Raw genomic sequence first — 43,932 nt, forward strand, 5'->3', positions numbered from 1 at the left:
TCTCCTCGCCGCTGGGCGTGTATGATTTCCAGAAGCGCAGCAGCCTGATCCAGGTTTCGCACGCCGGCGCCCAGACCCTGGGCCGCATCGCCGCCACCCTGGCCACCGGCGAGGGCCTGCACGCCCACGCCGCCAGCGCCTCGCTGCGCCTGGACGCGCAGCCCTGACCCCGCCCGCCCGGCCCCCACGGGGCCGCGCGGCTCACACCGATCACCTACTCATGTCCATGCGCACCGCCACCATCGAACGCAACACCCAGGAAACCCGTATCCGCGTCAGCATCAATCTGGACGGCACCGGCACCCGCAGCCTGAACACCGGCGTGCCCTTCCTCGATCATATGCTGGACCAGATCGCGCGCCACGGCCTGTTCGATCTGGACGTCCACTGTGACGGCGACACCCACATCGACGACCATCACAGCGTCGAGGACGTCGGCATCACCCTGGGCCAGGCCTTCGCCGCCGCCGCAGGCGACAAGGCCGGCCTGCGCCGCTACGGTCACGCCTACGTGCCGCTGGATGAATCCCTGTCGCGCGTGGTGGTGGACCTGTCCGGCCGCCCCGGCCTGTTCTATTTCGTGGATTACGCCCGGGCGCGCATCGGCGCCTTCGACGTCGATCTGGCGCGCGAATTCTTCCAGGGCTTCGTCAACCACGCCCTGGCGACCGTGCACATCGACAATCTGCGCGGGGAAAACGCCCACCACCAGTGCGAAACGATCTTCAAGGCCTTCGGCCGCGCGCTGCGCATGGCCACCGAGGTCGATCCGCGCGCCGGCGGCGCCATCCCCTCGACCAAGGGCACGCTGTAACCCCGTTCTCATCGCCAGGACTTCCGCATCGTGACCCGCATCGCCATCGTCGATTACGGCATGGGCAACTTCCATTCCGTCGCCCGCGCCCTGCAAGCCGCCGCTCCCGACCACGACATCCGCATCGCCCGCGGCGCCGATGAGATCCGCGCCGCCGACCGCATCGTGTTCCCCGGCCAGGGCGCCATGCCCGACTGCATGCAGACGCTGATCACGTCCGGGCTGCGCGACGCCGTGCTGCAGGCCGCGCGGGAAAAGCCGCTGCTGGGCGTGTGCGTCGGCGAACAGATGCTGTTCGACGCCAGCGACGAGGGCGACACCCCCGGCCTGGGCCTGTTTGCCGGCCGCGTGCGCCGCTTCCAGGGCCCGGCCTTCGACCATGCGACCGACGACGGCGCGCGGCTGAAAGTCCCCCACATGGGCTGGAACGCCGTCACCCAGACCCGCGCCCACCCGCTGTGGGACGGCATCGCCCAGGACACGTCGTTCTACTTCGTCCACAGCTATTACGCCGAACCCGCCGACCCGGCGCTGACCGCCGGCACCAGCCGCTACGGCCTGCCGTTCTGCTGCGCGATTGCGGACGGCAATATTTTTGCCGTACAGTTTCACCCAGAAAAGAGCGCAGCCCCCGGGCTGCAGATGTACCGTAACTTCACCCGCTGGCAGCCCTGAAGCCCCCGGCTTCCGGCACCGCCCCCTTTCCGTACCGACGACGACCATGCTGCTCATCCCCGCCATCGACCTCAAAGACGGACATTGCGTGCGCCTGCGCCAGGGCGACCTGGACCAGGCCACCGTGTTCTCCGAAGACCCCGCCGCCATGGCCGCCCAATGGGCCGCCCAGGGCGCGCGCCGCCTGCACCTGGTGGACCTGAACGGCGCCGTCGCCGGCAAGCCGCGCAACCGCGCCGCCATCCAGGCCATCGTGGACACCGTGGACGACGCCATCCCGGTGCAGATCGGCGGCGGCATCCGCGACCTGGACACGGTCGAATACTACCTCGACAACGGCATCTCCTACGTCATCATCGGCACGGCCGCCGTCAAGGATCCGGGCTTCCTCAGCGACGCCTGCTCGGCCTTCCCCGGCCACATCATCGTCGGCCTGGACGCGCGCGACGGCAAGGTCGCCACCGACGGCTGGTCGAAACTGACCCGCCACGACGTGCTGGACCTGGGCCGCAAATTTGAAGACTACGGCTGCGAATCCATCATTTATACCGACATCGGCCGCGACGGCATGCTCTCGGGCGTCAACATCGAAGCCACCGTGCGCCTGGCGCAGCACGTGCGCATTCCCGTCATCGCCTCGGGCGGCGTCGCCTCGCTGGACGACATCCGCGCGCTGTGCGAAGTCACCGGTGAAGGCGTGGACGGCGCCATCCTGGGCCGCAGCCTGTACGAGGGCACCCTGGACTTCGCCGCCGCCCAGAAACTGGCCGACGAACTGGTCGGCCCCCCGGACGAGGACGGCGAGGACAGCGACGCATGAGCCAGGCCGCCGCTCCCCGGACCGACGCATCGGCCTCGTCGGGCCTGTGCCGCCGCATCATCCCCTGCCTGGACGTCAACGCCGGGCGGGTGGTCAAGGGCGTGAACTTCGTCAACCTGACCGACGCCGGCGACCCGGTCGAAATCGCCCGCCGCTACGACGAGCAGGGCGCAGACGAGATCACCTTCCTGGACATCACGGCCACGTCCGATGACCGCGACCTGATCCTGCCCATCATCGAAGCCGTGGCGCGCCAGGTCTTCATCCCCCTGACGGTCGGCGGCGGCGTGCGCCAGGTCGCCGACGTGCAGCGCCTGCTGGACGCAGGCGCCGACAAAGTCTCGATCAACAGCGCCGCCATCGCCCGCCCCGAACTCGTGGCCGAGGCCGCTCGCCACCACGGCTCGCAATGCATCGTCGTGGCGCTCGACGCCCGCCGTGTCTCCGGCGCCGGCGAAGACCCGCGCTGGGAAATCTTCACCCATGGCGGACGCCGCGCCACCGGCCTGGACGCCGTGCAATGGGCATGCCGCATGGCCGACCTGGGCGCCGGCGAACTGCTGCTCACCAGCATGGACCGCGACGGCACCAAATCCGGTTTCGACCTGGAGCTGACCCGCGCGGTTTCGGACGCCGTGCCCGTGCCGGTGATCGCCTCGGGCGGCGTCGGCACCCTGCAGCACCTGGCCGACGGCATCCTCGAGGGTCATGCCAGCGCCGTACTGGCCGCCAGCATCTTCCACTTCGGTCAGCACACCCTGGCCGAGGCCAAGGCCTACCTGGCCGCCCGGGGCATCCCGGTGCGCTCCGCCGTATGACGACGCCCGGTCCCGGCACGCCCGCCTCCGGCGATTGGCTGGCCGCCCTGCGTTTCGACGATCAGGGCCTGATCCCCGCCATCGCCCAGGACGCCCAAAGCGGCACCGTGCTGATGGTGGCCTGGATGAACGCCGAAGCCGTCCAGGAAACCGTGCGCACCGGCCGCGCCGTGTATTTCTCGCGTTCGCGCGGCCGCCTGTGGCGCAAGGGCGAGGAGTCCGGCCACGTCCAGCAGGTCCACGACATCCGCCTGGACTGCGACGGCGACGTGCTGCTGCTGAAAATCACCCAGATCGGCGGCATCGCCTGCCACACCGGGCGCGAACGCTGCTTCTTCCGCGGCCTGGACCTGAACGGCGACCAACCCGCCTGGGTCGAACAGGATCCGGTGCTGAAGGACCCGGCCGCCATCTACGGCCATTCGCACGGCCACTGAACACCCGCGCCGGGCCGGCTGCGCCCGGCCCGCTCTCGATCACGGATTGCCTACATGACGACTTCCTCCACCGCCGATACCCTGGCCCGGCTGGCCGACACGCTGGCGACGCGCCGGCCCGATCGCGGCGGCGATCCGCAGTCGTCCTACACCGCCAAACTGCTGGCGCGCGGACCGGACGCCTTCCTGAAGAAGATCGGCGAAGAAGCTACCGAACTGGTCATGGCCGCCAAGGACGGCAACCGCGAGCAGATCGTCTACGAGACCGCCGACCTGTGGTTCCACTGCCTGGTCGCCCTGACGCACTTCGACCTGCGTCCCGAAGACGTGCTGACCGAACTGGCTCGCCGCGAAGGCCTGTCCGGGCTGGAAGAAAAGGCGTCTCGCCCCAAGGATTAGCAGGGCCCTGTTTATCTCATTCACACACGCCTCGGCTTGCCATCACCACGTCGCGGCCTGCATGCCGCTCCGATTCGATAGGCATGAAATGGTCCTCAGGACCATTTCATGTCCAATCTCATCCAACCCCCTTAAAAATATGGCAACATATGGGATTGATCGGGTCGATGTCCGGCCCCGCCTCGTAGATTCCCATGAGCCACGATTGCCTGTTCTGTAAAATCGCCCGGCACGAAATCCCCGCCCGCATTGTCCACGAAGACGACGAATTCCTCGCATTCCACGACATCAATCCGGCGGCGCCCGTGCATCTGCTGCTGATTCCAAAACATCACGTCGCCTCCCTGGCCGAACTCGGTCCCGCGGATGGCGACTGGCTGGCTCGCATGCTGCGTCTGGCGCCCGAAATCGCCTTCGCCAACGGCTGCAATCCGCTGCCTGCCGGGGGCTTCCGTCTGGTGGCCAACACCGGCACTGAAGGCGGCCAGGAAATCGATCACCTGCATTTCCACATTCTGGGGGGCGAACGCCCCTGGTCCAATCGCGCGGCGCCCGCCGCTTAAGGAGTTCTCATGGGTAGCTTCAGCATCTGGCATTGGCTGATCGTCCTGGTCATCGTGGCCCTGATCTTCGGCACGAAAAAATTGCGCAACGTCGGTGAAGACCTCGGCGGCGCCGTCAAGGGTTTCAAAAAGGGCATGAAGGACGCCCAGGATGACGCCGCCGCCAAGCCGGCCGTCACCCAGCAGACCCAGGATTCCGATACCGTGGACGTCCAGGCCCGCGAAAAGACCGACGCCTGATCCCCTCCTTCGCGCACCGGATCCACCATGTTTGATGTCAGCTTCAGCGAACTGATGCTGATCGGCGTCATCGCGCTGATCGTCATCGGCCCCGAACGCCTGCCCAAGGTCGCCCGCACGATCGGGCACCTGCTCGGCCGCGCCCAGCGCTACGTGAACGAAGTCAAGTCCGATATCCAGAAGGAAATGGACCTGAAGGAAATCGGCGACATCAAGAACCAGATGGAGGACGCCGCCCGTTCGGTGCAGTCCTCCATGACCTCGTCGGTCGACGATCTGAAGACCGCCGTCACCCAGCCCACGCAGGCGCTCAAGGACACCCTGGATCAGGCCCGACAGGCCCTGGATCCGATGTCGCCCGCCAGCACCGACGCGACGGCGTCCGCCACCGATGCTGCCGGCGCCGCGCCGCCCCTGGCCGCGCCTGCAGCCGACGCGCCCCCGGCCACGATCACGCCCCCGGCTGCCGAACCCACGCCCGAACCCGCGCCCGTCCCCCGGCCCGCAACGGCCCCCACCGATTCCAGCCACTGAAGCACGGCATGACAGACGCTTCCGACGACTCGTCCCAAGACACGTTCATCTCCCACCTGATCGAACTGCGCACGCGCCTGCTGCGGGCCGTGATGGCCGTGCTGGGCATCTTCGTGGTGCTGTTCATCTATCCGGGCCCGTCGCTGATCTACGACATCCTGGCCCAGCCCATGCTGGCCTCGCTGCCCCAGGGCACGCGCATGATCGCCACCGGGGTCATCACACCCTTCATGGTGCCGATCAAGGTCACGCTGCTGGCGGCCTTCGTGCTGGCCCTGCCGGTGGTCCTGTATCAGGCCTGGGCCTTCGTCGCCCCGGGCCTGTACCGCCACGAACAGCGCCTGGCGCTGCCTCTGATCATCTCCAGCACCCTGCTGTTCCTGCTGGGCATGGCGTTCTGCTATTTCGTGGTCTTCCACACGGTCTTCACCTTCATCGCCCACTTCGCGCCGCAGTCGATCACCCCGGCGCCGGACATCGAGGCCTACGTCAATTTCGTGCTGACCATGTTCATCGCATTCGGCGTGACCTTCGAGGTCCCGATCGCGGTCATCCTGCTGGTCAAGACCGGCATGGTCACGGTGAAGAAACTGCGTGAAGTGCGCGGCTATGTGATCGTCGGCGCCTTCGTCGTCGCCGCCGTGGTGACGCCGCCCGACGTGCTCAGCCAGATCCTGCTGGCCGCGCCGCTCTGCCTGCTGTACGAAATCGGCATCCTGGCCGCCGCCGCGATTGAAAAACGCAAACCGGCGCCCGAGGCCGAGGATGAAGCGGACGCCGCCAAGACGGCGGTCCAGGCGGGCGACGACCCCAGCTAAGGTTTACGGGTTCAACACCCGGTCCTGCACCCGGCGAAACGCCTCGGCCTTCCTGAACCCCACCACGCGGGCGTCAGGCAACACCTGGCCCCGGGCATCGAAGAACAGGATCCCCGGCGGGCCGAACAGATCGAAGCGCGCCAGCAGCGCCCGATCCTCGGCCGTCATGCGGGTCACATCCGCCTGCAGCAGCAGCATGCGATCCATGCGCGCCGCCACCTCGGGATCGCTGAAGGTGAATTTCTCCATCTCCAGGCAGGACACGCACCAGTCGGCGTAGAAATCCAGCATCACGGGCCGGTCCGTGGCGGCCAGGCGCGCATCCAATTCCGCCAGGGACGAAACCCGCGTGAAACGGGCGCGGATGGCCGCCGGATCCGCCGCAGCCAGCCCGCTGCCGCCGACGGCCGCGCCGCCCGGCGCCGAGGCCGTGAACGGCGCCAGGGGCCGCAGCATGTCCTGCCCGCCCGCCAGCAGCCCGGCACCCTGCGCCACGCCCCACAGGGCCAGCATCAGGGCCAGGGCGCGCGTCAGCAGCCGCAGCGGCCCGGCCTCACCCTGCCCCAGGGCGGCGGCCGACCAGGCCAGCAGCGCGGCCCACAGGGCCAGCAGGACCCATCCAGCGACGTACAAGCCGTCGGCCAGCAGCGGCCGCGCCATCCACCAGGCGGTGGCCAGCAGCAGCAGGCCGAAACCGGCCTTCAGCGGCGTCATCCAGGCCCCGGCGCGCGGCATCAAAGCACCGGCCCCGGCGCCCACGGCCAGCAGCAGCAAGCCCTCGCCCCAGGCCAGGGCGAACAGGGCGGCGCCCCCCACCACCACGTCGCCGGTCTGCGAGATGAACAGCAGCACCCCGGCCAGCGGCGCGGCCACGCAGGGCCCGACGATCAGGGCCGACAGCAGGCCCATGACGAACACGCCGCCGGCACGGCCGCCCGGCAGGCGCTGCAGGCGGGTCTGCATGGCCGACTGCAGGCCCACCGGGGCCTGCAGCGTGAAGACGTCCAGCATGGCCAGCGCGAACAGCGCCAGCAGCACGGCAAAGGTGCCCAGCACCCAGGGCGATTGCAGCCAGGCGGCCAGACCCGCGCCCAGCAGGCCGGCCGCCACGCCCAGGGCGGTATACACCAGGGACATGCCCAGCACGTAGATCGCCGCTAGTCCCAGGCCGCGCGTCCGGCTCACAGCGCCCCCGCCGCCGGAAATCACGGCCAGCAGAATGGGCACCATGGGCAGCACGCAGGGCGTCAGGGACAGCAAGGCGCCCAGGGCCAGGCTCAGCGCCAGGATCTGCCACAACGGCGCCTGGTGCAGCCAGGCCGCCATGCCCACGTCACCCAGGTCCAGCCAGGACTCCTCCCCCGCGCCAGGCGCCGCAGGCGGGGCGGACGAAGCACCCGCCGCAGCCTGCGCAGCAGTCCCCGATCCGGCTCCGGCCGCAGCACCGCCTCGCAAAGCCGCCGACAAGCCGGCGCTCGCGCCCGATGACGGGCCGGATGCGGCGGAAGCCGGGGTCTCATCCTGCGGCGGCGGCACCTGATCACAGACGTGGTCACCCACCGCCCGATAACCGTCGCCGTCCGCCTGCAGGACGAAGCTTGTCGTCATGGGCGGGTAGCACAGGCCCGCATCGGCGCAGCCCTGGCCGGTGACGGTGACCTGCAAGGGCCCCTGGGCGCCGGCCCGCAGCGCCGCCCGCAGCGTCACCCCCTCGTGAAAGACCTCCATGTCCTTCTCGAACGTGGGATCGTATTTGACCTGCCCGCGCGGCAGCCGCAGGGCGTCGCCCCAGGCCGGGGTCCGGGTCTCGGCATCCGCCGGGGTCAGGTCGGACCGCCGGAACAGCAGCAGGCCGCCCTGGGCGTCCTCGATGCGCACCTCGAACCGATCCTGGTACATGTAATAGTCCGGCGCAATGCGCCAGTGCAGGTCCAGGGTCAGGGGATCGACCATCGCCGCCGACTCGACGAAGGCCTTCTCGGGCGGCAGAAAATCATCCTCCGCCCGAACGGCGCCCGAGGCCAGCAGGCCGCACAGCGTCAGCAGCAGGATGCCCAGCAGGGCCGCCGCCCGCTGCCACGGCAGACGTGGCAGACACGCAGACAGGGACGAGCCCGGCACACACCGCGGGCGAAGGTCCGACAAAGACGACATGGACAACGTTTCCTTGAAGACAGCGACGCCGGCCCGTCAGGCGTCCCGAGCGGCAGTCTGGACAGCGGCCCGGGTGGCCTGGGTCACCCAGTCCAGATAGGCGCGGCTGCCCGCCGGCACGCCCTGCACCACGAATTCGGGGATCTCGTAGGGGTGCAGTTCACACAGCCGCGCATGCAGCGCGGGCAAGGCGTCCGCCGTGGTCTTGAAGGTGAGTTGGACTTCGTCCGTGCCTTCGAGTTCCCCCTGCCACAGGTACATGGACACAATGGCCGGTCCCACCTGGGCGCAGGCCGCCAGCGATTCCTCGACCAGCACGTGCGCGATGCGCTTGGCCAGGAGCTCGTCGGGTGCCGTGCTGAGCACCACCACGGTGTCGGTAGGGGCGCCGTCCTGGCGCACGACCGGGGTGCAATCGCCGCCAGGTGTCTGATCTTTCATGGTTTTCGGACCGGATAGAGTATCGGGCCCATTGTACCCGGGGACACCGTCCAACACCCATGACCCAAAGCAAAACGGACCCATGAGGGTCCGTTTCGTGACATCGCAAAAAACTTATTCGCCGGCGGCGGCTTCAGCTTCCGGGCGGTCGGTCAGTTCCATGTAGGCCATGGGGGCGTTGTCGCCCTGGCGGAAGCCCATCTTCAGCACACGGGTGTAGCCACCGTTGCGAGCGGCGAAGCGCGGTCCGATGTCGTTGAACAGCTTTGTCACGACGTCGCGGTCACGCAGGCGAGCGAAGGCCAGGCGGCGGTTGGCCAGCGTGGGGTTCTTCGCCAGGGTGATCAGGGGCTCGACCACGCGACGCAGTTCCTTGGCCTTGGGCAAGGTGGTCTTGATGGCTTCATGGGTCAGCAGGGACACGGCCATGTTGCGGAACATGGCTTGACGGTGGCTGCTGGTGCGGTTCAGTTTGCGAAGGCCGTGACGATGGCGCATTTCGATTTCCTTTGAATCTATGTAACCCGGATCTTCTATCGGCTAAGCCGCGGCCCAGGTGGGGTGGAGTCCCGGCCGCAGAAACGGCCGAGGCGGGATTTTAGCATGCGCGCGGCCCCGAGGAGCCTCACGCATGCCGGTACAGCAATCAGAACAGATCAGGGGCGCTCGAGGCCGACGGGCGGCCAGTTTTCCAGCTTCATGCCCAGGGTCAGGCCGCGTGCGGCCAGGACTTCCTTGATCTCGTTGAGCGACTTGCGACCCAGGTTCGGGGTCTTGAGCAGCTCGTTTTCGGTCCGCTGGATCAGATCGCCGATGTAGTAGATGTTTTCGGCCTTCAGGCAGTTGGCCGAACGCACCGTCAGTTCCAGATCGTCGACCGGACGCAGCAGCACCGGATCGATCGGGGCCGACTGGCCGCCCACCGGCAGGCTGGTGGTCAGTTGACCGGTGTCCTTGTCGGCCAGCGACACGAACACGGAGATCTGGTCCATCAGGATGCGGGCCGACTGGCGCACGGCTTCTTCGGGGCTGATGACGCCGTTGGTCTGCACGTCCAGCACCAGCTTGTCCAGGTCGGTACGCTGCTCGACGCGGGCGTTTTCGACGGCATAGCTGACGCGGCGCACGGGGCTGAAGGAAGCGTCCAGCACGATCTGGCCGATGGTGGCCGAACGGTCATCGACCAGGGCGCGCACATTGCCCGGCACGTAGCCGCGGCCTTGTTCGACCTTGACCTGCATTTCCAGACGGCCATTGTCCGTCAGGGTGGCGATCAGGTGATCCGGGTTGATGATCTCGACGTCATGCGGCAGCTCGATGTCGCGGGCGCGGACTTCGCCGGGACCCTGCTTGTTCAGTTGCAGCGTGACTTCGTCGCGGTTGTGGAGCTTGAACACCACGCCCTTCAGGTTCAGGAGGATGTCGACGACGTCCTCGCGCACACCGGCGATCGTGGAGTATTCGTGCACGACACCGCTGATCTGGACTTCAGTGGGGGCATAGCCCGACATGGAGGACAGCAGGATGCGGCGCAGGGCGTTGCCCAGCGTGTGGCCATAGCCGCGCTCGAAGGGCTCCATCACGACCTTGGCGTGATGCGCGCCCAGGGTTTCGACGGAGATGGTGCGGGGCTTCAGAAAACCTTGTGCAGACATGAATGTTCCTTTTCAATACCCTCGGCTCGTTACACCGATAAGGCTGACGGAAAAAACAACAAAACCGCCGCCCCGAAGGACGGCGGGTGGCGCATGCCACCGATCGCAGGGATCAGCGGGAATACAGTTCCACGACCATGGATTCGTTGACGTCGTGAGCGACATCCGCGCGATCCGGGGCCTGCTTGAACACGCCCGACAGCTTGCCGGCGTCAACTTCGACCCACTGGGGCAGGCCGTTGCCGGTCGCCAGTTCCAGGGATTCCTTGATGCGGATCTGGCTCTTGGCCTTTTCACGCACGGAGATCACGTCGCCGGCCTTGACCAGCATCGAGGCGATGTCGGCGGTGTGGCCGTTCAGTTCGATGGAGCGGTGGTTCACCAGCTGACGCGCTTCGGCGCGCGTGGAGCCAAAGCCCATGCGGTACACGACGTTGTCCAGGCGCGATTCCAGCAGCTGGATCAGCGTTTCGCCGGTGTTGCCCCGACGGCGCTCGGCTTCGGCGAAGTACTTGCGGAACTGCTTTTCCAGCACGCCGTACATGCGCTTCAGTTTCTGCTTTTCACGCAGTTGCAGACCGAAGTCCGAGGTGCGCGAACCCGAGATGCGGCCATGCTGACCGGGCTTGGATTCGAGCTTGCACTTGGAATCCAGCGAACGGCGGGCGCTCTTCAGGAACAGATCGGTGCCTTCGCGACGCGAAAGCTTGCATTTGGGTCCGGTATAACGAGCCAAGATGGTTCCCCTTAGATACGACGACGCTTGGGCGGACGGCAGCCGTTATGCGGCACCGGCGTGATGTCCGAAATGCTGGAGATCTTGATCCCCAGGGCATTCAGGGCGCGCACGGAGGATTCGCGGCCGGGGCCGGGGCCCTTGATGCGGACTTCCAGCGTCTTGATGCCGTATTCCTGGGCCACGCGGCCGGCGGATTCGGCAGCCACCTGAGCGGCGAACGGCGTCGATTTGCGCGAGCCCTTGAAGCCGGCGCCACCGGACGTCGCCCACGACAGCGCATTGCCCTGGCGGTCGGTGATGGTGATGATGGTGTTGTTGAAGGACGCGTGGACGTGAGCAATCCCGTCGGACACGTTCTTCTTGACTTTCTTGCGGACGCGCGCGGCGCCGCTCTGAGCTTTCGCCATGTTCTTTCCTCAGGTTATTTCTTCAGGGACGCTGCGGCGCGACGCGGGCCCTTGCGGGTGCGTGCGTTGGTGCGGGTGCGCTGACCGCGCACCGGCAGACCGCGCTTGTGGCGCATGCCACGATACGTGCCCAGGTCGATCAGGCGCTTGATCGACAGCTGCACTTCGCGGCGCAGGTCGCCTTCGATCGTGAAGCCGTTGATCTGTTCACGGATCTTTTCCAGTTCCTCGTCGGTCAGATCCTTGATCTTCTTCGAGTACTCGATGCCGGTCGCTTCGCAGATTTTGCGGGCGCGAGTGCGGCCGATGCCGAAGATGGCCGTCAGACCGATCTCGGCGTGTTGGTGCGGCGGAATATTAATGCCAGCAATACGGGCCATGACTGTTCCTCGTGAATTCCGTGATGCCCGGCCTTAGCCTTGGCGTTGCTTGTGACGCGGGTCGGTGCAGATGACTCGCACCACGCCGTGACGTTTGATGATTTTGCAGTTGCGGCAGATCCGCTTTACCGATGCCATTACCTTCATGGTGATCTCCTGGTTCTTGACCGGCCGCTACCTACTTGGAGCGGAAAACAATCCTGGCGCGCGACAGGTCATAGGGCGTGAGCTCCACTGTGACCTTGTCACCCGGAAGGATCCGGATGTAATGCATACGCATCTTGCCCGAAATGTGGCCTAACACCATGTGGCCATTTTCCAGCTTGACGCGGAATGTTGCGTTGGGAAGGTTTTCAAGGACCTCCCCTTGCATCTGGATAACGTCGTCCTTGGACATGTTCTTCAGCGCATGGGTAATCCCGCCGTGCCCTTGAAGTTCGCCTTCCGGAGCAGCGAGTCATACTGTTGGGACATCATGTAAGCCTGCGCCTGCGCCATGAAATCCATTGCGACGACGACGATGATCAGCAGGGACGTGCCGCCGAAATAGAAAGGCACGTTCCAGCGCATCTGCATCAGTTCCGGCAGCAGACACACCAGCGTGACATAGATCGCACCCGACAGCGTCAGCCGCATGAGGATCTTGTCGATGTAGCGCGCGGTCTGCTCGCCGGGACGGATCCCGGGCACGAAGGCGCCGCTCTTCTTCAGGTTGTCCGCCGTCTCGCGGCTGTTGAACACCAGAGCCGTGTAGAAGAAGCAGAAGAAAATGATCAGACCGGAATACAGCGTCACGTACAGCGGCTGCTGCGGCGACAGGGCTGCCGCCAGATCGCCCAGCCAGCGCATGTTCGGGTTGCTGGAGAACCAGCTGGTGACCGTCGCAGGCAGCAGGATGATCGACGAGGCGAAGATCGGCGGAATCACACCGGACATGTTCAGCTTCAGCGGCAAGTGCGAGGACTGGCCGCCGTAGAGCTTGTTGCCCACCTGGCGCTTGGCGTAGTTCACCGTGATGCGGCGCTGGCCGCGTTCGACGAACACCACGAAGTAGGTCACCGCGACCACCAGGGCCAGGATGAACAGCACCGACAGGATGGACATCGAGTCCGTACGCACCAGATCCAGCATGCCGCCCAGGGCGCCAGGGAGACCGGCGACGATCCCGGCGAAGATCAGCAGCGAAATACCGTTGCCCAGGCCGCGTTCCGTGATCTGCTCGCCCAGCCACATGATGAACATGCTGCCGGTGACCAGCGTCACGATCGTGGTGAAGCGGAACAACAGTCCCGGATCGATGACCAGGCCGGGCTGCGATTCCAGCGCCATCGAAATACCGATCGCCTGGAAGGTCGCCAGGAACACCGTGCCGTAGCGGGTGTACTGCGTGATCTTGCGCTGCCCGGACTGGCCTTCTTTCTTGATGGCTTCCAGGGTCGGCACCACCACCGCCAGCAACTGCATGATGATGGAGGCCGAGATGTACGGCATGATCCCCAGCGCCAGCACGGAAAAGCGTTCCAGGGCGCCGCCGGAGAACATGTTGAACAGTCCTAGGATACCGCCCTGGTTCTGCTGGAACAGGTCGGACAGCGCGTCCGGATTGATGCCGGGCACGGGGATGTGAGTCCCCAGGCGGTAGACGATCAGGGCGAGCACGAGGAACAGGACGCGGCGCTTGAGGTCGCCGTATCCTGCGCTGGGCTTATGTGCCTGAGCTTTGGCCACAGCCGCCCCTTAAGCCAGCGAACCGCCGGCCGCTTCGATCGCGGCGCGAGCGCCGGCCGTCGCATTGATGCCGCGCAGGGTGACCTTGCGCGACAGTTCGCCGGTCTTGATGACCTTGACGGTGCGAACCAGTTCGCCCACCAGGCCGGCGGCCTTCAGGACTTGCAGGTCGATCTCGTCGACCGGCAGGGCTTGAAGATCGGCCAGACGGATTTCGGCGACCAGGTGACGGCCCAGCGGCGTGAAGCCGCGCTTGGGCAGGCGGCGCTGCAGCGGCATTTGACCGCCTTCGAAACCGACCTTGTGGAAACCGCCCGCACGGGACTTCTGGCCTTTGTGGCCACGACCGGCGGTCTTGCCCAGGCCGGAGCCGATGCCGCGGCCCACGCGGCGGCGGGGGCGCTTGGCGCCTTCGGCGGGGGCGAGCGTGTTCAGTTGAGTGACGGACATCAGAATTCCTTTAGGCTTCCGAGACGGTGACCAGATAATCCACCTTGCGGATCATCCCACGCACCTCGGGGGTATCGACCAGGACACGGCTGCTGTTGACCTTGCCCAGACCCAGGCCGCGCACGGTGGCGCGGTGGGACTTGTGCGTACCGATCACGGAGCGCACGAGCGTGACTTTGATTTGCTTCTGTGCCATGTCTTACCCCAGGATCTCTTCGACCGACTTGCCGCGCTTGGCCGCGATTTCCGCAGGCGTCGAGCAGGCGCGCAGGCCGTTGAGGGTCGCACGGACCATGTTGTACGGGTTGCTGGAGCCGAGGCTCTTGGCCACGACGTTACGCACACCCATCACTTCGAAGATCGCGCGCATCGGGCCGCCGGCGATCACGCCGGTACCTTCGGCGGCGGGCGAGATCAGCACCGTCGAGGCGCCGTGCTTGCCGACCACGGTGTGGTGCAGCGTACCGTTCTTCAGGGCCACCTTGAGCAGACCGCGACGGGCCTGTTCCATGGCCTTCTGGACGGCGACCGGCACTTCGCGGGCCTTGCCCTTGCCCATGCCGATACGGCCGTCGCCGTCGCCGACCACGGTCAGCGCGGCGAAGCTCATGGTGCGGCCGCCCTTGACGACCTTGCTGACGCGGTTGACCGCGATCATCTTTTCACGCATGCCGTCGTCGCGTTCTTGCTCCGGGGCGTGCTTGCCTTGTGCTTTAGCCATGTGATTCCCTTAGAACTTCAAGCCGGCTTCACGCGCGGCTTCGGCCAGCGCCTTGACGCGGCCATGGTAACGGAAGCCCGAACGGTCGAAAGCGACGAGTTCGATGCCGGCAGCCTTGGCCTTCTCGGCCACGCGCTTGCCGACCAGGCTGGCGGCGGCGGCGTTGCCCCCGTTGGCCTGCTGGCTGGCGAGTTCCTTGCGGACTTCGGGCTCGAGCGTCGAGGCGCTGACGAGCACACGATCGCCTTCCGGCGAAATGATGTTGGCGTAGATGTGCAGATTCGTGCGATGCACCGCCAGGCGATGCACGCGCAGTTCGTGAATCTTGCGGCGGGTGGCCGCGGCACGACGCAAACGGGAAGTTTTCTTGTCCATGATTCGTCCTTGCCTGCGTGCTTATTTCTTCTTGGTTTCTTTCAGGATCACACGCTCATCCGCATAGCGCACGCCCTTGCCCTTGTAGGGTTCGGGTTCGCGATAGGCGCGGATTTCAGCGGCGACCTGGCCGACGACCTGCTTGTTGGAGCCCTTGACCACGATTTCGGTCTGGCTCGGGCACTCGATCTTGATCCCTTCGGGGATGTCGTGCAGGATGTCGTGCGAGAAGCCAAGCTGCAGCTTCAGGGCGTTGCCCTGGACCTGGGCGCGGAAACCCACGCCGACCAGGTTCAGGCGGCGTTCAAAGCCGGCGCTGACGCCCGTGACCATATTGTTCACCAGCGCGCGCACGGTGCCCGACATGGCATTGGCCTGGCGGGAATCGTTGGCAACGGCGAAGGTGAGCTGGCCGTCTTCCTGGGAAACCCGGACGTTGCCGTCCAGGGACTGGGTCAGGGTGCCCAGCGGGCCCTTGACGACGATCTGCCCGGCGCTGATGGTGGCTTCGACGCCTTTCGGCAGCGCAACGGGGTATTTAGCGATACGTGACATTTTGAGCTCCTTATGCCACGTAGCAGAGCACTTCGCCGCCGACGCCGTTGGCGCGGGCCTTGCGGTCCGTCATGACGCCACGGGGAGTCGAGACGATCGCCACGCCCAGGCCGTTCATGACCTGGGGAATGGCGTTGCTGCTCTTGTAGATACGCAGGCCGGGACGCGAGACGCGGTCGATGCGCTCGATCACCGGACGGCCGGCATAGTACTTCAGGGTGATTTCCAGTTGCGGCTTGGCTTGTTCGCCGCCGATACGGAAATCATCAATATAGCCTTCGTCCTTCAGCACGGCGGCAATGGCCGCCTTCAGCTTGGAGGAGGGCATGGAAACCGACGTCTTGTTGACCATTTGCGCGTTGCGCACGCGGGTCAGCATATCGGCGATGGGATCGCTCATGCTCATGTGTGATTCTCCTACCAGCTGGCCTTGGTCATGCCAGGCACTTCGCCGCGCATGGTCATTTCACGCAGTTTGTGGCGGGTCAGCCCAAACTTGCTGAACACGCCGCGGGGGCGCCCCGTCACCACGCAGCGGTTACGCTGGCGGGTGGGGTTGGCATTGCGCGGCAGTGCTTGCAGCGCCAGGCGAGCCTGATAGCGTTCTTCGTCGGATTTCGACTGGTCGGCGATGATCGCCTTCAGCGAGGCGCGCTTGGCGGCGAATTTCTCGGCCAGCTTGGCGCGCTTGATGTCGCGATTGATGAGGGAAAGTTTTGCCACGTCAGCCCCTTAGTTGCGGAAGGGGAAGCTGAATGCGCTCAACAGCGCCTTGGCTTCCTCGTCGGTCTTTGCGGTGGTGGTGATGCTGATGTTCATCCCGCGCACGGCATCGATCTTGTCGTATTCGATTTCCGGGAAGATGATCTGTTCTTTCACACCGATGTTGTAGTTGCCGCGGCCGTCGAAAGCACGACCCGACACGCCACGGAAGTCACGCACGCGGGGCAGGGCCACCGAGATCAGGCGATCCAGGAATTCGTACATGCGCTGGCCGCGCAGGGTGACCATGCAGCCGATCGGGTAGTCTTCGCGGATCTTGAAGCCGGCGATTGCCTTGCGGGTCTTGGTGACCACGGGCTTCTGGCCGGAGATCTTGGTCATGTCGCCCACGGCGTTTTCGATGACCTTCTTGTCGGCGACGGCTTCGGACACACCCATGTTCAGGGTGATCTTGGTGATGCGGGGAACCTGCATCACCGACTGGTAGCCGAATTTCGCCTGCAGGTCGGCCGCGACCTTGGTGCGATAGAAATCTTGTAAACGAGCCATTTGTGCGCGCCCCTTATGCCTTCGCGCCAACGACGGCGCCGTTGGAGCGGAAAATGCGAACCTTGGCGCCGTCCACGACCTTGACGCCGACACGGTCGCCCTTGCCGGTTTCGGGGTTGAAGATCGCCACGTTCGAGATGTGGATGGGCAGGGTCTTGTCGACGATGCCGCCGGGCGTGCCCGCCATGGGGTTGCCCTTGGCGTGCTTCTTCACGACGTTGATGCCTTCGACCAGCACGTGATCGTCGTCGACGCGGGCCACCACGGTGCCGCGACGGCTGCGGTCGCGGCCGGACAACACGATGACTTCGTCGCCTTTGCGAATGTTTTGCATGATCTGCTCCTTACAGCACTTCGGGCGCCAGGGACACGATCTTCATGAACTTTTCGGTGCGCAGTTCGCGCGTGACCGGTCCGAAGATGCGCGTGCCGATGGGCTCGAGCTTGGCGTTGAGCAACACGGCCGCATTGCCGCCGAAGCGGATCAGCGAGCCGTCCTTGCGGCGGACGCCCTTGGCGGTACGCACCACCACGGCGTTGTAGATTTCGCCCTTTTTGACGCGGCCGCGGGGGGCCGCTTCTTTGACGGACACCTTGATGACGTCGCCAATGGCGGCATAACGGCGCTTGGAACCGCCCAACACCTTGATGCACATCACAGAACGCGCACCCGTGTTGTCGGCCACGTCCAGCGTGGTCTGCATTTGGATCATGATTTTTCCTGTTCCAACTTAACAACGAAGCCCAGGGCATGAATCCCCGGCCACGCAGCCAGTTTTGGTCCCGTCAGGCATTCTTGACAGCCGCTTGGGTTCGCCAATTGGTGCGGTTGGCCAAGTACGCCCTGGGTTGAAATTCGAGAACTTCCACTGCCCTGCGCGGGCCCGATGCATCAAAAGATGCGAATCAAACCTGCGCGCTATAGGGCAAGACGGCAATTATAAGATGCCTGCACGGCTAAGGCAAGCCCCTTATGCAAAAAACCGACACGGGCCGGCAAGGCCATCACATCGCGCGCGGCAAAGCCCCATATTCGATCAGCATGCTGCGCGTGCCCGCGTCGTCCGCATCATCGACATAGACACGCATGCCCATGCCGATGGCGGTCTCGGTGACGGCCACCATCATCTGCACCCCGCCGGGACTGGCGAGCAGTTCGCGCACGAAGTTTCCGCCCAGTTTCACATAGGCGAAATCGACCTCGTGGATCTGGCGCAAGGCGTCGGGCTGCTGATCCAGGCCGCGCAGCCCCATGTGCATGCCGGCCTCGATGACGCCCCGGCCAAAGGACCGGAAAGCCTCCAGGTGCCGGCTCAGCCCGTAGGCGTCCAGCTCGATCACCAGGCGGCGCAGCAGTTCGGGATCGGCGTTACTGCAGATCTGGCGGATCTCCTCTATATATTGCGTGTCCAGGACCGAGGCGATCGACATGCGGATGACCAGCACGCCGTCATGCTCGCCCAGCCAGTTCAGCGCCAGGCACAGCGCGCGCAGGTCGCAGGCCGGGGACAGGCCCAGGCGCGAAGCGGCCGGCATGAACAGAAAACCGGACATCCTCGGCTGATCGGGATCGTCTTCCTGCAGCACCAGGCCGGCCTCGTGGCGGTCGGTGATGTCGTCGCCCTCGTATTGGACCCGACGCACGTCCAGCGACAAGCGATCGTGGTCCAGGGCCTGGGTGATCAGGGTGCGCCAGGAGGCCTCGCCCATCAACAGCTCACCGTCCTCGTGGTCGGCGTAGGACAGGAATTCGATTTCCTCGTGGCCGGCGCTCTCGGCGCACATCAGGGCCTGGTCCAGGCGCGTCAGGACTTCCTTGGTCGTGCACTGCACGGTGTAGTCCGTCAGGGCATAGGCCCAGCGCGACAGATTATGACTGTCCAGCTTGACCCGCAGGGTTTCCAGCAGTTCGCGCAGTCTCTGCACCGGGCGCATGACCTCGGGGCCGCCGCCCACGGGGAACAGCACCACGAAATCGCTGCCGGTCAGGCGCGCAGGCAAGGCCCGCGTCTGCGGGTTTTCATTCAGCAGCTCGATGATGCGCCGCCCCAGCAGCCGCAGCCAGTCGTCCAGCTCCTGGCGTTCGGTCTGGTTCTGCAGGCGCGCCATGTCACGGCTGCGGATCAGCAGGACATAGCCGCTGACCGCGCCCTGGCGGGAATCGTCGCGCAGCATGCGCTTGAGTTCATTCAGGAAATAGCTGCGGTTGGCCAGGCCGGTGACCGGATCGCGGTTCAGTTCGATTTCCAGCCGCTCGATGCGCGCCATCTGCTCATCCATCGTGGGCGCGATGCGTTCGCGGACGTCGTCCATCAGTTCGGCGTCTTCGACGGGTTCGGTGCGCTTGATCTTGATTTCGGGCGCATCGACCGCGGCAACGGCGGCCAGTTCGCGCCGCACCCGGTTCACCAGGGCGACGACGAACAGGGCCCAGAAAGCCGCCAGCCCCAGCGCCAGCCACGTCCATTGCATCACGTGCGTCCAGAGCGCGTCGCGCGCGGGCCCCGGGTCCAGGGTCAGCCGCAGCGAGCCGACGCCGGCCACCTGGCGCGAGGCCTGGTGGGGCTGAAGGTCGACCAGGGAGGTGAACCAGCCCGGCGCGTCGCCGGCCAGGCGCCCCGGACGGCGGGACTGGAAGGCGGGGGCCGCCGCATCATCCGGCGTCAGCGCCAGATCGGCATAGCGTCCCTGCTGAAAGGCCGCATCCAACACCCGCGCGCGCGCGGCCGCGTCGGGCTGGGCGCTGACCAGCAGAGCCAGCGTGGCGGCAGCGTTTTCACCATCGGTCTGCAACTGGGCGTCGAGCCGGCGCTCCATCAGGCTGGTGCCCATCGCCAGCATGCCCACCAGAATGCAGGCGATGACCAGAGACGAAATCACCAGTAGCTGTCGCACGGAAGCCATCACGGACCTTTTTAAACCATGGAAACGAATCTTTGAAAGTGTATCCTGGACGCGGCATTTCCCCAACAAGCAATCACCGGCGCACGACTGCCGCCCCAGCCATCCTAGGGGTAACACGGATACCTAATCCGGGCGGATTGTGTATAGTTTTAAAACAAACGTTTGAATTAATTCATGGCCACTTCCCGCTCCGCCCTCACCCGCGATGCCATACTCGATGCCGCCGAACGCCTGTTCGCCGAGTACGGGCACGACAACACCTCCATGCGCCAGATCACCCAGACGGCGCAGGTGAACCTGTCCGCAGTGAATTATCACTTCGGCTCCAAGGACGCCCTGGTCGAGGCCGTGTTCCAGCGCCGCCTGGGTGTACTCAACGACGAACGCCTGCGCATTCTGGACGCACTCGAAGCCAAGGCCGACGGCCAGCCGCTCAAACCTTCCGCCATCGTCGAGGCCTATTTCGGCCCGCTGGTGCGCCACGCCTGCAGCGCCGGCGCCGAACGGCGCGCCTTCATGCCGCTGCAGTCCAGCACCATGTCCGACCCGAACGGCGCCATCAGCGCCCTGTTCGCCGCTGAACGCTCGGCGGTCGCGCACCGTTTCACCCGCGCCCTGCTGACCTCGCTGCCCGGCGTGCCCGAGGCCGAGATCGTCTGGCGTTTTCACTTCATGCTGGGCGCCACGGCCTACGCCATCATGGGGGCCGAAAGCTCCAGCCAGGCCATGAACCTGCCCGGCGACACCAATAACATCGACGCCGAGGCCCTGCTCGCCCGCCTGATGTCCTTTCTGCTGGGCGGCCTGCGCGCCCCGCTGTCGACCGGCGCACCACCTTCGGGGGGGACTCCCACATGACGTTCCTGCTGCTCCTGCTCCTCCTGCTCATCGCTGCGGCGGCCTTTGTGCTGAGCCGCCGCGATCTGCGCATCAAACATCTCAGCCGCCCCCTGTACCAGACCTTCCGCCGCATCCTGCCGCGCATGTCGGACACCGAGCGCGAAGCCCTGGAAGCCGGCACTGTCTGGTGGGACGGCGCCCTCTTTCGCGGCCGCCCCAGCGCCCGCGCCCTGCACGCCATCCCCGCCCCGCGCCTGAGCGAGGCCGAACAAGCCTTTCTGGACAATGAAGTCGAGACCGTCTGCGCGATGGTGAACGACTGGCAGGTCACCCGGCAGGATCTGGACATCCCGGCTGAAGCCTGGGAATACATCAAGACCCGCCGCTTCTTCGGCATGATCATCCCTGAGGCATACGGCGGCCTGGGTTTCTCGGCGCTGGCGCATTCCGCCGTGGTCGCCAAACTGTCCACCCGCTGCTCCGCATTGTCAGTCACCGTCATGGTGCCCAACTCGCTGGGCCCGGCCGAACTGCTGCTGCATTACGGCACCGACGAACAAAAGAACCACTACCTGCCGCGCCTGGCGCGCGGCGAGGACATCCCGGCCTTTGCCCTGACCAGCCCCTGGGCCGGCTCGGACGCGGCCGCCATCCCCGACCACGGCATCGTCTGCAAAGGCGAGTGGCAGGGCCGCGAGGTCCTGGGCATGCGCGTCACCTGGGACAAGCGCTACATCACCCTCGGCCCCGTCTGCACCCTTCTGGGCCTGGCCTTCCGCCTGTATGATCCCGACGGCCTGCTGGGCGACACGCCCGATCTGGGCATCACCTGCGCCCTGGTGCCGTCCGACCACCCGGGCGTGGACATCGGCCGCCGCCATTTCCCGCTGGACGCCATGTTCATGAACGGCCCCACGCAGGGGCGGGACGTGTTCATGCCCCTGGATTTCATCATCGGCGGGCCGTCCATGGCCGGCCAGGGCTGGCGCATGCTGATGGAATGCCTGGCGGCGGGCCGTTCGATTTCGCTGCCCTCGTCCTATACCGGCATGGCCAAGCTCACGGCACGCACCGTGGGCGCCTATACCGTCGTGCGCGACCAGTTCCGCACCCGCATCCATAAATTCGAGGGCGTCGCCGAGGCCCTGGCGCGCATCGGCGGCCACACCTACCTGATGGACGCGGCCCGCGTCATGACGGCCGGCGCCGTGGACCTGGGCGAGAAGCCCGCCGTGGTCTCGGCCATCGTCAAATACCACGTCACCGAACGCGGCCGCATCGTCGTCAACGACGGCATGGACATCATCGGCGGCAAGGGCATCTGCCTCGGTCCGCAGAACTTCCTGGGCCGCGCCTACCAGCAGATCCCGGTGGGCATCACGGTCGAGGGCGCCAACATCCTGACGCGCAGCCTGATCATCTTCGGCCAGGGCGCGATCCGCTGCCATCCCCACGTGCTGGACGAAATGCGCGCCGCCCAGGCCGCCGACCCTGAACAGGGTCTGGCGGACTTCGATCGCGCCTTCTGGGGCCATGTGCGCCACACGACGTGCAACGCGCTGCGCGCCGTCGGCCACGGCTTCACCAACGCGCTGCCGGCCCGCCCCGACACGGCCGTCGCCCCGGAAATGGTCCGCTACTACCGGCAGTTGACGCGCTTCTCGGCCGCCTTCGCCACCCTGGCCGACGTTTCCATGCTGACGCTGGGCGGCGCACTGAAGCGGCGCGAATCGATCTCCGCCCGCCTGGGCGATATTCTGTCGCAGCTCTACCTGATTTCCGCCACACTGAAACGCTACCAGGACGAGGGCCGCCAGGCCGCCGACGCGCCGCTGGCCCACTGGGCGATCCAGGATGCGTTCTGCCGCGCCCAGGATGCTTTCACCGGCGTGCTGGCCAATTTCCCCAACCGCCCCCTGGCCTGGGCCTTGCGCGTCCTGCTGTTCCCCTGGGGCCGGCCCTTCGCCGCGCCGTCCGACACGCTTTCCATGGCCGTGGCCGATGCCATCAGCCAGCCCGGCGGCGCGCGCGACCGCCTGACGCAGGACGCTTACGTGCCGCACGACCCGGCCGAGCCCGTCGGCGCCATCGAAGCCGCCTTCACCGCCGTGCTGGATACGCAGGTCCTCGAAGCCCGCATGCGCGAATTTGAAAAGGCCGGCCGTGTGCCCGCCGCCGACCCGCGCGCCAACGTGCGCGACATGGCCGAGGCCATCCACGCAGCCGGCGGCCTGACCGACGATGAACTGAACCGCATCCGCGCGCGCAATGCGCTGCGCGACCGCGTGATCGGCGTGGACGACTTCGCCCCGAATCTCCAGGGCCCGTCCCGGACCGAATCCGCAGGAGACCGATCCTGATGGCCTTCGAACCCGTCTACCTCATCGACGGGGCGCGCAGCCCCTTCCTCAAGGCCCGCAACGCGCCGGGTCCGTTCTCCGCGTCCGATCTGGCCGTGCAGACGGGCCGCGAACTGCTGCTGCGCCAGCCTTTCGCACCCACCGAACTGGACGAAGTCGTGATCGGCTGCGCGGCGCCCTCGGCCGACGAAACCAATATCGGCCGGGTGATCGCCCTGCGCCTGGGCTGCGGCGACCGCGTGCCCGGCTGGACGGTGATGCGCAACTGCGCCTCCGGCATGCAGGCGCTGGATTCCGCCGCCATGGGCCTGCAGACCGGCCGCCACGATCTGGTGCTGGCCGGCGGCGTGGACGCCCTGTCGCGCGCGCCGCTGCTGTTCCCCGACGAAATGGTCCACTGGCTGGCCCAATGGAACCAGGCGCGCACCTGGTCGCAGCGCCTGCCGCTGCTGCGGCGTTTCCGCCCCGCTTACTTCAAGCCCGTCATCGGCCTGCTGAAAGGCCTGAGCGATCCGGTGATCGGCCTGTCCATGGGCCAGACCGCCGAAAACCTGGTCCACCGTTTCGGCCTGACGCGCGAACAGCTCGACGCCTACGCGGCGCAAAGCCACGCCCGCGCCCTGGCCGCGCGCGACCGGGGCGCCTTTGACGAAATCGTGCCCCTGGTCGATGCCAAGGGCGCGCTGTATGCCGACGACGACGGCGTGCGCGCGGATTCCACCCCGGAAAAACTCGCGCGGCTCAAGCCCGTCTTCGACAAGCCCTACGGCAACATCACGGCGGGCAACAGCTCCCAGGTCACCGACGGCGCGGCGCTTCTGCTGCTGGCCTCGGAACGCGCCGTGCGCGAGCGCGGCCTGCGGCCCATCGCCCGCATCGTCGATGCGCAATGGTCGGCCCTGGACCCGGCCGTCATGGGTCTGGGCCCGGTGCATGCGTCCTCGGCCATCCTGGCGCGCCGGAATCTGGGCCTGAACGATCTGGACTTGTGGGAAATCAATGAAGCCTTCGCCGCCCAGGTGCTAGGCTGTCTCGCAGCCTGGCGTGACGAGTCATGGTGCCGGGAACATCTGGGGCGCGGCGCGCTGGGGGATCTGGACATGGATCGTCTGAACGTGGACGGCGGCGCCATCGCGCAGGGCCACCCCGTGGGGGCCTCGGGCGCGCGCATCGTGCTGCACCTGGTGCGCGCCCTGCAGGCCCGGGGGCTGCGCCGCGGCATGGCCGCCATCTGCATCGGCGGCGGCCAGGGCGGCGCCATGCTGGTCGAACGCTGCGAGGGGATCTGACATGAGCTTCGAATCCCTGGATCTGCGCCATTTCCGCTGCGAGATCGACCCGCAAGGCATCACCTGGCTGACCATCGATTGCGCCGGCAGTTCCGTCAACCGCCTGTCGGGCGAGGTGCTGACCGAGCTGGGCCGCGCCCTGGATTATTTCCAGTCCGCCCCGCCCGCCGCGCTGGTGATCCGCTCGGGCAAGGCCGCCGGCTTCATCGCGGGCGCCGACATCGACGAATTCTCCCAGTTGAACGATGCGGCCACGGCGCGCGCCTTTGTCGAGCGCGGCTGGACGGTCTTCAACCGCCTGGCGGCGGTGTCCTGGCCGACCCTGGCCCTGGTGCAGGGCCACTGCATGGGCGGCGGCCTGGAGCTGGCCCTGGCGTGCCGCTACCGGATCGTCGTCGATCAGCCCGACACGCGCCTGTCGCTGCCCGAAGTCATGCTGGGCATCTTCCCCGGCTGGGGCGGCATGCTGCGTCTGCCCCGGCGTGTCGGCGCCCCGCTGGCGCTGGACATGATGCTGACGGGCCGCGCCCTGAGCGCGCGCCGCGCAGCCGCCAGCGGCCTGGCCGATCTGTGTGTGCCGCCGCGCCTGGCGGCACAGTCCGCCGCACGCCACGTCCGCTCCAACCAACCGGTGCGCGGCCCGCGTGGCAAGGACGCCTGGCTCAGCCATCCGATCCTGCGCCCGCTGCTGCTGCGCCAGGCCCGCAAGACGCTGGAAAAACGCGATCCGCAGGGCCACTACCCGGCCCCGCGCGCCATCCTGGACATCTGGGCGCATCACGGCGGCAACGCGCTGGCGGCGCCCGCGCTGATCGAAGGCATCGTCCAGTCCGACACCGCCCGCAATCTGCTGCGCGTGTTCCGCATGCAGGAACGCCTCAAAGCATTCGGCAAAGGCAGCGATCAGGCCGCCGTGCAGCACGTCCACGTGGTGGGTGCGGGCGTGATGGGCGGCGACATCGCCGCCTGGTGCGCGCTCAAGGGCCTGACCGTCACCCTGCAGGACATGGACCGCGCGCGCATCGCCCAGGCCATCGGCCGCGCCCGGGCGCTGTACACACGCAAGATCCAGCCCGCCCGCGAGGCGATGCTGGCCGCCGACCGCCTGATTCCGGACCCGGACGGCCAGGGTGTCGCCCGCGCCGACCTGGTCATCGAGGCCATCAGCGAAAATCCGGACGCCAAGCGCGGCCTGTACGCCGCCCTCGAACCGCGCCTGAAAGACGGCGCGCTGCTGGCGACCAACACCTCCAGCCTGTCGCTGCAGGACCTGGGACGCGACCTGGCGCGGCCGGAGCGTCTGGTGGGCATCCACTTCTTCAACCCCGTGGCGAAGATGCCCCTGGTCGAAGTCGTGACGACCGGACACACCGACCCGCACGCCCAGGCTGCCGCCTGCGCCTTCGTCGGCCGGATCGGCAAACTGCCCTTGCCGGTGCAAAGCGTGCCCGGCTTCCTGGTCAACGCCGTACTGGCGCCCTACATGCTGGAAGCCATGCGCTGCGTGGACGAGGGCCTGAGCCCCGAGACCATCGACGCCGCCATGAAGGCCTACGGCATGCCCATGGGGCCGATCGAACTCATCGACACCGTGGGCCTGGACATCGCCCGCGACGCCGGCGCGCAACTGACCGGCCAGGCCCAGCCGCCCGCCTGCCTGGCGCGCCATCTGGACCGCAATGAACTGGGCCGCAAATCCGGCCAGGGCTTTTACCGCTGGCGCGAGGGCAAACCTGTCCGGACCGAGGCCGGCGCCGCCCCGGCCGGCCTGGCGCGCCGCCTGCTGCAACCCTTGATCGACGCCACCCGCCGCCAACAGGCGGCCGGCGTGGTCGCCGATGCCGAACTCGCCAATGCAGGTGTGATTTTTGGTACGGGCTATGCGCCCTACACGGGAGGGCCGATACCACGCGAAGCTGATTGATTGTGTGATGCCGGCCTGATTCCGGCGCCCCGCTCAAAGCCTTGAACGTCGCTGCGCGATGACGCAGCGAGGGAGTCCTTTTGTCGCCGATTTACTGGGCGGTAAACGACTGGATGAGCCGGGCGCAAGCGGAAAACGCTCTTTATTGCTCTACCCGTGAGACCGCATGGCGTCCGCCTGCGGCCCGGGGATTCGTGTGTCCAAATTTTACCCCTTATCTCGATAAGGTTAATCGGGAATAACCCAAAGCAGGTGTACCTGCACCACGTTTTTCATCAATGACTCGGAGGTGACACGATGAAAATGCAATACACGCTCAAGACCCTGTCGGCCCTGGTTCTGGGCCTGGGCACGGCGGGCATCGCCCACAGCGCCGGCTTCCAGCTGCTGGAGCAGAACGCCAGCGGCCTGGGCAATGCCTATGCCGGCTCGGCGGCCATCGGCGAAAACGCCAGCGCCAACTACTTCAACCCCGCCAGCATCACCTTGCTGCCGGGCATGAACGTCAGCGCCGGTGTGGTCGGCATCAAGCCGAATTTCGAGTTTTCGGATAGCGGCAGCACGACGCCGACCACGTTCGGCGGCAAGCCGATTGGCGGACTCGGCGGCCGGCCGGCCGGCGGCGGCGACGGCGGCAATGCCGGCGCCTGGGGCGTCGTTCCCAATGCCCACTTCACCTGGCAAGTGAGCCCGCGCACCTGGCTGGGCCTGAGCGTGGGCGCGCCCTTCGGCCTGATGACCGACTACGAGAAGGGCTGGGCGGGCCGCTACCACTCCGAGAAATTCGACATTCAGAGCATCAACATCAACCCGTCCATCGCCTTCAAGGCCACCGATACCCTGTCCGTCGGCGTCGGTCTGAACTGGATGCAGTTGGAGGCGGATTATCGCAAGGCCCAGTTCGTACCGAGCTTTCCGGCAGGCATGATGGCCCCGATTGCCCTGCCCGGCGGCGACCTGCAAGCCCGCGTCAAGGCCAAGGGCGATGCCTGGGGCTGGAATGCCGGCATCCTCTGGCAGGCCACCGAGGACACGCGCTTCGGCCTGTCCTACCGCTCCAGGGTCAAGATCGATGCCGATGGCACCACCACGGTCAGCAACAGGAACATTCCCACCACCGTCATGGGTGGCGCAATGGCAAACCCCCTCCTGGCCCAGCTTCCTCTCGGCGCCCACAATGCCTCGGCCTCCATCGAACTGCCTGACTCCGCGATCTTCAGCGTGGTCCACCAGTTGAATGACCGCTGGACTCTGCTGGGCGACGTGGCCTGGACCGGCTGGAGCAGCATCCCGGAACTGAAGATCGTCAACACCGGCATTGATAATGCCACGCTGGACCTGCGCTTCAAGGATGCCTGGCGCGTCTCTCTGGGGGCCAACTACAAGTACAGCGAGAGCTGGACCTTCAAGGGCGGTGTGGCCTGGGACCAGTCCCCGGTGCAAAGCGATGCCTATCGTCCCTCCGCCCTGCCGGACAACGACCGCTACTGGGTCTCGCTGGGTGCGAAGTACAACTTCAGCAAATCCACCAGCATCGACGTCGGCTACGCCCACCTGTTCGTGAAGAACACCTCGGTGAACAACCACTCGGCCGAAGCGACGTCAGGCGTGCTGAAGGGCGACTACAAGAGCAGCGCGGACATCATCGGCGTGCAGTTCTCGCATCAGTTCTGAGCATGACGACCGTGAGCCTGGCATGAAGTTGTCGCAGTTGAAACGCCTGCCGCCCCGGTGGCGGGCGCGTGCCATGCGCACGGGCTTCAACCTGCATCCGGCCTTCCGCGCGACGGGAGGCCGGGTGGACTATGTATCCCATGATCTGCTGCACGTGCGCGTCCGCCTGGCACTGACGCGGCGCACGCGCAATATCGTGGGTTCGATTTTTGGCGGCTCGCTGTTCGCCGTCACCGACGGCGTGCACGTGGGCATGCTGATGGCCCGCCTGGAACGCAGCGCCATCATCTGGGACAAAGCCGCCGAGATCCGCTATCGCAAACCGGCCTTCCGCACGCTGTACGCCGATTTCGTCCTGACGGAAGCCGAGCTGCAGGGCATCCGCGCGGACCTGGACCGCGACCACGAAACCGAACGGGTCTACCAGGTGGACCTGAAGGACGCCGACGGCACCGTATACACGGAAGTCCAACGCACCATCTACTTGGCCGACAAGGCCTATTACAAACAACGCAAGCCGCGCGTCGACGCGGCGGGAGACGCATCATGACCTATCCGAATCCATCGCTCGAGACCGCACGGCAGGTTCGCGCGCGCATGCGGCCTGCGCGCGCCGGCCTGCTGCATGGCACATTCGCCGCCCTGGCCCTGGCCGTCGCCGGCCTGTGCGCGACGCCGCCCGCCCTGGCCCTGACCGTGGCCAATGTGGACGTGCCCGAGCAGCAGTCGGTCGCCGGCCAGAGCCTGGTCCTGAACGGCGCCGGACTGCGCCAGCGCTTCGTCTTCCACGTCTACGTCGCCGCCTTGTACCGGACCCAGCCGTCCCGGGATGCCGCAGCGATCGTCAGTAGCCCCGAGCCGCAACTGCTGCGCCTGACCCTGCTGCGCGACATCAACAGCAAGGCGCTGACCGACGCGTTGAACGATGGCCTGAAGGCCAACTGCACCGACGCCGAGCTGCGGGACATGGCCGATTCCATCGCCCATTTCGAGGCCTTCATGAAGACCGGCGGCGAAGGCGCCTCGGGCGATCTGGTGGACGTGCTTTTCAATCAGGGAACCGTCTCGGTATCATTCAAGGGCAAGGCGCTGGGAGAAGTGAAAGACCCCCGGTTCGCCGCTGCGCTCCTGAAGGTCTGGCTGGGCGCCCACCCGGCCCAGGAATCCCTGAAATCGGCCCTGCTGGGCCAGGCATCCCAAAGCAATTGATCTGACGGATTGATCCGACGATCTGACAACAAGGAACCGCATCATGGAACGCATCTGGCTGGAGCACTACCCCGAAGGAGTGCCGGCTGACATCACCGACCAGGCCGCCGCCTATGAATCACTGGCCGACCTGTTCGAGCAAAGCTGCAGGCAGTACGCCGGCAACACGGCCTACGTCAGCATGGGTGCGTCCATGACTTACGCGCAGACGCTGGACCAGGCCCGGGCCTTTGCGGCCTGGCTGCAGGCCCAGGGGGTGGGCAAGGGCGACCGCGTCGCGCTGATGATGCCCAATCTGCTGCAATACCCGATCTGCCTGTTCGGCACGCTGATGGCGGGCGCGGTGGTGGTCAACACCAACCCGCTCTACACGGCGCACGAACTGCACCACCAACTGAGCGACTCCGGTACGACCACGGTGGTGGTGGCGGAGAACTTCGCCCACACCTTGCAGCAGGCCATGGCGATGCCCGGCACCCAGGTCAAACGCGTGGTGGTGACCTCGCTGGGCGAGCTGCTGGGCTTCCCCAAGGGCCTGATCACCGATCTGGTGGTCCGCCATGTGAAGAAACTGGTGCCGGCCTGGCACATCCCCGGCGCCCTGCGCCTGCGCGACGTGCTGGCCCAGGGCGCCCGTTCGACCTACCATCGCCCCGCATTGACGCACGCCGACCTGGCGGCGCTGCAGTACACGGGCGGCACCACGGGCGTGGCCAAGGGCGCCATGCTGAGCCACGGCAATCTGGTGTCCAACGTCTGCCAGGCCTATGCCTGGGTGCGCCCCTACTGCACGGGCGACCGCGAATGCATCGTCACCGCGCTTCCTCTGTATCACATCTTCGCCCTGACGGCGAACTGCCTGACGTTCATGCGACTGGGCGCCAGCAATCTGCTGATCGTCAATCCGCGCGACATCCCCGGCTTCATCAAGGAACTCGGCAAGGTCAAATTCACCGCGCTGACCGGGGTCAACACCCTGTTCAACGCCTTGCTGAACAACCCCGAGTTCAGCAAGCTGGACTTCAGCGGGCTGAACCTGACCTTGGGCGGCGGCATGGCCGTCCAGGAAGCCATCGCGGAACGCTGGCTCAAGGCCACCGGCAAGCCCATTGCCCAGGCCTACGGATTGACGGAAACCTCGCCCGCCGTGACCATCAATCCGTTCGACAAGGTCGACTTCAACGGTTCGATCGGCCTGCCGGTGCCGTCCACGGAGGTCGCCGTGCGCAACGACAACTGCACTGTGGCGATCGGCGAATCAGGCGAAATTTGCGTCAAGGGACCGCAGGTGACGGCCGGCTACTGGAACCGCCCCGAGGAAACCGCCAAGGTCTTCGACGCCGACGGCTGGCTGCTGACCGGCGACATCGGCTACATGAACGACAAGGGCTATGTGTTCCTGCTGGACCGCAAGAAGGACATGATCCTGGTGTCGGGCTTCAATGTGTACCCGAACGAGGTCGAGGCCGCCGCCATCGAGCACCCCGGCATCCTGGAAGCCGCCGCCATCGGCGTGCCCAACGGCGCTTCGGGCGAAGTGGTCAAGCTCTATGTGATCCGCAAGGACCCGAGCCTGACCGAGGCCGACGTGATCGCCCACTGCCGCAAGCTGCTGACGGGCTACAAGGTGCCCAAATTCGTGGAGTTCCGCGAGGACCTGCCGCGCAGCAATGTGGGCAAGATCCTGCGCAAGGAACTGCGCAACGAAGGCGAACAGCGGTCGGCCTGAGGCCTCTTAGAAGTTCACCCTGTCACGGCCCTTGAGGCCCAGGATGTCGCGCGCCTGATCCGGCGTCGCGACCTCCGAACCCAGGTCTTCGATGATGCGGCGGATCTTGGCGACCTGCTGTGCGTTCGATTCCGCCAGCTTGCCGCGCGAAATGGACAGGCTGTCTTCCAGACCGACGCGGACATTGCCGCCCATCTGGCTGGCGGTGGTGGCAAAAGGCATTTGCGCACCGCCGGCGCCCAGCACCGACCAGCGGTAGTCATCGCCGAACAGCCGGTCGGCCGTGCGCTTCATGAAAATCAGATTGTCGATATCGGCGCCGATGCCACCCAGGATGCCGAAGATGAACTGGATGAAGACCGGTGCTTTGAACAGTCCGATGTCCATGCAAAAACGCAGGTTGTACAGGTGGCCGACGTCGTAGCACTCGTGCTCGAACTTGATGTCGTGCGGCGCAAGCTGATTCGCCGCGTTTTCGATGTCCGCAAAGGTGTTGCGGAAAATATTGCCGTCGGACTTCGCGACGTAATCACGCTCCCAGTCGAACTTCCACGTGTCGTAGCGCTTGGCCAGCGGGTGAAAGCTGAAATTCATGCTGCCCATGTTCAGCGAGCACATTTCGGGCGAGAAACGCAGGGCGGGGGCGACGCGTTCGTCGATGGTGTTGGTCAGGCTGCCGCCGGTCGAAATGTTGATGACCGCCTCGGTCGACTGTTTGACCCGCGGCAGGAAGGCAGCGAAGACATCGGGGTCGATGGTGACGCCGCCGTCATGGGGGCGGCGCGCATGCAGGTGCAGGATCGAAGCGCCGGCTTCGGCCGCCGCGACGGCCTGGTCGGCGATATCGTCGGGCGCATAGGGCAGCGCATCCGACATGGTGGGCGTGTGAATCGCGCCGGTGATGGCGCAGGTGATGATAACGGGTTGTCTTGCCATGATGCTCTCAAAAACTCAGTTCAGTTCAATTCAGCCGAGCAGCGCCCGATGGGGACGCAGCAGGTCCTCAAAACGATCGATATTCGAGAAGTCGGGTACGCCGCGTACGGCCTGCGCCTCGCCGACCAGCTCGACCACCCGGTCGTTGAACGGGGTTGCCAGACCGTATTCGCGCCCGGTCTTGCAGACGATGCCGTTGATGAAATGGATCTCGGTGTCGCGGCCCTTTTCCAGATCCTGCAGCATCGAGGCACGCAGCTGGCGGTGCTGAGACCAGATCTTGCGGATCAGCGGCAGGACCTCGGGCGCCGAGGCGGGTGCCGCGAGCGCGAAACGCTCGAAATCCTCGCCCTGCATCTCGGCCATCCGATGACCGGCGGCATGCGCAACCCGCACGGTCTCATCCGCGATGAAGGCCACGCACAGCAGCGCGCGCGGATCGTCCATGACCTCGCCGAAGGTGCAGCCCAGCGCCGCAGACATCCCGCTGAAGGTCGCATTCATCAAAACCTTGGACCAGCGGATGCCCATCAGATCGTCGAGCAATGCCGTGCGGCCGACGCAGGCCAGATAGTCCTGCACCGCGCCCAGGCGCGGGCGCATCACGCCGTCCAGCTCGCCAATCTCGAAGGCGAACTTCTGCACGACTTCGGCCGTCGTGGTCAGCCGCGAAACACCCGGTCCGATCCAGGTCGCGCCGAACCCCACCGCACCGCCGATCGTGCGCTCCAGCCCCACCACCGCCGCCACCGACGGCTCCGGGATACCGTTCTGCAAGGTGCAGACGATGCTGTCGCCGTGCAGGAACGGCAGCAGGTGCGACAGCACGGCCTGGTTGGCCGTCTGCTTGCTGAGCAGAAAGACCAGATCGTATTGCCCGCTCATGGCGTCGGGATGCAGGGCGCGCACCGGGACTTTCAGATCCATCTCGCCGATGATCTGCGCACCCTTACGGTTCAGCGCATCGACATGCTCACGATTGCTGTCGATCAGGTCGACCGGGCGACCGCCCCGCGCCATCAGCGCGCCGATGATCGTGCCGAGCGATCCCGCTCCGATGAGGGCGGCTCTCATGCCCGGCTCCCTTCCGCAAGCGGCGCCGCGTTGCCGGGTTCATGCGTCTGGTCGCTTTCGCGGCGGATGCGCAGCGCAACGGCACGGGTCGAGGGACTGACATCGGCGTCGAAATAGGCCTCATAGGCTTCCTTCGGCGGAGCCGAAGTCAGGAAAACCCCGACCAGCGTGGCGACCAGCGACAGACCCGCGCCAATCACAAAGGGGTTGTCCGCACCCATGGCCTTGGCCGTGACGAAGCCTGCTGCCCCCACGAGAATCCCGGCATAGGCGCCGGCGCGGTTCATCCGCTTCCAGAACAGCCCGAACCAGACCGGCCACATGAAGGCCGCGCCGAAAGCGCCATACACATAGGTAAAGCCCATGGCCAGCAGCATCGGCGGCTTGATCGCGCTGACCACCGACAGCAGACCGAGGGCAAGCACGCAGTAGCGCAGATGGCGCGTGGCGCGGGCATCATCGAACTGGCGATCGGGATAGAGTGAGCGGTAGAGATCGTAGTAAAGCGAAGTGCCGCAGTTCAACAGCATCGAGTTCGCCGTCGAAACCGCCGCCGCCAGCAGCGCAATCAGCGTCATCGCACCGACGAAAGGCGGGGCATAGTCCTGCACGATCAGCGGCATGATGTAGTCGGTGGTCTTGTCGACGGGCAGGCTGGGCAGCAGCGCCTTGGCGCCCAGGCCGATCACGATCAGGCAGACAAAGATCGGAATCAGCGCGATCACGGTCCACATCATCTGCAACACGGCCGCCTTGCTGTTCTTGGGCGCCATGAAGCGATTGATCCAGTGCGGCGCGACCGATGCGCCGATGGCGTTCGACATGAAAATGCCCAGCAGCACCGACCAGCCGAAGGTGCCAGCAGGCGACAGCAGGATGCCCGGCTCCAGCGGCGCGCCACCGATATTGGTGGGCGCGGTGGTCGTCGCCACGGCGTCGATGATCGGACCAATCCCTCCGGTCGCGTACAGAATGGCGCCGGTGCCGAAGGCCAGACCGATCAGGATCAGCGTCGCATTCAGCGTGTCGGTGGCGGCAACCGACCAGAAACCGCCCAGCGAGGTCAGCGCCAGCAGGATCAGGAAGGCGAAGATGGCATATTCATACTGGATGCCGGTGATCGTGTGAAAGACGATGCCGAAGCCCACGACCTGAAGGTGGCAGAAGATGAAATAGCCCACCAGCATCAGCACGGCGACGATCAGTTGCAAGCCGCTGACACGCGCGAACGGCTCGAAGCGCATGCGGATGAATTCAGGAAAGGTCCGCGCCGGCAGTTCAGGCCGGCGCACCTTGTAGGCCAGGATCGGCATGACCGCCGTGGCCAGGAACCAGCCCGCCACCCAGCCGATGATGGCGGCGACGCCGGTGCGGTAAAGCTGGCCCGGCACGCCCATCACCGAGGCCACGCTGACCCAGGTTGCAACCGAGGTGCCGACCCCCAGCAACAGCCCCATCCGGTGGCCGCCGGTGGTGAAATCGGACAGCGACTCGACCTCTTTCATGCTCTTGAGACAAGTCCAGAGCAGAAAGGCCAGATAGCCGCCAAAGACGATGAAATAAGAAAGACTCATTTCGCCCTCACTCGTACCGCAGCAGATCGCCGGTCGCGCCCCAGCGGCGCACCCCGGAGGCTTCGATCTTGCTGCACAAGTAAAGCGACACTGCAACGCATACGACGATGCTCGCTCCCCAAAAACCCAATGCGATCCCCATGGATCTCCTCCTTCTTTGTTGGACGCCGTGATGCGGTCCTTCGATGGCGGGGCGCCGCTCCGTGCTCCGCACGGATCCTGCCGCCAGTCAACGGCATGCGTCTCTACCTGCACACTCTTGCCCCGATGCTGCTCAGATTAGCGTTGCCAACCCGGTCAAACAAGGTTATTTTCGGACTCAAAGAGGACTTTCAAGGACAATCAAGGATCACCGACATGCATTCCCTGCTGCCGCTTCCCGACGAGCGGATCTATGCGCCCTACAAGATCGGCGCACTGGTAGAGGTTCTGGCCGAGCAAGGCATCCCCCCCCATGACAGCCTGATGGGCAGCGGCGTGGATGCGGACCATTTGCAGGACCCGTCCACCCTGACCTCCATCCGCCAATACCTGACGGTCTGCATGAACGCGCTCGCCCTGTCGCAGGACCCCGCCACGCCGTTCTTGCTGGGCGCCCGGCTGCGCGTCTCGGCCTATGGCATCTACGGCTACGCCCTGCTGTCCTGCCTGTCGATCCGTGATTATTTCAGGCTGGCGCTCAAGTACCGCCGGCTGGCGACGCCCCCCATGGCGATCGAATGGAACGAGCATGACGACCTTGCCACATGGAGCTTTCCCGACATCTTCGTCCTGGACCCGGCGCAGGACCTGCGGCGATTCCTGATCGAACAGCAATTCAGTCTGCACGTGACGCATTTACAGGATGTGGCGGGCGCAGCCTGCCCGCCGCTGCGAGCCAGCTTCTCCTATCCGGCTCCGGATCATGCCGGGATCTATGAAGATTATCTTCACTGCCCTTGCGCCTTCGGGCAAGCTCGCTGCGAACTGGTCTACGACCGCGCCGTGCTTGACCGCAAGCCCATGATGGCGCACCCGCTGACTGCTGCGCTCATGCAGGAAACCTGCGATCGTCTGCTGGGGCAGGCGAAAACCGAGCAAGGTACCGCCGGCTCGGTTTACCAGATTCTGATGACCCGTCCCGGAGAGTCTCCTGACATGGAGTCCGCCGCGCGCATGTTGAACATGACCAGCCGGACGCTTCGACGGCGCCTGCTGGCCGAGAACACCACATTTCAGGCCATTGCCGACGATGTGCGCTCGACATTGGCGCAAGAATATCTGCAGACCACAAAAATGAGCATCTTTGATATTGCGATGCTGCTGGGATTCAGCGATGCCGCCAGCTTCCGCAGGGCCCTGAAGCGCTGGACGGGGAAAGGACCACGGCAATTTCGTCCATAACCTGACCGATCATCAGTACCCCAGTGCAGCGCCATCCGGGTTGCGCGGATCCGAGGCGCCGTACAGCATGCCGTCGCGGATCAGGATGGTCTGGGTGCGGCCCATGGCGGGTTTGACGGCCACGTGGTGCCCATAACCGCGCAACAGGTTCAGGGTATCGGGGCTGAAGCCCTTTTCCACCCGGAGCTCGTCGGGCTGCCACTGATGGTGGAAGCGCGGCTGGGCGGCGGCTTCGGCCGGGTTCATGCCGAAGTCGATGGCGTCGACCACGGTTTCCAGCACGGTGGTGATGATGCGCGCGCCGCCCGGGCTGCCGGTGACCAGCCAGGGCCGGCCGTCGCGCAACACGATGGTGGGCGTCATGGACGACAGCGGCCGTTTGCCGGCCTGGATGGCGTTGGCCTCGCCGCCGGTCAGGCCGTAGACATTGGCCACCCCCGGCTTGGCCGAGAAATCGTCCATCTCGTTGTTCAGCAGGATGCCGGTGCCTTCGGCCACGATGCCGCTGCCGAAGTTCGTGTTCAGCGTATAGGTGACGGCCACCGCATTACCCGCCGCGTCCGCCACCGAGAAATGCGTGGTCTGGTCGCTTTCATAAGGCTGCGGCTTGCCCGGGCGGATATCGGCCGCGGATCGGGCGCGGTCCGGCGCAATGCCGGCGGCCTGATGCCGGGCGTAGGCTTTGGAGATCAAACCGGCCACCGGCACCGTCACGAAATCCGTGTCCCCCAGGTATTGCGCACGGTCGGCGTAGGCCAGTTTCATGGCCTCGGCCATGTGGTGGAGGGTCTGCGCGCTGCCCGCGCCCCATTCGGCGACGGGCCAGGCCTCCATCATGTTCAGGATCTGCACCAGATGGATGCCGCCGGAGCTGGGCGGCGGCATGGTCACGATCCGGTGGCCGCGATAGTTGCCGATGATGGGCGGGCGCTCGACCGCGCGATAAGCCGCCAGATCCTGCACCGTGATCAGGCCGCCGTGGCGCGCCATCTCCAAGGCGATCTTGTCCCCGATCGGTCCCTGGTAAAAAGCGTCGGCCCCGCGTTGCGCGATCTGGCGCAGGGAACGCGCCAGATCGCGCTGGACCAGCCGTTCGCCCGCCTGCAGGGGACGGCCGTCGCGCCAGAAGATCGCGCGTGTCGCCGGCCACCGGCTCATGGGTCTGGCATTATTCGCCAGCGTGTCCGCCAGGGTCGGACTGACCGGATAGCCCTGTTCCGCCAGACGGATGGCGGGTGCCATGACCTGCGATAGAGGCAGCGAGCCCCAGCGGGCCAGCGCATGCGTCAGGCCGGCGACCGTGCCCGGCACGCCCACGGCTTGATGCGTGTGCAGCGAGCGGCCGTCCACCACCTGGCCGTTCGCGTCCAGGTACATGTCGCGCGTGGCCCGCACCGGCGCCTTTTCACGGAAGTCCAGGGCGTAATCCCCGCCGCCGCGCGCCTCGTGCACCATCATGAAGCCGCCGCCGCCCAGGTTGCCCGCGTTGGGCAGCGTCACCGCCAGGGTGAAGCCAACCGCTACCGCCGCATCGACGGCGTTGCCGCCCGCGCGCAGGATCTCCAGGCCGGCACGCGTGGCCAGCGCCTGCTCCGACACCACCATGCCGTGCTTGGCAGCGACCGGATGGAAGATGTCCAGGCCGGCATCATAGGCGGCAGCGGCCGCCTGGGTGACGGGCGCGGCCTGGGTGTAGACGGCCGCCGGTGCGGCAGCCGTCGCGGGCGTCTGTCGAGGCGCCGCGCAGGCGGCCAGCAACCCCAGCAGGCTCAGGCCGAACCAACGCAAAAGAGAGGATTTCATGGGAATTCTCCAGATGCCATGGACCGGCATCGTCACCCCCGAGGGTAACAGGTATCCCACGCAGCCCCTATCGAGACCCTTGGAATTCACCCGCTGCCGTCAAAGGTCGAGGGCGGGCGTAGCGCGTCAAACGGCCCTCAAGCGGCGCCGAACACGATGGGGTCGCCGTCCCGGTCGAAGGCCAGCAGGGAGCCGATGGTGCCGTACTTGATCATCTGCGTCATGCGCTGAAAGGCCTGATCGACGTCTTTGTTGTCCGGCAGATAGGCCGACTGATCGGCCATGGCGGCCACAAACACGACCTGCCAGTCCTGGCCGGTTCGGCGCGATTCCTCGACCAGCGTGGCGAATGCATCCAGTTCGCCCGGGGTCTTGTCCACGCACAGCATCGGCGTGAGTTCACCGCCTTCGCCCCGGGCATGGCTGGCCTTCTGTTCCGGCGTGGCGTCATCCGGCACCGTGCAGGCGGCAAAGACGAACAGCAGGCGCTGTGGTTCGGGCTGCAGGCGCGCAGCCTGCAGCAGATCGTCGAAACAGGTGATGTCCATGACGGCGGCCCTTGGAGAAAGCCCTATCCTACAGGATTGCGCCACGCGTCCCGCTTGCGCGGGATCATGGCCGCGGTGATCTGCGATCTGTCCGCCGCAGCGGCCGGGCGCCCGGAACGACTGAACCCCGCACGAGGCGGGGTTCAGGGGTGCACGGCAGCCGGAGCTCCATGCGGGGTCGAGACGGGCGGCAGCAGGACTGCCCCCCGGTCATGCGGCATCAGATGATGCGCACGGCCTCGACCAGGCGCACCACCGTCCAGGACTTGGACTTGGAGATGGGGCGGCCTTCAGCGATTTCGACGGTGTCGCCTTCGTTGTACTGGTTGGCTTCGTCATGCGCCTTGTACTTCGCGGTGCGGTTGACGAACTTGCCCAGCACGGGGTGCTTGACACGGGTCTGGACGCTGACAACGACGGACTTGTCCATCTTGTTGCTGACGACCTTGCCGACCAGCGTACGCTGACGCTTGGCGGTGTCTTTCTGGGTTTCGGTAGTCATGTTACTTTCCTGCGTTCTCAGTCATGATGGTGCGGATGCGCGCGATGTCGCGACGCACCTTGCCCAACTGGCTGGTGTTGGAAAGCTGCTGGGTGGCACGCTGCATGCGCAGGTTGAATTGTGCCTTCAGCAGACTCTCGAGCTCGGTCTGGAGCCCGGCGGCGTCTTTGGCGCGCAGTTCACTGGCTTTCATATCCTGATCTCTCTTAGGCGCCCACGCGGCGCGACACGAAGGTCGTGCTGATGGGCAGCTTGGCGGCGGCCAGGCGGAAAGCTTCGCGTGCGAGTTCTTCGCTCACGCCTTCCATTTCGTACAGCACCTTGCCGGGTTGAATTTCCGCGACCCAGTATTCCGGGTTGCCCTTACCGTTACCCATCCGGACTTCGGCGGGCTTTTGCGAGATGGGCTTGTCCGGGAAGATCCGGATCCAGATGCGGCCGCCGCGCTTGATGTGACGGTTGATCGCACGACGAGCGGCTTCGATCTGGCGAGCGGTCAGGCGGCCACGACCCGTGGCCTTCAGACCGAACTCGCCGAAGGAAACCTGAGCGCCACGCGTGGCCAGGCCGGTATTACGGCCCTTCTGTTCCTTGCGGTACTTCCTGCGAGAGGGTGACAGCATGTTTTATTCTCCTTCAGGCGCCGGAGCAGCAGCATCACGGCGCGGGCCACGGCCACGACCGCGGTTGTCACCGGGACGGCCGGGACGATCGCCACGCGGCGCACGGCGCGGGCGGCGTTCTTCGTCACGCGGGGCGGCGGTTTCCGGGGGCATTTCGCCGTTGGGCAGCATGTCGCCCTTGTAGACCCAGACCTTGACACCGATGATGCCGTAGGTCGTCTGCGCTTCCGAGAAGCCGTAGTCGATGTTCGCGCGCAGGGTGTGCAGGGGCACACGGCCTTCGCGGTACCATTCGGTACGGGCGATTTCGATCCCGTTCAGACGGCCCGAGGACATGATCTTGATGCCCTGGGCGCCCAGACGCATGGCGTTCTGCATGGCGCGCTTCATGGCGCGGCGGAACATGATGCGCTTTTCGAGCTGCTGGGTGATCGAGTCGGCGATCAGTTGCGCGTCGGTTTCCGGCTTGCGGATTTCCTCGATGTTGACGTGCACGGGCACGCCCATCAGGCGCTGCAGGTCGGCCTTCAGCGTTTCGATGTCCTCGCCGCGACGGCCGATCACCACACCCGGACGAGCCGAGTACACAGTGATGCGGGCGTTCTTGGCGGGGCGCTCGATGACGACGCGGCCCACGGAAGCCGATTTCAGTTTCTTCTTCAGGTATTCACGGACGCGAATGTCTTCGGCGAGCATGCTGCCGTAGACCTTGTCGTTCGCATACCAGCGAGAAGTCCAGTTGTGGTTGACCGCGAGGCGGAACCCAATCGGGTGAATTTTCTGTCCCATTGCGACTCCTTACGCCCCGACCTTGACCACGATGTGGCAGGTCTGCTTTTCGATGCGGTTGCCGCGGCCCTTGGCGCGCGCGGAGAACCGCTTCATCGATTGAGCCTTGTCGACGTAGATCGTGGTGACCTTCAGTTCGTCGATGTCGGCGCCATCATTGTGTTCGGCATTGGCGATGGCCGATTCCAGCGCCTTTTTCAGGATGCCGGCGGCCTTCTTGGGGCTGAACGTCAGGATGTTGAGGGCGTGCGCCACGGATTTCCCACGGATCAGATCCGCCACCAGGCGGGTCTTCTGCGCGGAAATATGGACGCCGCGGATGACTGCGGTAGTTTCCATGGCTTACCTCTTGGCCTTCTTGTCCGCCGCGTGCCCCTTGAAGGTGCGCGTCAGGGCGAATTCGCCGAGCTTGTGGCCGACCATGTTCTCGTTGATGTACACGGGAACGTGCTGGCGGCCGTTGTGCACGGCAATCGTCAGCCCAATGAACTCGGGCAGGATGGTGGAACGGCGCGACCAGGTCTTGATCGGCTTCTTTTCTTTGCCCCCGACGGCGGCATCGACCTTCTTGATCAGATGCGCATCGACGAACGGGCCTTTCTTGATCGAACGTGACATAGTGTTCGCCCCTTATTTGCGCTTGCGGCGGGAGACAATCATATTGTCCGTCCGCTTGTTACGACGGGTCCGGTAGCCCTTGGCGGGAGTACCCCACGGGCTGACGGGTTCGCGGCCTTCGCCGGTGCGGCCTTCGCCGCCGCCGTGCGGGTGATCCACCGGGTTCATGGCAACGCCACGGACCGTCGGGCGGATACCACGCCAGCGCACTGCGCCGGCCTTGCCGATCTGGCGCAGGCTGTGGTCGCCGTTGCCGACTTCACCAATGGTGGCGCGGCAATCGATGTGGACGCGACGGACTTCGCCGGAACGCAGGCGGACCTGGGCGTAAACGCCTTCACGGGCCATCAGCACGGCGGACGCGCCGGCCGAACGGGCCAGCTGAGCGCCCTTGCCCGGCTGCATTTCGATGCAGTGGATCGTGGAACCGACCGGGATGGCACGAATCGGCAGCGTGTTGCCGGCGCGGATGGGGGCATCCGAACCGGACACGACCGTGGCGCCCACAGCCAGACCGCGCGGCGCGATGATGTAGCGGCGCTCGCCGTCGGCGTAGCACAGCAGCGCAATGTGCGCCGTGCGATTCGGGTCGTATTCCAGGCGCTCGACCTTGGCGACGATGCCGTCCTTGTTGCGACGGAAATCAACGACACGGTAGTGCTGCTTGTGACCGCCGCCACGGTGGCGCACGGTGATGTGACCGTTGTTGTTGCGGCCGGAGTTCTGCGATTGCGGTTCGAGCAGCGGAGCGTAGCCCGGGCCCTTGTGCAGCTCAGGGTGCACGACCTTGATCATGCCCCGGCGGCCGGCGGACGTCGGCTTGACTTTAATCAGCGGCATTTTAGTTCACCTCCGTAAAGTCGATTTCCTGCCCGGCCTTGAGCGAGACATAGGCCTTGCGCTCATTGCGGCGACGGCCCATGAAGCGGCCGAAGCGCTTTTCCTTGCCCTTGCGATTGGCAACCTGCACGGACTCGACTTCGACCTTGAACAGCAGTTCAACGGCGGCCTTGATTTCCGGCTTGGTGGCGTCGGCGACGACGCGGAAAGCGACCTGGTTGTTCTTTTCAGCGATCATCGTGGACTTTTCAGTCACGACGGGCGCCAGAATGACTTGCATCAGACGTTCGGCATTCATCCCAGCAACTCCTCGAGTTGGGCGATCGCCGGCTTGGTGATCAGCACTTTCTTGTAGTGGACCAGGGACAGCGGATCGGCGTAGCGCGTTTCGATGACCGCCACGTGGGGCAGGTTGCGCGTCGCGAGATAGACGTTTTCGTCCAGGGCATCAGTGATGATCAGGACGGGTTCGGCGATGCCCAGATCCTTGAGCTTGGCGGCAGCCAGCTTGGTCTTCGGGGCCTCGAGGGTGAAGCTTTCGACCACGGCCAGGCGGTCTTCGCGGACCAGCTGCGAGAAGATCGCGCGCAGACCGGCGCGGTACATCTTCTTGTTGACCTTGTGGCTGAAGTTCTCGTCCGGCGAGTTCGGGAACGCACGGCCACCCCCACGCCAGATCGGCGAGGAAGTCATCCCGGAACGGGCGCGGCCGGTGCCCTTTTGGCGCCAGGGCTTCTTGGTGGAGTGCTTGACCGTCTCGCGGTTCTTCTGGGCGCGGTTGCCCATGCGAGCGTTGGCCTGATAGGCCACGACGATCTGGTGAACCAGGGCTTCGTTGAAGTCGCGGCCGAAGATTTCGTCGGCGGCGGCCACGGTGGCCGAGGACTGACCCTGATCATTCAGGAGCTTGAGTTCCATGATTAGGCTCCTTTCTTGGGCGTCGCCTTGATGGCGGGGCGCACGATGATGTCGGCGTTCTTGTGGCCGGGGACGGCGCCCTTCACCAGCAGCAGGCCGCGCTCGGCGTCCACGCGCACGACGTCCAGGTTCTGGACGGTGCGGGTGACATCACCCAGGTGACCGGACATTTTCTTGCCGGGGAAGATGCGGCCCGGATCCTGGGCCTGGCCGATGGAGCCCGGCACGCGGTGCGACCGCGAGTTGCCGTGCGAAGCGCGCTGGGAACCGAAGTTGTGGCGCTTGATCGTGCCCGCGAAACCCTTACCGATGGTGGTGCCGGTGACGTCGACCTGCTGGCCGACTTCGAACACGGACTCCACGGCGACCACGGCGCCGGCCGTAAATTCGGCGGCGCGGGTGGGATCCAGGCGGAATTCCTTGAGGATGGAACCGGCTTCGATGCCGGCCTTGGCGTAGTGGCCGGCCTGAGCCTTGGCCACACGGGAGGCACGACGCTCGCCGTAGGCAAGCTGGACCGCCGCATAGCCGTCGATTTCAGGCGTCTTGACCTGGGCGACGCGGTTATTGGACACGTCCAGCACCGTGACCGGGATGGACTCGCCTTCCTCGGTAAAGATGCGGGTCATGCCAACCTTGCGCCCCACAAGCCCGAGGCGCCAGGCCGCGGGCGTAGGTGTCGAATTCGACATTGTTTTCTCCGGGGGGTGTTTCCCCACAGTTTTCATTCCCGACTGCGATTGGCCGGGGCTTGATCGTTCGCCATCCGTTTTCCTAAAAACAGAAATGGACGACGAAGCCCTTGATTCTAACATAGAAAGTGCCCCCACGCTACGCCTTCGGCTTGCTGCCCCCCAAGGGGGCGTTTTTCATCTTGGGGCGGCCCGACGATGAAAAAACCGCCCTGCCTAGAAGGCAGGGCGGTTTCGTCCGAAGGAGCCGCGCGAAGCGGCCCGGTCGGGGATTACTGCAGGGCGATCTCGACGTCCACGCCGGCCGGCAGATCCAGACGCATCAGGGCGTCCACGGTCTTGTCGGTGGGATCAACGATGTCCATCAGACGCTGGTGCGTACGCATCTCGAACTGGTCGCGCGAAGTCTTGTTGACGTGCGGCGAACGCAGCACGTCGTAGCGACGGATGCGCGTGGGCAGCGGCACGGGACCACGAACCACGGCGCCGGTGCGCTTGGCCGTTTCGACGATCTCAGCGGCGGACTGATCGATCAGCTTGTAGTCAAACGCCTTCAGGCGGATGCGGATTTTCTGGCTTTTCATGGGAATCCCTAAAGAACGAAAGAGGCGGGGGGAGTGCTCCCCCCGCCGGTCCATCAATTACTTGATGATTTTGGCGACGACGCCGGCGCCCACGGTACGACCGCCTTCGCGGATGGCGAAGCGC

At 65.7% G+C, this 43,932-nt stretch carries 59 protein-coding genes (1 of these 59 only partly in view); 20 read left to right on the plus strand and 39 right to left on the minus strand.

Features of this window, described 5'->3' with window-relative positions:
- The 11 genes from hisD to tatC form a co-directional block, all read left to right on the plus strand.
- On the plus strand, nt 1–167 hold the final stretch of the coding sequence (hisD, locus tag ACFO0J_RS01940; protein WP_376811376.1) for a histidinol dehydrogenase. It extends 1,141 nt beyond the left edge of the window; 167 of the gene's 1,308 nt are visible here — the last part of the coding sequence; the start codon falls outside the window, past its left edge; it ends in the stop codon at nt 165–167.
- A gap of 59 nt (nt 168–226) precedes the next feature.
- A complete protein-coding gene (gene hisB / locus ACFO0J_RS01945; RefSeq protein ID WP_376811428.1) occupies nt 227–814 on the plus strand; it encodes an imidazoleglycerol-phosphate dehydratase HisB in 588 nt (195 codons plus the stop codon).
- Between the two features lie 30 nt (nt 815–844).
- A complete protein-coding gene (gene hisH, locus ACFO0J_RS01950; protein WP_376811377.1) occupies nt 845–1,489 on the plus strand; it encodes an imidazole glycerol phosphate synthase subunit HisH in 645 nt (214 codons plus the stop codon).
- A 46-nt stretch (nt 1,490–1,535) separates the two neighbouring features.
- Nucleotides 1,536–2,309 (plus strand): 1-(5-phosphoribosyl)-5-[(5-phosphoribosylamino)methylideneamino]imidazole-4-carboxamide isomerase, encoded by a 774-nt coding sequence (gene hisA, locus ACFO0J_RS01955; protein WP_376811378.1) that lies wholly within the window; start codon nt 1,536–1,538, stop codon nt 2,307–2,309.
- Nucleotides 2,306–3,127, plus strand: a complete 822-nt coding sequence (gene hisF, locus ACFO0J_RS01960; RefSeq protein WP_376811379.1) for an imidazole glycerol phosphate synthase subunit HisF — start codon at nt 2,306–2,308, stop codon at nt 3,125–3,127. The genes hisA and hisF overlap by 4 nt, the downstream gene beginning before the upstream one ends.
- Nucleotides 3,124–3,564: a phosphoribosyl-AMP cyclohydrolase gene (hisI, locus tag ACFO0J_RS01965; RefSeq protein WP_376811380.1), complete on the plus strand. Its 441-nt coding sequence runs from the start codon at nt 3,124–3,126 to the stop codon at nt 3,562–3,564. The genes hisF and hisI overlap by 4 nt, the downstream gene beginning before the upstream one ends.
- A gap of 54 nt (nt 3,565–3,618) precedes the next feature.
- Nucleotides 3,619–3,963, plus strand: coding sequence for a phosphoribosyl-ATP diphosphatase (locus ACFO0J_RS01970; protein WP_376811381.1), 345 nt, complete (start codon nt 3,619–3,621; stop codon nt 3,961–3,963).
- A gap of 194 nt (nt 3,964–4,157) precedes the next feature.
- Nucleotides 4,158–4,526 (plus strand): histidine triad nucleotide-binding protein, encoded by a 369-nt coding sequence (locus ACFO0J_RS01975; protein ID WP_376811382.1) that lies wholly within the window; start codon nt 4,158–4,160, stop codon nt 4,524–4,526.
- Between the two features lie 9 nt (nt 4,527–4,535).
- Nucleotides 4,536–4,766 carry a Sec-independent protein translocase subunit TatA gene (tatA, locus tag ACFO0J_RS01980; protein WP_376811383.1) on the plus strand — a complete coding sequence of 77 codons (231 nt, stop codon included), beginning with the start codon at nt 4,536–4,538 and terminating at the stop codon, nt 4,764–4,766.
- Between the two features lie 27 nt (nt 4,767–4,793).
- Nucleotides 4,794–5,300 carry a Sec-independent protein translocase protein TatB gene (gene tatB / locus ACFO0J_RS01985; protein WP_376811384.1) on the plus strand — a complete coding sequence of 169 codons (507 nt, stop codon included), beginning with the start codon at nt 4,794–4,796 and terminating at the stop codon, nt 5,298–5,300.
- A gap of 8 nt (nt 5,301–5,308) precedes the next feature.
- Nucleotides 5,309–6,118 (plus strand): twin-arginine translocase subunit TatC, encoded by an 810-nt coding sequence (tatC, locus tag ACFO0J_RS01990; protein ID WP_376811385.1) that lies wholly within the window; start codon nt 5,309–5,311, stop codon nt 6,116–6,118.
- 3 nt (nt 6,119–6,121) lie between these two features.
- Here tatC and dsbD read toward each other — a convergent pair whose 3' ends face one another.
- The 21 genes from dsbD to ACFO0J_RS02095 all read right to left on the minus strand — a co-directional run bounded on the left by dsbD (nt 6,122) and on the right by ACFO0J_RS02095 (nt 19,899).
- Nucleotides 6,122–8,272, minus strand: a complete 2,151-nt coding sequence (gene dsbD / locus ACFO0J_RS01995; RefSeq protein WP_376811386.1) for a protein-disulfide reductase DsbD — start codon at nt 8,270–8,272, stop codon at nt 6,122–6,124.
- A gap of 36 nt (nt 8,273–8,308) precedes the next feature.
- A complete protein-coding gene (gene cutA, locus ACFO0J_RS02000) occupies nt 8,309–8,713 on the minus strand; it encodes a divalent-cation tolerance protein CutA (protein WP_376811387.1) in 405 nt (134 codons plus the stop codon).
- Nucleotides 8,714–8,827: 114 nt separating this feature from the next.
- Entirely contained in the window at nt 8,828–9,211 is a 384-nt protein-coding gene (gene rplQ, locus ACFO0J_RS02005) for a 50S ribosomal protein L17 (RefSeq protein WP_376811388.1), read from the minus strand.
- A gap of 158 nt (nt 9,212–9,369) precedes the next feature.
- The gene (locus ACFO0J_RS02010) at nt 9,370–10,368 is read right to left on the minus strand and encodes a DNA-directed RNA polymerase subunit alpha (protein ID WP_376811389.1); all 999 of its coding nucleotides are present in this window, start codon (nt 10,366–10,368) and stop codon (nt 9,370–9,372) included.
- 112 nt (nt 10,369–10,480) lie between these two features.
- Nucleotides 10,481–11,104: a 30S ribosomal protein S4 gene (gene rpsD / locus ACFO0J_RS02015; RefSeq protein ID WP_376811390.1), complete on the minus strand. Its 624-nt coding sequence runs from the start codon at nt 11,102–11,104 to the stop codon at nt 10,481–10,483.
- An 11-nt stretch (nt 11,105–11,115) separates the two neighbouring features.
- Nucleotides 11,116–11,514, minus strand: coding sequence for a 30S ribosomal protein S11 (gene rpsK / locus ACFO0J_RS02020; RefSeq protein ID WP_043678919.1), 399 nt, complete (start codon nt 11,512–11,514; stop codon nt 11,116–11,118).
- Nucleotides 11,515–11,528: 14 nt separating this feature from the next.
- Nucleotides 11,529–11,894, minus strand: coding sequence for a 30S ribosomal protein S13 (gene rpsM, locus ACFO0J_RS02025; RefSeq protein ID WP_376811391.1), 366 nt, complete (start codon nt 11,892–11,894; stop codon nt 11,529–11,531).
- Nucleotides 11,895–11,927: 33 nt separating this feature from the next.
- Entirely contained in the window at nt 11,928–12,041 is a 114-nt protein-coding gene (gene rpmJ / locus ACFO0J_RS02030; protein ID WP_003805360.1) for a 50S ribosomal protein L36, read from the minus strand.
- 31 nt (nt 12,042–12,072) lie between these two features.
- On the minus strand, nt 12,073–12,291 hold the full coding sequence (infA, locus tag ACFO0J_RS02035; RefSeq protein ID WP_346952390.1) for a translation initiation factor IF-1: 219 nt from the start codon (nt 12,289–12,291) through the stop codon (nt 12,073–12,075).
- A gap of 5 nt (nt 12,292–12,296) precedes the next feature.
- A complete protein-coding gene (secY, locus tag ACFO0J_RS02040; RefSeq protein WP_376811392.1) occupies nt 12,297–13,622 on the minus strand; it encodes a preprotein translocase subunit SecY in 1,326 nt (441 codons plus the stop codon).
- A gap of 9 nt (nt 13,623–13,631) precedes the next feature.
- Nucleotides 13,632–14,072, minus strand: a complete 441-nt coding sequence (rplO, locus tag ACFO0J_RS02045) for a 50S ribosomal protein L15 (protein WP_376811393.1) — start codon at nt 14,070–14,072, stop codon at nt 13,632–13,634.
- 10 nt (nt 14,073–14,082) lie between these two features.
- Complete coding sequence (rpmD, locus tag ACFO0J_RS02050; RefSeq protein WP_043678932.1) at nt 14,083–14,268, minus strand: 50S ribosomal protein L30; 186 nt, start codon at nt 14,266–14,268, stop codon at nt 14,083–14,085.
- A gap of 3 nt (nt 14,269–14,271) precedes the next feature.
- Nucleotides 14,272–14,793, minus strand: a complete 522-nt coding sequence (gene rpsE, locus ACFO0J_RS02055; RefSeq protein ID WP_269356055.1) for a 30S ribosomal protein S5 — start codon at nt 14,791–14,793, stop codon at nt 14,272–14,274.
- A 9-nt stretch (nt 14,794–14,802) separates the two neighbouring features.
- Entirely contained in the window at nt 14,803–15,168 is a 366-nt protein-coding gene (gene rplR, locus ACFO0J_RS02060; RefSeq protein ID WP_376811394.1) for a 50S ribosomal protein L18, read from the minus strand.
- Nucleotides 15,169–15,189: 21 nt separating this feature from the next.
- On the minus strand, nt 15,190–15,723 hold the full coding sequence (gene rplF / locus ACFO0J_RS02065) for a 50S ribosomal protein L6 (RefSeq protein WP_376811395.1): 534 nt from the start codon (nt 15,721–15,723) through the stop codon (nt 15,190–15,192).
- Nucleotides 15,724–15,733: 10 nt separating this feature from the next.
- Nucleotides 15,734–16,129, minus strand: coding sequence for a 30S ribosomal protein S8 (gene rpsH / locus ACFO0J_RS02070; RefSeq protein WP_376811396.1), 396 nt, complete (start codon nt 16,127–16,129; stop codon nt 15,734–15,736).
- 11 nt (nt 16,130–16,140) lie between these two features.
- Nucleotides 16,141–16,446, minus strand: coding sequence for a 30S ribosomal protein S14 (gene rpsN, locus ACFO0J_RS02075; protein ID WP_376811397.1), 306 nt, complete (start codon nt 16,444–16,446; stop codon nt 16,141–16,143).
- 9 nt (nt 16,447–16,455) lie between these two features.
- A complete protein-coding gene (gene rplE, locus ACFO0J_RS02080) occupies nt 16,456–16,995 on the minus strand; it encodes a 50S ribosomal protein L5 (RefSeq protein ID WP_376811398.1) in 540 nt (179 codons plus the stop codon).
- Between the two features lie 13 nt (nt 16,996–17,008).
- A complete protein-coding gene (rplX, locus tag ACFO0J_RS02085; protein ID WP_376811399.1) occupies nt 17,009–17,329 on the minus strand; it encodes a 50S ribosomal protein L24 in 321 nt (106 codons plus the stop codon).
- 10 nt (nt 17,330–17,339) lie between these two features.
- Nucleotides 17,340–17,708 (minus strand): 50S ribosomal protein L14, encoded by a 369-nt coding sequence (gene rplN / locus ACFO0J_RS02090; protein ID WP_043678954.1) that lies wholly within the window; start codon nt 17,706–17,708, stop codon nt 17,340–17,342.
- 292 nt (nt 17,709–18,000) lie between these two features.
- Nucleotides 18,001–19,899 carry a bifunctional diguanylate cyclase/phosphodiesterase gene (locus ACFO0J_RS02095; RefSeq protein ID WP_376811400.1) on the minus strand — a complete coding sequence of 633 codons (1,899 nt, stop codon included), beginning with the start codon at nt 19,897–19,899 and terminating at the stop codon, nt 18,001–18,003.
- A 174-nt stretch (nt 19,900–20,073) separates the two neighbouring features.
- Here ACFO0J_RS02095 and ACFO0J_RS02100 point away from each other — a divergent pair, with 174 nt between their 5' ends.
- The 8 genes from ACFO0J_RS02100 (at nt 20,074) to ACFO0J_RS02135 (ending at nt 30,924) form a co-directional block, all read left to right on the plus strand.
- Nucleotides 20,074–20,757: a TetR/AcrR family transcriptional regulator gene (locus ACFO0J_RS02100; protein ID WP_376811401.1), complete on the plus strand. Its 684-nt coding sequence runs from the start codon at nt 20,074–20,076 to the stop codon at nt 20,755–20,757.
- Nucleotides 20,754–23,099, plus strand: a complete 2,346-nt coding sequence (locus tag ACFO0J_RS02105; protein WP_376811402.1) for an acyl-CoA dehydrogenase — start codon at nt 20,754–20,756, stop codon at nt 23,097–23,099. The genes ACFO0J_RS02100 and ACFO0J_RS02105 overlap by 4 nt, the downstream gene beginning before the upstream one ends.
- A complete protein-coding gene (locus tag ACFO0J_RS02110; RefSeq protein WP_376811403.1) occupies nt 23,099–24,388 on the plus strand; it encodes an acetyl-CoA C-acetyltransferase in 1,290 nt (429 codons plus the stop codon). Before ACFO0J_RS02105 ends, ACFO0J_RS02110 begins: the two co-directional genes overlap by 1 nt.
- A 1-nt stretch (nt 24,389) precedes the next feature.
- Nucleotides 24,390–26,312 carry a 3-hydroxyacyl-CoA dehydrogenase NAD-binding domain-containing protein gene (locus ACFO0J_RS02115; RefSeq protein WP_376811404.1) on the plus strand — a complete coding sequence of 641 codons (1,923 nt, stop codon included), beginning with the start codon at nt 24,390–24,392 and terminating at the stop codon, nt 26,310–26,312.
- A 297-nt stretch (nt 26,313–26,609) separates the two neighbouring features.
- On the plus strand, nt 26,610–27,986 hold the full coding sequence (locus ACFO0J_RS02120) for an OmpP1/FadL family transporter (protein ID WP_376811405.1): 1,377 nt from the start codon (nt 26,610–26,612) through the stop codon (nt 27,984–27,986).
- 22 nt (nt 27,987–28,008) lie between these two features.
- Nucleotides 28,009–28,536 carry a DUF4442 domain-containing protein gene (locus ACFO0J_RS02125; protein ID WP_376811406.1) on the plus strand — a complete coding sequence of 176 codons (528 nt, stop codon included), beginning with the start codon at nt 28,009–28,011 and terminating at the stop codon, nt 28,534–28,536.
- Nucleotides 28,533–29,195 carry a chalcone isomerase family protein gene (locus ACFO0J_RS02130; RefSeq protein ID WP_376811407.1) on the plus strand — a complete coding sequence of 221 codons (663 nt, stop codon included), beginning with the start codon at nt 28,533–28,535 and terminating at the stop codon, nt 29,193–29,195. The genes ACFO0J_RS02125 and ACFO0J_RS02130 overlap by 4 nt, the downstream gene beginning before the upstream one ends.
- Before the next feature lie 43 nt (nt 29,196–29,238).
- Nucleotides 29,239–30,924, plus strand: a complete 1,686-nt coding sequence (locus ACFO0J_RS02135) for an AMP-binding protein (protein ID WP_376811408.1) — start codon at nt 29,239–29,241, stop codon at nt 30,922–30,924.
- Nucleotides 30,925–30,930: 6 nt separating this feature from the next.
- Here the strand turns inward: ACFO0J_RS02135 and kce are convergent, their stop codons facing one another.
- From kce to ACFO0J_RS02155, 4 genes are read right to left on the minus strand one after another with little or no spacing between them, the layout of a single operon-like run.
- Nucleotides 30,931–31,860 carry a 3,5-dioxohexanoate:acetyl-CoA acetone transferase gene (gene kce / locus ACFO0J_RS02140; protein WP_376811409.1) on the minus strand — a complete coding sequence of 310 codons (930 nt, stop codon included), beginning with the start codon at nt 31,858–31,860 and terminating at the stop codon, nt 30,931–30,933.
- Between the two features lie 30 nt (nt 31,861–31,890).
- Nucleotides 31,891–32,934 (minus strand): ketopantoate reductase family protein, encoded by a 1,044-nt coding sequence (locus ACFO0J_RS02145; RefSeq protein WP_376811410.1) that lies wholly within the window; start codon nt 32,932–32,934, stop codon nt 31,891–31,893.
- On the minus strand, nt 32,931–34,508 hold the full coding sequence (locus tag ACFO0J_RS02150; RefSeq protein WP_376811411.1) for a sodium:solute symporter family protein: 1,578 nt from the start codon (nt 34,506–34,508) through the stop codon (nt 32,931–32,933). Before ACFO0J_RS02150 ends, ACFO0J_RS02145 begins: the two co-directional genes overlap by 4 nt.
- A gap of 7 nt (nt 34,509–34,515) precedes the next feature.
- Nucleotides 34,516–34,650 carry a hypothetical protein gene (locus tag ACFO0J_RS02155; RefSeq protein WP_376811412.1) on the minus strand — a complete coding sequence of 45 codons (135 nt, stop codon included), beginning with the start codon at nt 34,648–34,650 and terminating at the stop codon, nt 34,516–34,518.
- A gap of 215 nt (nt 34,651–34,865) precedes the next feature.
- Between ACFO0J_RS02155 and ACFO0J_RS02160 the strand changes: the two genes are divergently transcribed.
- Nucleotides 34,866–35,891, plus strand: a complete 1,026-nt coding sequence (locus tag ACFO0J_RS02160) for an AraC family transcriptional regulator (protein WP_376811413.1) — start codon at nt 34,866–34,868, stop codon at nt 35,889–35,891.
- Nucleotides 35,892–35,903: 12 nt separating this feature from the next.
- Here ACFO0J_RS02160 and ggt read toward each other — a convergent pair whose 3' ends face one another.
- From ggt to ACFO0J_RS02230, 14 genes are all read right to left on the minus strand, one after another.
- Nucleotides 35,904–37,694 carry a gamma-glutamyltransferase gene (gene ggt, locus ACFO0J_RS02165; RefSeq protein WP_376811414.1) on the minus strand — a complete coding sequence of 597 codons (1,791 nt, stop codon included), beginning with the start codon at nt 37,692–37,694 and terminating at the stop codon, nt 35,904–35,906.
- 137 nt (nt 37,695–37,831) lie between these two features.
- Nucleotides 37,832–38,242, minus strand: coding sequence for a ribonucleotide reductase subunit alpha (locus ACFO0J_RS02170; RefSeq protein ID WP_376811415.1), 411 nt, complete (start codon nt 38,240–38,242; stop codon nt 37,832–37,834).
- A 220-nt stretch (nt 38,243–38,462) separates the two neighbouring features.
- A complete protein-coding gene (gene rpsQ / locus ACFO0J_RS02175) occupies nt 38,463–38,744 on the minus strand; it encodes a 30S ribosomal protein S17 (protein ID WP_376811416.1) in 282 nt (93 codons plus the stop codon).
- A 1-nt stretch (nt 38,745) separates the two neighbouring features.
- Nucleotides 38,746–38,937, minus strand: coding sequence for a 50S ribosomal protein L29 (gene rpmC / locus ACFO0J_RS02180; RefSeq protein ID WP_043678987.1), 192 nt, complete (start codon nt 38,935–38,937; stop codon nt 38,746–38,748).
- A gap of 13 nt (nt 38,938–38,950) precedes the next feature.
- Nucleotides 38,951–39,367, minus strand: coding sequence for a 50S ribosomal protein L16 (gene rplP, locus ACFO0J_RS02185; RefSeq protein WP_269356089.1), 417 nt, complete (start codon nt 39,365–39,367; stop codon nt 38,951–38,953).
- 3 nt (nt 39,368–39,370) lie between these two features.
- Complete coding sequence (gene rpsC / locus ACFO0J_RS02190) at nt 39,371–40,156, minus strand: 30S ribosomal protein S3 (protein WP_376811417.1); 786 nt, start codon at nt 40,154–40,156, stop codon at nt 39,371–39,373.
- A 9-nt stretch (nt 40,157–40,165) separates the two neighbouring features.
- The gene (gene rplV / locus ACFO0J_RS02195) at nt 40,166–40,495 is read right to left on the minus strand and encodes a 50S ribosomal protein L22 (protein WP_043678994.1); all 330 of its coding nucleotides are present in this window, start codon (nt 40,493–40,495) and stop codon (nt 40,166–40,168) included.
- A 3-nt stretch (nt 40,496–40,498) separates the two neighbouring features.
- Nucleotides 40,499–40,774: a 30S ribosomal protein S19 gene (gene rpsS / locus ACFO0J_RS02200; protein WP_066454635.1), complete on the minus strand. Its 276-nt coding sequence runs from the start codon at nt 40,772–40,774 to the stop codon at nt 40,499–40,501.
- A gap of 12 nt (nt 40,775–40,786) precedes the next feature.
- Nucleotides 40,787–41,614 carry a 50S ribosomal protein L2 gene (rplB, locus tag ACFO0J_RS02205; protein ID WP_376811418.1) on the minus strand — a complete coding sequence of 276 codons (828 nt, stop codon included), beginning with the start codon at nt 41,612–41,614 and terminating at the stop codon, nt 40,787–40,789.
- 1 nt (nt 41,615) lies between these two features.
- Complete coding sequence (rplW, locus tag ACFO0J_RS02210; RefSeq protein ID WP_043679002.1) at nt 41,616–41,912, minus strand: 50S ribosomal protein L23; 297 nt, start codon at nt 41,910–41,912, stop codon at nt 41,616–41,618.
- Nucleotides 41,909–42,532 (minus strand): 50S ribosomal protein L4, encoded by a 624-nt coding sequence (gene rplD / locus ACFO0J_RS02215; protein ID WP_343834860.1) that lies wholly within the window; start codon nt 42,530–42,532, stop codon nt 41,909–41,911. The genes rplW and rplD overlap by 4 nt, the downstream gene beginning before the upstream one ends.
- Before the next feature lie 2 nt (nt 42,533–42,534).
- Nucleotides 42,535–43,224: a 50S ribosomal protein L3 gene (gene rplC / locus ACFO0J_RS02220; RefSeq protein ID WP_376811419.1), complete on the minus strand. Its 690-nt coding sequence runs from the start codon at nt 43,222–43,224 to the stop codon at nt 42,535–42,537.
- Between the two features lie 272 nt (nt 43,225–43,496).
- Entirely contained in the window at nt 43,497–43,808 is a 312-nt protein-coding gene (gene rpsJ, locus ACFO0J_RS02225) for a 30S ribosomal protein S10 (protein ID WP_291771496.1), read from the minus strand.
- Between the two features lie 57 nt (nt 43,809–43,865).
- Nucleotides 43,866–43,932 (minus strand): EF-Tu C-terminal domain-related protein (locus ACFO0J_RS02230; protein ID WP_080265453.1); only part of this gene is annotated, 67 nt, incomplete at its 5' end.

The organism is Castellaniella hirudinis, from assembly GCF_042651965.1.
Lineage (GTDB): Bacteria > Pseudomonadota > Gammaproteobacteria > Burkholderiales > Burkholderiaceae_B > Castellaniella > Castellaniella hirudinis.

Excerpts from the sequence above, each read along its gene's own strand:
- hisB (WP_376811428.1), top strand. The coding sequence starts at position 227 with ATGCGCACCGCCACCATCGAACGCAACACCCAGGAAACCCGTATCCGC.
- hisA (WP_376811378.1), top strand. The coding sequence starts at position 1,536 with ATGCTGCTCATCCCCGCCATCGACCTCAAAGACGGACATTGCGTGCGC.
- hisF (WP_376811379.1), top strand. The coding sequence starts at position 2,306 with ATGAGCCAGGCCGCCGCTCCCCGGACCGACGCATCGGCCTCGTCGGGC.
- hisI (WP_376811380.1), top strand. The coding sequence starts at position 3,124 with ATGACGACGCCCGGTCCCGGCACGCCCGCCTCCGGCGATTGGCTGGCC.
- ACFO0J_RS01970 (WP_376811381.1), top strand. The coding sequence starts at position 3,619 with ATGACGACTTCCTCCACCGCCGATACCCTGGCCCGGCTGGCCGACACG.
- ACFO0J_RS01975 (WP_376811382.1), top strand. The coding sequence starts at position 4,158 with ATGAGCCACGATTGCCTGTTCTGTAAAATCGCCCGGCACGAAATCCCC.
- tatA (WP_376811383.1), top strand. The coding sequence starts at position 4,536 with ATGGGTAGCTTCAGCATCTGGCATTGGCTGATCGTCCTGGTCATCGTG.
- tatB (WP_376811384.1), top strand. The coding sequence starts at position 4,794 with ATGTTTGATGTCAGCTTCAGCGAACTGATGCTGATCGGCGTCATCGCG.
- tatC (WP_376811385.1), top strand. The coding sequence starts at position 5,309 with ATGACAGACGCTTCCGACGACTCGTCCCAAGACACGTTCATCTCCCAC.
- dsbD (WP_376811386.1), bottom strand. The coding sequence starts at position 8,272 with ATGTCGTCTTTGTCGGACCTTCGCCCGCGGTGTGTGCCGGGCTCGTCC.
- cutA (WP_376811387.1), bottom strand. The coding sequence starts at position 8,713 with ATGAAAGATCAGACACCTGGCGGCGATTGCACCCCGGTCGTGCGCCAG.
- rplQ (WP_376811388.1), bottom strand. The coding sequence starts at position 9,211 with ATGCGCCATCGTCACGGCCTTCGCAAACTGAACCGCACCAGCAGCCAC.
- ACFO0J_RS02010 (WP_376811389.1), bottom strand. The coding sequence starts at position 10,368 with ATGTCTGCACAAGGTTTTCTGAAGCCCCGCACCATCTCCGTCGAAACC.
- rpsK (WP_043678919.1), bottom strand. The coding sequence starts at position 11,514 with ATGGCGAAAGCTCAGAGCGGCGCCGCGCGCGTCCGCAAGAAAGTCAAG.
- rpsM (WP_376811391.1), bottom strand. The coding sequence starts at position 11,894 with ATGGCCCGTATTGCTGGCATTAATATTCCGCCGCACCAACACGCCGAG.
- rpmJ (WP_003805360.1), bottom strand. The coding sequence starts at position 12,041 with ATGAAGGTAATGGCATCGGTAAAGCGGATCTGCCGCAACTGCAAAATC.
- infA (WP_346952390.1), bottom strand. The coding sequence starts at position 12,291 with ATGTCCAAGGACGACGTTATCCAGATGCAAGGGGAGGTCCTTGAAAAC.
- rplO (WP_376811393.1), bottom strand. The coding sequence starts at position 14,072 with ATGTCCGTCACTCAACTGAACACGCTCGCCCCCGCCGAAGGCGCCAAG.
- rpmD (WP_043678932.1), bottom strand. The coding sequence starts at position 14,268 with ATGGCACAGAAGCAAATCAAAGTCACGCTCGTGCGCTCCGTGATCGGT.
- rpsE (WP_269356055.1), bottom strand. The coding sequence starts at position 14,793 with ATGGCTAAAGCACAAGGCAAGCACGCCCCGGAGCAAGAACGCGACGAC.
- rplR (WP_376811394.1), bottom strand. The coding sequence starts at position 15,168 with ATGGACAAGAAAACTTCCCGTTTGCGTCGTGCCGCGGCCACCCGCCGC.
- rplF (WP_376811395.1), bottom strand. The coding sequence starts at position 15,723 with ATGTCACGTATCGCTAAATACCCCGTTGCGCTGCCGAAAGGCGTCGAA.
- rpsH (WP_376811396.1), bottom strand. The coding sequence starts at position 16,129 with ATGAGCATGAGCGATCCCATCGCCGATATGCTGACCCGCGTGCGCAAC.
- rplE (WP_376811398.1), bottom strand. The coding sequence starts at position 16,995 with ATGGCTCGTTTACAAGATTTCTATCGCACCAAGGTCGCGGCCGACCTG.
- rplX (WP_376811399.1), bottom strand. The coding sequence starts at position 17,329 with ATGCAAAACATTCGCAAAGGCGACGAAGTCATCGTGTTGTCCGGCCGC.
- rplN (WP_043678954.1), bottom strand. The coding sequence starts at position 17,708 with ATGATCCAAATGCAGACCACGCTGGACGTGGCCGACAACACGGGTGCG.
- ACFO0J_RS02095 (WP_376811400.1), bottom strand. The coding sequence starts at position 19,899 with ATGGCTTCCGTGCGACAGCTACTGGTGATTTCGTCTCTGGTCATCGCC.
- ACFO0J_RS02100 (WP_376811401.1), top strand. The coding sequence starts at position 20,074 with ATGGCCACTTCCCGCTCCGCCCTCACCCGCGATGCCATACTCGATGCC.
- ACFO0J_RS02105 (WP_376811402.1), top strand. The coding sequence starts at position 20,754 with ATGACGTTCCTGCTGCTCCTGCTCCTCCTGCTCATCGCTGCGGCGGCC.
- ACFO0J_RS02110 (WP_376811403.1), top strand. The coding sequence starts at position 23,099 with ATGGCCTTCGAACCCGTCTACCTCATCGACGGGGCGCGCAGCCCCTTC.
- ACFO0J_RS02115 (WP_376811404.1), top strand. The coding sequence starts at position 24,390 with ATGAGCTTCGAATCCCTGGATCTGCGCCATTTCCGCTGCGAGATCGAC.
- ACFO0J_RS02120 (WP_376811405.1), top strand. The coding sequence starts at position 26,610 with ATGAAAATGCAATACACGCTCAAGACCCTGTCGGCCCTGGTTCTGGGC.
- ACFO0J_RS02125 (WP_376811406.1), top strand. The coding sequence starts at position 28,009 with ATGAAGTTGTCGCAGTTGAAACGCCTGCCGCCCCGGTGGCGGGCGCGT.
- ACFO0J_RS02130 (WP_376811407.1), top strand. The coding sequence starts at position 28,533 with ATGACCTATCCGAATCCATCGCTCGAGACCGCACGGCAGGTTCGCGCG.
- ACFO0J_RS02135 (WP_376811408.1), top strand. The coding sequence starts at position 29,239 with ATGGAACGCATCTGGCTGGAGCACTACCCCGAAGGAGTGCCGGCTGAC.
- kce (WP_376811409.1), bottom strand. The coding sequence starts at position 31,860 with ATGGCAAGACAACCCGTTATCATCACCTGCGCCATCACCGGCGCGATT.
- ACFO0J_RS02145 (WP_376811410.1), bottom strand. The coding sequence starts at position 32,934 with ATGAGAGCCGCCCTCATCGGAGCGGGATCGCTCGGCACGATCATCGGC.
- ACFO0J_RS02150 (WP_376811411.1), bottom strand. The coding sequence starts at position 34,508 with ATGAGTCTTTCTTATTTCATCGTCTTTGGCGGCTATCTGGCCTTTCTG.
- ACFO0J_RS02155 (WP_376811412.1), bottom strand. The coding sequence starts at position 34,650 with ATGGGGATCGCATTGGGTTTTTGGGGAGCGAGCATCGTCGTATGCGTT.
- ACFO0J_RS02160 (WP_376811413.1), top strand. The coding sequence starts at position 34,866 with ATGCATTCCCTGCTGCCGCTTCCCGACGAGCGGATCTATGCGCCCTAC.
- ggt (WP_376811414.1), bottom strand. The coding sequence starts at position 37,694 with ATGAAATCCTCTCTTTTGCGTTGGTTCGGCCTGAGCCTGCTGGGGTTG.
- ACFO0J_RS02170 (WP_376811415.1), bottom strand. The coding sequence starts at position 38,242 with ATGGACATCACCTGTTTCGACGATCTGCTGCAGGCTGCGCGCCTGCAG.
- rpsQ (WP_376811416.1), bottom strand. The coding sequence starts at position 38,744 with ATGACTACCGAAACCCAGAAAGACACCGCCAAGCGTCAGCGTACGCTG.
- rpmC (WP_043678987.1), bottom strand. The coding sequence starts at position 38,937 with ATGAAAGCCAGTGAACTGCGCGCCAAAGACGCCGCCGGGCTCCAGACC.
- rplP (WP_269356089.1), bottom strand. The coding sequence starts at position 39,367 with ATGCTGTCACCCTCTCGCAGGAAGTACCGCAAGGAACAGAAGGGCCGT.
- rpsC (WP_376811417.1), bottom strand. The coding sequence starts at position 40,156 with ATGGGACAGAAAATTCACCCGATTGGGTTCCGCCTCGCGGTCAACCAC.
- rplV (WP_043678994.1), bottom strand. The coding sequence starts at position 40,495 with ATGGAAACTACCGCAGTCATCCGCGGCGTCCATATTTCCGCGCAGAAG.
- rpsS (WP_066454635.1), bottom strand. The coding sequence starts at position 40,774 with ATGTCACGTTCGATCAAGAAAGGCCCGTTCGTCGATGCGCATCTGATC.
- rplB (WP_376811418.1), bottom strand. The coding sequence starts at position 41,614 with ATGCCGCTGATTAAAGTCAAGCCGACGTCCGCCGGCCGCCGGGGCATG.
- rplW (WP_043679002.1), bottom strand. The coding sequence starts at position 41,912 with ATGAATGCCGAACGTCTGATGCAAGTCATTCTGGCGCCCGTCGTGACT.
- rplD (WP_343834860.1), bottom strand. The coding sequence starts at position 42,532 with ATGGAACTCAAGCTCCTGAATGATCAGGGTCAGTCCTCGGCCACCGTG.
- rplC (WP_376811419.1), bottom strand. The coding sequence starts at position 43,224 with ATGTCGAATTCGACACCTACGCCCGCGGCCTGGCGCCTCGGGCTTGTG.
- rpsJ (WP_291771496.1), bottom strand. The coding sequence starts at position 43,808 with ATGAAAAGCCAGAAAATCCGCATCCGCCTGAAGGCGTTTGACTACAAG.